Source organism: Hyphomicrobium sp. (assembly GCF_035687085.1).
Lineage (GTDB): Bacteria > Pseudomonadota > Alphaproteobacteria > Rhizobiales > Hyphomicrobiaceae > Hyphomicrobium_B.
The window spans coordinates 395810-450822 of record NZ_DASRYS010000002.1; the positions used below are offsets into that span (position 1 = coordinate 395810).

57 protein-coding genes, 1 tRNA gene and 1 pseudogene (2 of these 59 running past the window's edge) are annotated in these 55013 nt (G+C 60.9%); 34 read left to right on the forward strand and 25 right to left on the reverse strand.

Translation table 11 applies throughout. The features are described from left to right. The 3 genes from VFG26_RS02305 to VFG26_RS02315 form a co-directional block, all read left to right on the forward strand. Positions 1-348: the final stretch of an FAD-dependent monooxygenase gene (locus VFG26_RS02305; protein WP_325021788.1), read on the forward strand. Its footprint begins 885 nt before the window's first position; the window shows 348 of its 1233 coding nt (coding positions 886-1233); its start codon lies beyond the left edge, outside the window; the stop codon is at positions 346-348. Between the two features lie 57 nt (positions 349-405). Next, on the forward strand, positions 406-1344 hold the full coding sequence (locus tag VFG26_RS02310) for a lysophospholipid acyltransferase family protein (RefSeq protein ID WP_325021790.1): 939 nt from the start codon (positions 406-408) through the stop codon (positions 1342-1344). Positions 1345-1437: 93 nt separating this feature from the next. Next, entirely contained in the window at positions 1438-2259 is an 822-nt protein-coding gene (locus VFG26_RS02315) for a GTP-binding protein HSR1 (RefSeq protein ID WP_325021792.1), read from the forward strand. Between the two features lie 145 nt (positions 2260-2404). Here the strand turns inward: VFG26_RS02315 and VFG26_RS02320 are convergent, their stop codons facing one another. From VFG26_RS02320 to VFG26_RS02340, 5 genes are all read right to left on the reverse strand, one after another. Then, complete coding sequence (locus VFG26_RS02320; protein ID WP_325021794.1) at positions 2405-2650, reverse strand: hypothetical protein; 246 nt, start codon at positions 2648-2650, stop codon at positions 2405-2407. 169 nt (positions 2651-2819) lie between these two features. Continuing rightward, positions 2820-4763 carry a threonine--tRNA ligase gene (gene thrS, locus VFG26_RS02325; protein WP_325021796.1) on the reverse strand — a complete coding sequence of 648 codons (1944 nt, stop codon included), beginning with the start codon at positions 4761-4763 and terminating at the stop codon, positions 2820-2822. Positions 4764-4875: 112 nt separating this feature from the next. Next, positions 4876-5154 carry a membrane protein insertion efficiency factor YidD gene (yidD, locus tag VFG26_RS02330; protein ID WP_325021798.1) on the reverse strand — a complete coding sequence of 93 codons (279 nt, stop codon included), beginning with the start codon at positions 5152-5154 and terminating at the stop codon, positions 4876-4878. Positions 5155-5205: 51 nt separating this feature from the next. Beyond that, on the reverse strand, positions 5206-5877 hold the full coding sequence (locus VFG26_RS02335; RefSeq protein WP_325021800.1) for a hypothetical protein: 672 nt from the start codon (positions 5875-5877) through the stop codon (positions 5206-5208). Positions 5878-6158: 281 nt separating this feature from the next. Then, on the reverse strand, positions 6159-6620 hold the full coding sequence (locus VFG26_RS02340) for an iron-sulfur cluster assembly scaffold protein (RefSeq protein ID WP_325021801.1): 462 nt from the start codon (positions 6618-6620) through the stop codon (positions 6159-6161). Between the two features lie 198 nt (positions 6621-6818). Between VFG26_RS02340 and hisI the strand changes: the two genes are divergently transcribed. Then, positions 6819-7262, forward strand: coding sequence for a phosphoribosyl-AMP cyclohydrolase (gene hisI, locus VFG26_RS02345; RefSeq protein WP_325021803.1), 444 nt, complete (start codon positions 6819-6821; stop codon positions 7260-7262). 151 nt (positions 7263-7413) lie between these two features. Beyond that, a complete protein-coding gene (gene rssA / locus VFG26_RS02350) occupies positions 7414-8424 on the forward strand; it encodes a patatin-like phospholipase RssA (protein WP_325021805.1) in 1011 nt (336 codons plus the stop codon). Here rssA and VFG26_RS02355 read toward each other — a convergent pair. Together VFG26_RS02355 and VFG26_RS02360 are read right to left on the reverse strand one after the other, a co-directional pair. After that, positions 8406-8837: a CBS domain-containing protein gene (locus tag VFG26_RS02355; protein ID WP_325021808.1), complete on the reverse strand. Its 432-nt coding sequence runs from the start codon at positions 8835-8837 to the stop codon at positions 8406-8408. The genes rssA and VFG26_RS02355 overlap by 19 nt on opposite strands. A gap of 191 nt (positions 8838-9028) precedes the next feature. Beyond that, positions 9029-9754: a rhomboid family intramembrane serine protease gene (locus tag VFG26_RS02360; protein ID WP_325021810.1), complete on the reverse strand. Its 726-nt coding sequence runs from the start codon at positions 9752-9754 to the stop codon at positions 9029-9031. A 238-nt stretch (positions 9755-9992) separates the two neighbouring features. On the opposite strand from VFG26_RS02360, the gene VFG26_RS02365 reads away from it, so the two are divergent. From VFG26_RS02365 to VFG26_RS02375, 3 genes are all read left to right on the forward strand, one after another. Beyond that, a complete protein-coding gene (locus VFG26_RS02365; protein WP_325021812.1) occupies positions 9993-10628 on the forward strand; it encodes a PAS domain-containing protein in 636 nt (211 codons plus the stop codon). 157 nt (positions 10629-10785) lie between these two features. After that, complete coding sequence (locus tag VFG26_RS02370; RefSeq protein ID WP_325021814.1) at positions 10786-11415, forward strand: PilZ domain-containing protein; 630 nt, start codon at positions 10786-10788, stop codon at positions 11413-11415. Positions 11416-11628: 213 nt separating this feature from the next. Beyond that, entirely contained in the window at positions 11629-12255 is a 627-nt protein-coding gene (locus tag VFG26_RS02375; RefSeq protein WP_325021816.1) for a transglutaminase-like cysteine peptidase, read from the forward strand. A gap of 125 nt (positions 12256-12380) precedes the next feature. Here the strand turns inward: VFG26_RS02375 and VFG26_RS02380 are convergent, their stop codons facing one another. The 3 genes from VFG26_RS02380 to cysE are packed head-to-tail and all read right to left on the reverse strand — an operon-like array spanning position 12381 to position 13989. After that, positions 12381-12911 (reverse strand): gamma carbonic anhydrase family protein, encoded by a 531-nt coding sequence (locus VFG26_RS02380; protein WP_325021818.1) that lies wholly within the window; start codon positions 12909-12911, stop codon positions 12381-12383. Between the two features lie 13 nt (positions 12912-12924). Continuing rightward, on the reverse strand, positions 12925-13140 hold the full coding sequence (locus VFG26_RS02385) for a DUF3126 family protein (RefSeq protein WP_325021820.1): 216 nt from the start codon (positions 13138-13140) through the stop codon (positions 12925-12927). Between the two features lie 18 nt (positions 13141-13158). Then, a complete protein-coding gene (cysE, locus tag VFG26_RS02390; RefSeq protein ID WP_325021822.1) occupies positions 13159-13989 on the reverse strand; it encodes a serine O-acetyltransferase in 831 nt (276 codons plus the stop codon). A gap of 223 nt (positions 13990-14212) precedes the next feature. On the opposite strand from cysE, the gene VFG26_RS02395 reads away from it, so the two are divergent. The 3 genes from VFG26_RS02395 to VFG26_RS02405 are packed head-to-tail and all read left to right on the forward strand — an operon-like array spanning position 14213 to position 16638. Beyond that, positions 14213-15016, forward strand: a complete 804-nt coding sequence (locus VFG26_RS02395; protein WP_325021824.1) for an enoyl-CoA hydratase — start codon at positions 14213-14215, stop codon at positions 15014-15016. Position 15017: 1 nt separating this feature from the next. Further along, positions 15018-16133 (forward strand): polysaccharide deacetylase family protein, encoded by a 1116-nt coding sequence (locus tag VFG26_RS02400; protein ID WP_325021826.1) that lies wholly within the window; start codon positions 15018-15020, stop codon positions 16131-16133. Position 16134: 1 nt separating this feature from the next. Then, a complete protein-coding gene (locus VFG26_RS02405) occupies positions 16135-16638 on the forward strand; it encodes a GNAT family N-acetyltransferase (protein ID WP_325021827.1) in 504 nt (167 codons plus the stop codon). A gap of 687 nt (positions 16639-17325) precedes the next feature. Here VFG26_RS02405 and metH read toward each other — a convergent pair. The 3 genes and pseudogenes from metH to VFG26_RS02420 form a co-directional block, all read right to left on the reverse strand. Then, positions 17326-21091 (reverse strand): annotated as a pseudogene (gene metH / locus VFG26_RS02410) (methionine synthase). Positions 21092-21114: 23 nt separating this feature from the next. After that, positions 21115-22023, reverse strand: a complete 909-nt coding sequence (gene metF, locus VFG26_RS02415) for a methylenetetrahydrofolate reductase [NAD(P)H] (protein ID WP_325021829.1) — start codon at positions 22021-22023, stop codon at positions 21115-21117. Beyond that, on the reverse strand, positions 22023-23036 hold the full coding sequence (locus tag VFG26_RS02420; protein ID WP_325021832.1) for a metalloregulator ArsR/SmtB family transcription factor: 1014 nt from the start codon (positions 23034-23036) through the stop codon (positions 22023-22025). The genes metF and VFG26_RS02420 overlap by 1 nt, the downstream gene beginning before the upstream one ends. Before the next feature lie 237 nt (positions 23037-23273). Between VFG26_RS02420 and VFG26_RS02425 the strand changes: the two genes are divergently transcribed. The 3 genes from VFG26_RS02425 (at position 23274) to VFG26_RS02435 (ending at position 25356) form a co-directional block, all read left to right on the forward strand. Continuing rightward, the gene (locus VFG26_RS02425; RefSeq protein WP_325021833.1) at positions 23274-23813 is read left to right on the forward strand and encodes a hypothetical protein; all 540 of its coding nucleotides are present in this window, start codon (positions 23274-23276) and stop codon (positions 23811-23813) included. 138 nt (positions 23814-23951) lie between these two features. After that, entirely contained in the window at positions 23952-24536 is a 585-nt protein-coding gene (locus VFG26_RS02430; protein WP_325021835.1) for an ABC transporter substrate-binding protein, read from the forward strand. A 211-nt stretch (positions 24537-24747) separates the two neighbouring features. Continuing rightward, positions 24748-25356 (forward strand): PRC-barrel domain-containing protein, encoded by a 609-nt coding sequence (locus VFG26_RS02435; RefSeq protein WP_325021837.1) that lies wholly within the window; start codon positions 24748-24750, stop codon positions 25354-25356. A 28-nt stretch (positions 25357-25384) separates the two neighbouring features. On the opposite strand, the gene ettA is transcribed toward VFG26_RS02435, so the two are convergent. The 3 genes from ettA to VFG26_RS02450 form a co-directional block, all read right to left on the reverse strand. Next, complete coding sequence (gene ettA / locus VFG26_RS02440) at positions 25385-27043, reverse strand: energy-dependent translational throttle protein EttA (RefSeq protein ID WP_325021839.1); 1659 nt, start codon at positions 27041-27043, stop codon at positions 25385-25387. 129 nt (positions 27044-27172) lie between these two features. Then, positions 27173-27922: a type II CAAX endopeptidase family protein gene (locus tag VFG26_RS02445; RefSeq protein WP_325021841.1), complete on the reverse strand. Its 750-nt coding sequence runs from the start codon at positions 27920-27922 to the stop codon at positions 27173-27175. Between the two features lie 28 nt (positions 27923-27950). Then, positions 27951-28973, reverse strand: coding sequence for a mitochondrial fission ELM1 family protein (locus VFG26_RS02450; RefSeq protein ID WP_325021843.1), 1023 nt, complete (start codon positions 28971-28973; stop codon positions 27951-27953). A gap of 130 nt (positions 28974-29103) precedes the next feature. On the opposite strand from VFG26_RS02450, the gene VFG26_RS02455 reads away from it, so the two are divergent. Together VFG26_RS02455 and VFG26_RS02460 are read left to right on the forward strand one after the other, a co-directional pair. Continuing rightward, positions 29104-29592, forward strand: coding sequence for an Lrp/AsnC family transcriptional regulator (locus VFG26_RS02455; protein WP_325021845.1), 489 nt, complete (start codon positions 29104-29106; stop codon positions 29590-29592). Positions 29593-29618: 26 nt separating this feature from the next. Then, complete coding sequence (locus VFG26_RS02460) at positions 29619-30188, forward strand: hypothetical protein (protein ID WP_325021847.1); 570 nt, start codon at positions 29619-29621, stop codon at positions 30186-30188. A gap of 24 nt (positions 30189-30212) precedes the next feature. On the opposite strand, the gene greA (VFG26_RS02465) is transcribed toward VFG26_RS02460, so the two are convergent. The 6 genes from greA (VFG26_RS02465) to carA all read right to left on the reverse strand — a co-directional run bounded on the left by greA (VFG26_RS02465) (position 30213) and on the right by carA (position 38320). After that, positions 30213-30686, reverse strand: coding sequence for a transcription elongation factor GreA (greA, locus tag VFG26_RS02465; protein ID WP_325021849.1), 474 nt, complete (start codon positions 30684-30686; stop codon positions 30213-30215). 136 nt (positions 30687-30822) lie between these two features. Continuing rightward, positions 30823-34098, reverse strand: a complete 3276-nt coding sequence (gene carB / locus VFG26_RS02470) for a carbamoyl-phosphate synthase large subunit (RefSeq protein ID WP_325021851.1) — start codon at positions 34096-34098, stop codon at positions 30823-30825. Between the two features lie 150 nt (positions 34099-34248). Continuing rightward, positions 34249-35433, reverse strand: a complete 1185-nt coding sequence (locus tag VFG26_RS02475) for an MFS transporter (protein ID WP_414653251.1) — start codon at positions 35431-35433, stop codon at positions 34249-34251. Between the two features lie 138 nt (positions 35434-35571). After that, positions 35572-36270, reverse strand: coding sequence for a hypothetical protein (locus VFG26_RS02480; RefSeq protein ID WP_325021855.1), 699 nt, complete (start codon positions 36268-36270; stop codon positions 35572-35574). Positions 36271-36309: 39 nt separating this feature from the next. After that, on the reverse strand, positions 36310-36933 hold the full coding sequence (locus VFG26_RS02485) for a hypothetical protein (RefSeq protein WP_325021856.1): 624 nt from the start codon (positions 36931-36933) through the stop codon (positions 36310-36312). Positions 36934-37120: 187 nt separating this feature from the next. Further along, on the reverse strand, positions 37121-38320 hold the full coding sequence (gene carA / locus VFG26_RS02490) for a glutamine-hydrolyzing carbamoyl-phosphate synthase small subunit (protein WP_325021858.1): 1200 nt from the start codon (positions 38318-38320) through the stop codon (positions 37121-37123). A 182-nt stretch (positions 38321-38502) separates the two neighbouring features. Between carA and VFG26_RS02495 the strand changes: the two genes are divergently transcribed. The 4 genes from VFG26_RS02495 to VFG26_RS02510 all read left to right on the forward strand — a co-directional run bounded on the left by VFG26_RS02495 (position 38503) and on the right by VFG26_RS02510 (position 43866). Beyond that, positions 38503-38940 carry a GatB/YqeY domain-containing protein gene (locus VFG26_RS02495; RefSeq protein ID WP_325021860.1) on the forward strand — a complete coding sequence of 146 codons (438 nt, stop codon included), beginning with the start codon at positions 38503-38505 and terminating at the stop codon, positions 38938-38940. Between the two features lie 166 nt (positions 38941-39106). After that, complete coding sequence (gene dnaG / locus VFG26_RS02500; RefSeq protein ID WP_325021861.1) at positions 39107-41074, forward strand: DNA primase; 1968 nt, start codon at positions 39107-39109, stop codon at positions 41072-41074. A 112-nt stretch (positions 41075-41186) separates the two neighbouring features. Further along, a complete protein-coding gene (gene rpoD, locus VFG26_RS02505) occupies positions 41187-43160 on the forward strand; it encodes an RNA polymerase sigma factor RpoD (protein ID WP_325021863.1) in 1974 nt (657 codons plus the stop codon). A 208-nt stretch (positions 43161-43368) separates the two neighbouring features. Then, positions 43369-43866 (forward strand): VOC family protein, encoded by a 498-nt coding sequence (locus VFG26_RS02510; RefSeq protein WP_325021865.1) that lies wholly within the window; start codon positions 43369-43371, stop codon positions 43864-43866. 22 nt (positions 43867-43888) lie between these two features. Here VFG26_RS02510 and greA (VFG26_RS02515) read toward each other — a convergent pair whose 3' ends face one another. Continuing rightward, the gene (gene greA / locus VFG26_RS02515) at positions 43889-44347 is read right to left on the reverse strand and encodes a transcription elongation factor GreA (protein WP_325021867.1); all 459 of its coding nucleotides are present in this window, start codon (positions 44345-44347) and stop codon (positions 43889-43891) included. A 37-nt stretch (positions 44348-44384) separates the two neighbouring features. Here greA (VFG26_RS02515) and VFG26_RS02520 point away from each other — a divergent pair, with 37 nt between their 5' ends. Beyond that, complete coding sequence (locus VFG26_RS02520) at positions 44385-44804, forward strand: secondary thiamine-phosphate synthase enzyme YjbQ (protein ID WP_325021869.1); 420 nt, start codon at positions 44385-44387, stop codon at positions 44802-44804. On the opposite strand, the gene VFG26_RS02525 is transcribed toward VFG26_RS02520, so the two are convergent. Further along, entirely contained in the window at positions 44738-45451 is a 714-nt protein-coding gene (locus tag VFG26_RS02525) for a TIGR02466 family protein (protein ID WP_325021871.1), read from the reverse strand. The genes VFG26_RS02520 and VFG26_RS02525 overlap by 67 nt on opposite strands. Positions 45452-45585: 134 nt before the next feature. On the opposite strand from VFG26_RS02525, the gene VFG26_RS02530 reads away from it, so the two are divergent. From VFG26_RS02530 to VFG26_RS02540, 3 genes are read left to right on the forward strand one after another with little or no spacing between them, the layout of a single operon-like run. Then, the gene (locus VFG26_RS02530) at positions 45586-46020 is read left to right on the forward strand and encodes a ketosteroid isomerase-related protein (protein ID WP_325021872.1); all 435 of its coding nucleotides are present in this window, start codon (positions 45586-45588) and stop codon (positions 46018-46020) included. Between the two features lie 13 nt (positions 46021-46033). Further along, positions 46034-46645, forward strand: coding sequence for a GNAT family N-acetyltransferase (locus VFG26_RS02535; protein ID WP_325021875.1), 612 nt, complete (start codon positions 46034-46036; stop codon positions 46643-46645). After that, the gene (locus tag VFG26_RS02540; RefSeq protein WP_325021877.1) at positions 46645-47553 is read left to right on the forward strand and encodes a carbon-nitrogen hydrolase family protein; all 909 of its coding nucleotides are present in this window, start codon (positions 46645-46647) and stop codon (positions 47551-47553) included. Before VFG26_RS02535 ends, VFG26_RS02540 begins: the two co-directional genes overlap by 1 nt. A 6-nt stretch (positions 47554-47559) precedes the next feature. Here VFG26_RS02540 and VFG26_RS02545 read toward each other — a convergent pair whose 3' ends face one another. After that, complete coding sequence (locus VFG26_RS02545; protein ID WP_325021879.1) at positions 47560-48291, reverse strand: SIMPL domain-containing protein; 732 nt, start codon at positions 48289-48291, stop codon at positions 47560-47562. A 190-nt stretch (positions 48292-48481) separates the two neighbouring features. Here VFG26_RS02545 and VFG26_RS02550 point away from each other — a divergent pair, with 190 nt between their 5' ends. From VFG26_RS02550 to VFG26_RS02590, 10 genes are all read left to right on the forward strand, one after another. Next, positions 48482-49246, forward strand: a complete 765-nt coding sequence (locus tag VFG26_RS02550) for a hypothetical protein (RefSeq protein ID WP_325021881.1) — start codon at positions 48482-48484, stop codon at positions 49244-49246. 86 nt (positions 49247-49332) lie between these two features. Continuing rightward, a tRNA-Ile gene (locus VFG26_RS02555) sits at positions 49333-49408 on the forward strand. 115 nt (positions 49409-49523) lie between these two features. After that, complete coding sequence (locus VFG26_RS02560) at positions 49524-50798, forward strand: tyrosine-type recombinase/integrase (RefSeq protein ID WP_325021883.1); 1275 nt, start codon at positions 49524-49526, stop codon at positions 50796-50798. Further along, positions 50798-51598, forward strand: coding sequence for a hypothetical protein (locus VFG26_RS02565; protein ID WP_325021885.1), 801 nt, complete (start codon positions 50798-50800; stop codon positions 51596-51598). Before VFG26_RS02560 ends, VFG26_RS02565 begins: the two co-directional genes overlap by 1 nt. Positions 51599-51687: 89 nt before the next feature. Further along, on the forward strand, positions 51688-51906 hold the full coding sequence (locus tag VFG26_RS17625) for a helix-turn-helix transcriptional regulator (RefSeq protein ID WP_414653244.1): 219 nt from the start codon (positions 51688-51690) through the stop codon (positions 51904-51906). A gap of 165 nt (positions 51907-52071) precedes the next feature. Next, positions 52072-52455 (forward strand): hypothetical protein, encoded by a 384-nt coding sequence (locus VFG26_RS02570; protein ID WP_325021887.1) that lies wholly within the window; start codon positions 52072-52074, stop codon positions 52453-52455. 68 nt (positions 52456-52523) lie between these two features. Beyond that, complete coding sequence (locus VFG26_RS02575; RefSeq protein ID WP_325021889.1) at positions 52524-53849, forward strand: hypothetical protein; 1326 nt, start codon at positions 52524-52526, stop codon at positions 53847-53849. 4 nt (positions 53850-53853) lie between these two features. Beyond that, positions 53854-54240: a hypothetical protein gene (locus VFG26_RS02580; protein WP_325021891.1), complete on the forward strand. Its 387-nt coding sequence runs from the start codon at positions 53854-53856 to the stop codon at positions 54238-54240. Between the two features lie 178 nt (positions 54241-54418). Further along, the gene (locus VFG26_RS02585; RefSeq protein WP_325021893.1) at positions 54419-54931 is read left to right on the forward strand and encodes a hypothetical protein; all 513 of its coding nucleotides are present in this window, start codon (positions 54419-54421) and stop codon (positions 54929-54931) included. After that, a protein-coding gene (locus VFG26_RS02590; RefSeq protein WP_325021895.1) for a hypothetical protein crosses the window boundary here: on the forward strand, positions 54928-55013 show its 5' portion. Its footprint extends 706 nt past the window's final position; 86 of the gene's 792 nt are visible here — the first part of the coding sequence; its start codon is at positions 54928-54930; its stop codon lies off the right edge, out of view. Before VFG26_RS02585 ends, VFG26_RS02590 begins: the two co-directional genes overlap by 4 nt.

Genomic DNA, 55013 nt, shown 5'->3' on the forward strand with positions numbered 1-55013 from the left:
CCGATTGGCGCGCAGGGTCTCAACCTCAGCTTCCGTGATGCCGCGACAGTAGCGGAGATTGCAGCGGAGGCTAAGCGCGCCGGATCAGATATCGGGGGTGACGCTACGCTGGCCCGCTACGATGCTGCGCGACGAACGGATATTTCAACGCGGGTGTTTGCAGTCGATCTGCTCAACCGGTCTCTCTTCAGCAATCTTCCCGGCGTCGGCCTTGCCCGCGGCCTTGGTCTCTTTGCTCTGGCCGCCAGCCCCGCCCTCCGTACCCGGATTATGCGCGAAGGCTTCACGCCTTCAGCCGCGACGCCAGCACTGATGGCACAAGGCAGTCAAACGGTGGTAACCGGCTGATCGCAGCTTGACGGGCGGCGCGCCCGGGAGGCATGACGTCGGGGAACGTTGGGGAATATGGGGGTCGGGGCACTGTCCACGCCAGAAATTTCACGGCTGCGCGATTTGCAGTTCAAGGCCGAATACTGGCTGCTCCGCGCGATCGCCGGCATCGTGCGTTCGGTTCCATTGGATGCGGCGACGCATTTCTCGGCCTGGTGCTGGCGACGGCTTGCGCCCAAGATCAATCCAAAACGGCATAACCGCGCGCTCGACAACCTGAGGATCGCCTTCCCGGAGAAAACCGAGAAAGAGCGCCAGGCGATCGCGCTTGCGCATTGGGAAAACCTCGGACGCGTGATGGCCGAGACCATGCGCATCGACCAGATCATTGCCGAGCCGTCTCGCCTTTCGATCAAGAACCCGGAAGTTTTCGAACGTTATGCGAGCAAGCTCGGCCCGATCATTGGCGCCTCGCTGCATATGGGCAACTGGGAACTCGCCATCTGGCCCCTGACGATCGCGGGCGCCAATCCCGCCTGCGTCTACCGCTCGGTCAATAATCCCTACATCGATCGGTACATCCGCTATCAGCGGCGGGACCTCTACCCGGGCGGTCTCTTTGGCCGGGGCAAGGTCGAGGGCGATCATGGTGAAAGCCAGAAGACTGCTCGCCTCATCATGGATTATGTCCGCAACGGCGGCCGCCTCGGCGTCGTCTGTGATCTTTTCGATAAAACCGGCCTGCCCGTCCCCTTCTTCGGCAAGGACGCGCGCACGGTGAGCATTCCGGCGATGATCGCCCGTCGGGTGGGCGCGCGGATCTGGATGGCGAGATGCCGCCGCATAGGCCGGGACAGCCGGTTCGAGATCGAGCTCAAAGAACTCCGTGTACCGCGTACCGCGAACCAAGGCGATGACGTCAAGTGGGCGACTGCCGAGATGCAACGCCAGTTTGAGGCCTGGGTCCGCGAATATCCCGAGCAGTGGATGTGGTCTAACCGGCGCTGGAGCTGAGGCCGCCCCTTCTCGCCAGGGCGCCCGCCAGCCTCGCCGGAACCGTGGTTGAATGCGTGGCGTTTCAGATGGTTGAACGCGACGGAGCGCGGCATGAAGGACGCTCTATCACCTCTACGGATGTTTATCGTCCTCCTCGGCCTCGTGTTGCCGACATTGGCTCTCATTCCACTGGGCAGCCTTTGGCTTTGGCAACACGGTTATTTGGTCTACTGGGCGCTGGCGACGCTCGCCTGCACGCTCTTTGCGTATCTTTTCGAGCGGCGGACACTCGGCCCACGCGATAAACCAACCGTTGAGATTATACCGCCCGGGGAGCCGACGGTCCTGCGCGAGGGCTCCGAGAGCGACCGGTTGCGAAACGAATCCAAAAAGGCCGTCGACAGCTTCGCGGAAGCCGCGAACGCGCGGAACATCTCGACTTGGAACGACCTCATGAACACGGGGCTCGAGACCGTCGAACTCGTGGCGAAGATCTATCACCCCGACCGCACGGACCCCATGCTGCGCTTCACCGTCCCGGAAGCGTTGACGCTGGTCGAGCAGGTCAGTGGCCGGCTCAGGCCTGTTTTCGAAGGTACGATCCCGCTCGGCAACCGGCTGACCGTCGCGCAATTCGCGCAGATCTACCGCTGGCGAGGTATTTACGACGTCGCGGGTAGAGCCTGGTCGGCTTGGCGCGTCGTTCGCATGCTCAATCCCGCAACCGCTGCCACGTACGAATTGCGCGAGAAGCTTTCGACGTCGCTCCTGCAGTGGGTCAAGGGTACGATCTCAGGGAGGCTGGTGCGCGCCTTCATTCACGAGGTTGGCGCGGCCGCCATCGACCTCTACAGCGGCGAACTGCGCAAGGCGGGCCCTGCCAAGAAAGACAGCAAGGCCGAGACAGCGCAAAGCACGCCCGTCACCCGATAGTCTGCGTGATGATCATTTTGAGAAAAAGCCGAAAGGGCCGCGAACGGCCCAAATCGGAAACATTGCGTCTCCTTGGAACCGTCAGCGGCCTCAGTCGGGCCTCACGAGTGAATGCGCATACGGCGCCTTCACCCGCGTTGGAATATTACGACTTCCACAGTGCGCCGATGACAAAGCCCACGGCAGCAGCCATGGCCAATGTCGCGATCGGCTGCTCTCTTACCGACCGGTCGATAGCGCCTTTGACATTGCCGGCGACTTCGCCGACCTGTTGGCGAGCTTGCCCAGCGATTTCCTGCGCGCGCTCGGAAGCCTCGTCATAGGACTGTTTGGCTTTACCTTTAAGGTCGTCGACTGAGGTCGATGTCCCATACTGGGTTGATGAGGCCATTGCTGAAACTCCGTTTCGTTGCAAGTTCAGGGAGCAAACGCGGAGCAAGTGGCGATGGTTGCAGCGGTTTCCCGAAAGAAAAAATCGGCAACCTCGGGCCGCCGATTTAACAGGGACAGATGGGGCGTGACCGAAGAGCCGCTGTCAAAACGGCTGCTCCGGCCGGGATTTAGCGCAAGTCCGGCGGCACCGCTTCAGCGCTCAGCGCGGTTAACGCTTCATCCAGTCCAAGCACCGTCTGGTCCTGCGAGCCTAAGCGACGCATGGATACCTTTTTCTCCTCGGCTTCGCGTTTGCCCACGACGAGGATGACCGGCACCTTCGCCAGCGAGTGCTCGCGCACCTTCAGATTGATCTTCTCATTGCGAAGGTCCGTTTCCACGCGCAGGCCTGCAGCCTTGGCTTTCTGGGCGACTTCTAACGCGTAGTCGTTGGCATCAGAGACGATCGGCGCAACAACGACCTGCAGTGGCGCGAGCCACAGCGGGAAATGGCCAGCGAAGTTCTCGATCAGAATGCCGGTGAACCGCTCGAGCGAGCCGAACATGGCGCGGTGGATCATCACCGGCGTCTTCTTGTCGGAATGATCGTCGATGAAGAAGGCGCCGAGGCGTCCAGCGAGGTTGAAGTCGACCTGCGTCGTTCCGCATTGCCAGTCGCGGCCGATGGCATCCTTCAGAACGTATTCGAGCTTGGGCCCATAGAAGGCGCCCTCGCCCGGGTTGATCGCGGTCTTCACCCGGCCATTCGAGCGGCGCTTCACTTCATCAAGAACATCCGACAGCGCCTTCTCGGCCTTGTCCCAAAGCGCATCGGCGCCGACGCGCTTCTCAGGCCGCGTCGAGAGCTTGATGTAGATGTCCTCAAACCCGAAGTCCTTATAGATCTGAAGCATCAGATCATTGATCTTGAGGCACTCCTCCATGATCTGATCTTCAGTCAGGAAGATGTGCGCGTCGTCCTGCGTGAAGTGACGCACGCGGAGCATGCCGTGGAGCGCGCCCGAGGGCTCGTAGCGATGCACCTTGCCGAACTCGGCGATGCGGTACGGCAAGTCGCGATAGCTCTTCAGACCGTTCTTGTAGATCTGCACGTGGCCGGGGCAGTTCATCGGCTTGCAGCAGAACACGCGCTCGTCCGGGAGGACGGTCGTAAACATGTTCTCGCCGTAGTTCTCCCAGTGGCCGGAAAGCTCCCAGAAATGCTTCTCCATCATGTCGGGAGAATTCACTTCCTGGTAGCCCGCGCGCTGCTGCTGACGCCGCATGTAGGCGATCAGGGTCTGGAACAGCGTCCATCCCTTCGCGTGCCAGAAGACCGAGCCCGGCGCTTCTTCCTGGAAATGGAACAGGTCCATCTCGCGGCCAAGCTTGCGGTGGTCACGCTTCTCCGCCTCTTCCAGCTGGTGCAGGTAGGCTTTCAGTTCGTCTTCGGTCGCGAACGCCGTGCCGTAGATGCGCTGCAGCTGCGGCTTATTTGAATCGCCGCGCCAATAGGCGCCTGCAAACTTCATCAGCTTGAAGGCTTTGCCGACTTGTCCGGTCGAGGTCATGTGCGGGCCGCGGCAGAGATCGAGCCACTCGCCCTGCTTATAGATCTTGACGTCCTGATCCTCGGGGATGGCGTCGACCAGCTCGACCTTGAAGTACTCGCCCTTGTTTTTGAAGAATTCCTTGGCCTTCTCGCGCGACCAGACTTCCTTGGTGAAGGGCGTGTTCTTGGCGATGATCTCGCCCATCCGCTTTTCAATCTTGGGGATGTCTTCGGGCTCGAACGGCTGCTGCTTGGCGAAATCGTAATAGAAGCCGTTCTCGATCACTGGGCCGATCGTGACCTGGGTGCCCGGCCACAGCGATTGCACCGCCTCGGCCAGAACGTGCGCGGCGTCGTGCCGGATCAGCTCGAGAGCTGCCGGGTCAGTGCGCGAGACGAAATTGATGGATGCGTCGCTGGTGATGGGCTCGGCGAGGTCGGCCAATGCACCATCAAGCTGCATGGCAACGGTGCGCTTGGCGAGAGATGGGGAGATCGACTTTGCGATTTCGAGGCCGGTGGTTCCCGAAGCGACCTGGCGCTGTTTGCCATCGGGAAACGTAATCGTGACTTCACTCATCGCGGCCTCCTTTGCTCACTCGCCGCATACGAGCGCGGCGTAAGTCGATTTTCGACAGGGCTAATGGGATGCGCCGATCTCTGAGTCAAGTCGGCGCAATCGAAGCAGGACCTTAGCGCCAGCGGCCGTAGCGCCAGGGCGCGAAGGGATGTCTGACACCCCGGATGTCGGGTACGGGATCGACGCCGTGGGTGCCGCCCGGACCGCAGCGGACGAAGCGGGAGGCGGTCAGCCAGAAGCCTTTCCAGGCGCCGTTCAGTTCAATCGCCTGGAGGGAATATTCAGAGCAAGTGGGCCAATGGCGGCACTGTCCGCCGGCCATGCCCTTGAAGGTGTAGCGGTAAACATGGACCGGCGCTTTCAGCAGCATTTTGGCGAGCGCGGACGTCATGGGGGTAAAGGGCGGCGCTCAAGACGAGCAGCCGCCGCTCCTCGGTTCGTGTTAGGGCGCGGGCGTTGCCGGTGTCTCGGCAGGCGGCGCCGCGGGGGGCGTCTCAGCCGCGGGCGGTGTGCTGGTTTGCGCAGGAGGGTTCGCCGCGGCTGCTTTCAGCGCATCCAGATCCTTCTGCAGGGCACTCAGCTGCGCTTTCAACGCATCGGTCTCCGAGCGCAGAGAAGCCACGGCAGCCTCAGCGTCCGACTTCGCCTTGTTGGCGGTCTCCAGCAGTCCCTTGACCTTGTTCGTCTCTTCACCCGCAGCGGTCAACTTGGCATTCGACTCCTCGCCGGCGCTGGTGAGTTTGGCTTTCAGATCGTCGTTTTCCTGAGTGAGCGCCTTCACCCGGTTGTCGAGTTCAGACACTTTGGCCATTGCGGTCGAAACGTCGGCCTTGCCTTCCTCGACCTGGCGCAGGGCTTCGGTCTCGGCCGTCTTGAGCCTGTCGATCTCATCCTGTGACGATTTCCTCACTTGGGCGGCATCGTCGACAGCTTTGCGGAGCGAGGCAACTTCCCCCTGCAGCGCCGAAAGCTCGCCCTCAGCAGACGTTTTCCCATACCAGCCGTAAAGGGCAAGCAGAGCCAAGATCGCGATTGCGGCCCATTTGAAGGCACTCGCCGATGATGAAGGCGCACCATCGCCGCGCGCACCGCTCTCGTTCTCCTGGGCCGACATGTGAAGACTCCGTTTTTTCTCGTGGGGCGCGGTTTGGCGGATCCCTCGAGGCCGCTTCGCCGAACCCAAAGTTTCTATGCGCGATTGCTTACCCGGCGGATGAGGCGACTTCCAGTCTCAGTGTGCCTGGACAGAACGGCCGCCTAAAAGCGGCAAGTATGAGGCTGATAATCGCCGCGCGTGCTGCCAGTCAGTCGTTCAACATACAGCACGCCCGCAGGCGCACGTCGATTGGCTCGACGAACTGCCAACATACTTAGCCGCAAAATAATGCGTAAAGGTTAGCGCGCCGCCTCAAGATCGCCCGTCGTTTTAAGCGCGGCATCCTCAAGCGCCTTCTCGACAGCATCAAACACGAGAAGTGTGGATGCTTGGCGCGCCTTGTAGTTGCGGACCGGCTCGAGCACTGCGAGATCCGCCCAGCGCCCAGACGGAGCTTCTCCGTTCTCCTTCAACATGGCCCTCATCTCTCGCCCCACGCTGCGGAGCTCTTCGGGGGTTGAGCCGACGATCTCCCGCGCCATGACAGACGCCGCGGCCTGACCCAGAAGGCAGGCTTTCACCGACTGGCCGAAGTTGCTCACCCGGCCGTCCCGAAGTTCAAGATCGACGGTGATTGTCGACCCGCAGAGTTTCGAATGGCTCGTGGCTGTGCCTTCGGGATTGGCTAATCGATCGGTCCGAGAAATTGCCCCCGCCAGCTCGAGAATACGTGTGTTGTAGATCTCATCGAGGTTGGCCATAGCTCTCTTTGCGTTTACCGGTGTTTTTGGGATCAGGAGCGGCCCGAAGGCTTTCGGCCCCTCGTGGAAATCTTTCCTTGACCGTATATAAGGCCCGCCTGCCTCGAATACGAGGCCCGCGGGCGTTCCCCCCAACGGGCCTTTGCCAGATCAGAACGGTAGCATGCTGCAATCCCCTGCCGGGGCGAGAGAATTACCATGACGAGCATAAGCTTTACGACATCGCTTGCCGAGGGCGAAACCGAAGAGACCACGCGCTCCTTCCGGCCGGCCTTTGGTCCCGACGGTCTCATTCCAGCTATCGTCAGCGATGCTGAGACGGGGGACATTCTTATGTTCGCCTACATGAACGCGGAAGCGCTGAGCGCAACGGTCACCAGCGGCTTTGCCCATTTCTGGAGCCGGTCACGGGCTAAGCTCTGGAAAAAGGGCGAAGAGAGCGGAAACCTGCTCAAGGTCGTCGAAATCCGTACGGACTGCGACCAGGACGTTGTTTGGGTCAGGGCCGAGGTTCAGGGCAACGGCGCCGCCTGCCACACGGGCGAGCGCTCCTGCTTTTACCGCCGGGTTGTTCCGGCATCGGACGGCGGCGCTCCGAAGCTTGAACCTGCCCCTCTTCCCGCCTCGAAGCGGCCGGTCTGACCAGCCTGCACTCCCCGGCTTTTCCGCCAGTTGTTCGGCCACCCCCGTTCACACCTTGATTACCTGTTGGTAGCGCGACCTTAATGTCGCAGCGCTAGCATAAGTGCGCGGGCCGGCCGATAGCCGTGATCCGCCGGCAGGGAGTGCCATCATGATGGGTGGGGCGGGTGTCAGGATCGGGTTGGCGCTGGGCGGCGGTGCCGCGCGCGGATGGGCGCACATTGGTGTTCTCAAAGCGTTGGAGCGCGCAGGGATCAAGCCTGACATCATTGCCGGAACGTCGATCGGCGCCGTCGTCGGCGGGTGCTACGCCGCGGACCATCTGGACAATCTCGAGCGCTGGGCGCGCGAACTCACGCCTAAGCGTATCTTCGGTTATCTCGACCTGAACTTCTCAGGCACAGGCCTCATCAGCGGCCAACGGCTGTGCGAGCGGCTCGCGCAGCATCTTGGTGACCGCAATATCGAAGACCTCGGCACGCGTTTCACGGCGGTCGCCACGGAAATCGGGACCGGTCACGAGCATTGGCTTTCGCGCGGCCGCTTGGTCGATGCGATCCGAGCGTCCTACGCACTGCCGGGCGTTTTCAAACCTGTGAAGGTGCACGGCCGCTGGCTTTTCGACGGCGCGCTCGTCAACCCCATTCCCGTCTCGGTCTGCCGGGCGCTCGGCGCCCGCTACGTCATCGCGGTCAACTTGAATTTCGACATTCTCGGCCGGGGCAGCGTGATCTCGACACCGGAAGCGCTGTTCGCTGAAGGGGAAGAGGCTCTGCAAAAGCATGAAGCCGAACCGGCAGGAAAGCGCGGCGTGCGCGCTCTGCTCCAGCGCCAAATTCTCGGCAAGGGCGACGGCGCACCCGGCATTTCCACCGTCATGGTCGATGCGCTCAACATCGTGCAGGACCGGATTGCACGTTCGCGGCTGGCCGGCGATCCACCCGACGCAATGATTTCGCCGCGGCTCTCAGAGATGGGCCTGTTCGATTTTCATCGCGCGGAAGAAGCCATCGAGCGGGGGATGCAGGCTGTCGAGCGGCAGCTCGACGACATGGTTCGCGATATCGAGACGTGCGATCCAAGGCGCGCATCAAATCCGGGAGATCGCGCGCGCCTTGCGCTCGGTGGTCCGGCGGACGGCATTCAGCCGGTTGCCAAGTAACCGCGCATCGCGGTCACCTCGAGTTCCACTTCGGCCGTGTGGTGCTTGACGACGTCGCCAATCGAAATGATGCCGACCAGCTTGCCGTCTTCAACCACGGGCATATGGCGGAAGCGTCTCTTCGTCATGGTTTCCATGACCTCGTCCAGCGTGCACTCGCACGTGCAGGAGACGACATCGCGCGTCATTCCATCCCGCGCGAGCATTGTCAGTGCTGCCGGCCCATGCTCCGCAATCAAACGGATGATGTCCCGTTCGGAGATAATGCCGGCGACGTTTTCGCTTTCGCCGAGAATGAGAATGGCGCCAATTTTTTTGGTCGCGAGCTGGGACGCAATTGTTTGGATCGAGTCTTCCGGGCGGGCGGTCATTACACCCCGGCCTTTCGACTTCAGTATTTGTCCAATGATCATTGGTTCAGCCTCCATTCCGGAACGTCACGCCGAACTTGAAGCAAAGCGATCGACTTGCGCGCCCTACTTGCCTCGCAAGCTTACCTGGACTTCTTCGGCCGGCATCACGCTGCGTTTCTCACCCTATTCATTGCCCGCACTAACGGCGGGCTTTCGAAAAGCTGAGGCAATTCTGCAGGGAATGCAAGGCTTCAATCTAATTCCGGTGAAGGCGGGGGCTCATTTTGCGTTGCACGATCGAACGCGCCAAACGCGATTAGCCCGAAAAGGTATCCGCCGACGTGGGCCTCCCAGGCGATATCACCACCCTCGTCGTATTTCCCGAAGCCGACGATGGCCAGCATATTGATCGCGAGAAATGCTGCCGACGCGAGCACAACGCGTCTGTCGCGCAGTGCCGTTCTCAAACTCGTCAGAGGAATTGCCGACGGCTCCTCGCGCAGCAGATAGCCTTCCCCACGTGCGATCGCGGTGAACAGAAACCGCATGACGCCGCCCATCATCGCGGAGATGGCGCCGGACGCACCGATCACCGGCGCGAGCAGTCCGGGATTGAGCAACAGGAACAGGAGCGCGCCACTCACGCCCCCGGCGATCGAGAAAGCCAAGTAACGCGCGCCACCGATGCGTGAGCAGAGAACCGTTCCGAACGCGAGCAACCATGCGCAGTTGAAGATGAGGTGCGTGAGGTCGGCGTGCACGAGCATATGGGTGACGAAGGAGGTCACCGCCGAGACGTCCCCGCCCGGTAGCTCATGGGCCAGGCCCGCGTAGCGGGCGGGAATGAATGCGAGCGCCAGCAGCCACCAGGTGAATTCCTCCGGCGCCATATACGACATGAGGAAATAAACCCCGACCAGGACCGCGATCGTCGCGAGCACTGCACCTGGGACATTGAAGATCGGTTCTCGATTCACAGACTGCGTCCCACTTTGATGCGGCGCGGTATTCTACTGCCGGACGGCCGTTGTTAGCCGTTCGCTTAACGCCCGGCAACACGCGTGCACCGGCCGGCGCTTCGGGCAGTAAGGAAGCTGGCACGAAGGATGCTCCCTCAGGGATAACTCGGCCAGCCGCGCCAGCGTCCTGCGCCGAAATGATACGGACCGGATCGCCCCGCGTCCGCCCTCGTACAACCCGTTGCCGGATGCTGCCATGAAAGAAGCCGTAAGCCAGTCGCTGTTCACCTATTGGAACGATCTCCGCGGAGACCGGCCGGCCCCCCGGCGCTTCGAGATCGAGCCGTCCGCCATTGCCCACCATCTGCCCGACACGTTCATTCTGGAGCGGGTCGATTACGCGACACTGCGCTTCCGGCTGGCGGGAACTCGTATCTCCGAAGCGTTTGGGATGGATCTGCGGGGCAAGGATTTCCTCGATCTCTTCGATGAGGAGGATCGCCAGACATTGCAGAGCCAGATCGGGCTCATCACGTCGAAGGCTGCGGTGGGCGTTTTTGAGATCTCAGCTGACGACGGGCAAGGCCACGGCGCCCTGTTTGAAGCGACCCTGATGCCGTTGACCCACACGCGCGATGCCGTCGAGCGCTATCTCGGTTCGATCGTGCCGATAGGCGCTCCGCAGTGGCTGGGCCTCGTCCCGCTCAAACATCGCACGCTCGTCCGGCACAAGCTTATTTGGCCGGATAAAGAGACACCGGGCGACACCGATATTGTCGATCGCCAGACCCCATTCGGTCCGGCCGTGCGCGAAGCGCGGATTGTGCGCTCCGCAAGGCGGCAGTTCCGCGTCTACGAGGGCGGTTTGAGCCGCGCCCACGTCGAGCGCTAACCCGCGTTGGTGAATGTGCGACGCCCCTTACGCCGATAATGATGCGGCGGTTAGAACTTCATTAAGGAGGTCATCGGCATAGTCGTTCGTGGGCAGCGCTTGAATTTCTGCATGCGCGGATGCCCAGAAACCACCCCTTTTGTTTCAAGGGTAGGCTATGGCCGTGCATTCGAGCATCCTCCGTGACGTGCTGCATCAAACAGATGCGCTGAAGGCGGCTGACTCGCGCAGGCATCGCCGCCTGCCGCTGTCGGTTCCGGGCCGCTTCATGCGCGCCGATCGCAGCGAATATACCTGCCGTCTGAAAGATATCTCCGTCGGCGGTGCAGCTGTCGTTACAGCACACACACCCGATCCCGGCGAACGCGTTGTCGTTTATCTCGACCATCTAGGTGGTCTCGAGGGCACCGTTATCCGCACGACCCCCGATGGCTTCGCATTCGGTTTTAAAGTCACTGAGCACAAACGCGAGAAGCTTGCTGCACAGATCATGTGGCTCGCGAACAAAGACGACTTTCCCGATGAGGTCGGCAGGCTTCACGAGCGCGTAGGAACTCGCGGTCGGCGGACGACGTTGAGGGTCGAGGAAGGTGTCATTATCGACGTTGAATTACTCGACGTTTCGGCATCTGGCGCTTCGATCGGCACGCCTGCGCGGCCGCCGATCGGCAGCCTCGTGATTGCCGGAAAAACGCGGGCCATCGTTCGGCGTCATCATGGACATGGCATTGGTGTTCAATTTCTTTCGCTGCTTTCGCCTGAGGCGTTGCGCGAAAGATTCCCGTGAACGTTACGCGTTGGTTGTGTGATGCCTCAAATCGCTCGCCGAGTTGCCAAAATCTTAAAGTTCAATTTGGATGTAACTTTGATGCGAATGCCGCGGCGGGCATTCATGCTAAAAGCAAGTGTCTCGCGTATAGTATCGTACCGTGTTCGAGGGCGTTTCATGAAGTACGGTAGCGTAGCCGCTTGTTTGGCGGTCTGTTTTTCGGCGGCATCAATGCCGGCGTTCGCGCAGCAGGTGGCGGTCATCAGTCCCGCCATGCGCGCGCCCGAATTCATGCGGGTTTATGGCAGCTCGCAGCCACCTTATGGGTTCGTGGCATTCTGCGATCGCATGCCTCGCGAATGCATGGTCAGCTCGCCTGACGATGCGCGGTATCAGGCAACACCTCAGAGCCTGAGCGAACTCGACGAGATCAATCGCGCGGTCAATCACGAAATCGAGCCGGCGACGGATCTCGAAGTTTACGGCGTCGTTGAATATTGGACGTTGCCGAAGCGCCGCGGCGACTGCGAAGATTATGCGCTGCTGAAGCGCCATCGCCTCATCGCGCGCGGCTGGCCGTCAGGCTCCCTTCTGATGACGGTCGTACGCGACGAGAAGAACGAGGGTCACGCGGTTCTCACCGCGCGCACGACGCAGGGCGATTTCATTCTCGATAACAAGGTTGACGTCGTTCGCCTTTGGAACCAGACGCCCTATCACTACGTGATGCGGCAGTCGTACATGGATCCGAAGGTCTGGGTCTCGCTTGATCCGAATGATGCGGCAACGCCGGCTGCGCTGTCGGGCGTTCAATCGGTCAATGCCGGCATATTGGAGTCCATGCCGGATCTGCCCTAACCCGAAAAGACTTCACAGGCCGGATATTCGCCGATCCCCCCTCGATCCGGACCTGTTTGCGGGCCGCGCGTTTCCCCCAAGCGCCGGCCCTTTTTTTTTTGGAGCAGTGTCGTGAGTTCAATGCCTCAAGGCGCCGGCGTTAGGCCGCTCGCGTAACGCTTCCAGTTCTCGACGTAGCGACGCGCGGCGCCTCCGAAGCGCTCTACGTCTTCATCGTTCAGTTGGCGAACGACTTTGCCAGGGGAGCCGATGACCATAGAGCGAGGAGGAATGATTTTCCCCTCGGGGATCAGCGCTCCAGCGCCAACGACGCATTCTTCGCCAATCTGCGCGCCGTTCATGATGATGCTGCCGATGCCGATCAAGCTGCCACGGCCGATCGTGCAGCCATGCAGCATGACCATATGCCCGATCGTGCAGTTCTCGCCGATCGTAAGTGGGTATCCCGGGTCGGTGTGCAGGACGCATCCGTCCTGAACGTTGGAGCGCGCGCCGACGGTGATCAATTCGTTATCACCGCGCAGCACCGCGCCAAACCAGACGCTCGCGTCCTCCTCGAGCTTCACTTTGCCGAGAAGGACAGCGTTCGGCGCGACCCAGAAGCGGCCGCTTTCGGGCGTCTCCACCCCTACGTCATTCAAGTTGTAGAGAGGCATTCCGGTTTCGCTTCTAGACGCCTTCGAGATCCATATCCAGGATCGCCATCTGGAACTGGTAGGAGGTCTCGCCCTCTTCAACCTCGCGGTACAGGGTCGCCACGAACTCGCCATTGATGAAGACTTCGGCCATGTCGTCTTTCTTCGGCTGAGCCTTCACCTCGAGATTGGACGAGCCAAATGTTTTCCGCAGATACGACTGCAGACGCGCGAGTTCTTCTTTCTTCAATTTCTTTCTCCTGGAATTTCAGAGGCCGCCGAAATCATCGACCCAACCTTGGTCCATGGAACGGGCGGGTTCGGCGCAGCCGGCGGTGCCGACGATTTTAGCCGGTACTCCGGCGACGGTGACATTGGGTGGCACTTCGGCGAGAACGACGGATCCCGCGGCCACCCGCGAGCAACGCCCGACCTTGATGTTGCCGAGTATCTTGGCGCCGGCTCCGACCAGCACGTTATCGCCGATCTTGGGATGGCGGTCACCCATCTCTTTGCCACTGCCGCCAAGTGTCACCGCGTGGAGGAACGAGCAGTTGTCGCCGACGACAGCCGTCTCGCCCACGACGAAGCCCGTTGCGTGGTCAAGCATGATGCCTTTGCCGAAGGTGGCGGCCGGGTGAATATCGACGCTGAAGATGCGCGAAGACTGGCTTTGCAGGTAGAGCGCGAAATCATAGCGGCGGCTCTTCCAGAGCGCGTGCGCGAAGCGATACGTGACGAGCGCGTGGAAGCCCTTGAAATAGAGCAGCGGATCGAGATAGCGCGTGCAAGCAGGATCTCGGTCGTAGACGGCCTGCAGGTCCGCGCGGAAGATTGCGCCAAGGCCCGGCTGCTCCGTCAGTACGCTTTGGAATGTCTGCGAGATCAAACCGGCATCGACATCGGTGTGATTCAAGCGCTGCGCGAGACGATGGCACACCGCGTCCTCGAGCATCTTATGGCTGAGGATGGTCGCGAATATGAAGCTGCCGAGGGCGGGCTCGGTCTTCATCGCGGCTTCCGCCTCGGCCCGGACCTGCGCCCATATCGGATCGACGATTTGGACCTTCGATGTGGCGGTTGTCTTGGTGCTCGACACGTCTTGCCTCTCAGTCCAATACGAGGTCCTGGCGGGCCGCCGAAGCGTACCGGTCCAAATTAGCAACAGCCGATTAACGCCGGTGTAAACCCCGGTCAATCGATCCTGATCCCTCTCTTATACACTTTCCGGCCTCCGCGTGCATCTGCCGCCCTGGCCCCGGTCCGCAGGCCGTTTTATTGCGGATTTGCTGACCACCCGCCCGGATAGAAGGACTGGCTTAATGGCTGAAGCTGCGGAAACCGCGTCTCCCTCGCTCAAGTTTCGGAAAGAAGGGGCAATCGGGTGGATCACGGCCGATAACCCGGCGCGGATGAACGCGTTGACCGCTGCGATGTGGGAGGCGATACCGCGGGCGATTGGGGAAGCCGTCGCGGACCCTGAGGTCCGGGTCATCATTCTGCGCGGCGCGGGCGACACGGCTTTTTCCGCCGGCGCCGATATTTCGGAATTCGAGAACTCCCGCACCGGTGATGCCGCCAAGATTTATGATGCGTTGAACGATGCCGCCTTCAACGCCATCACCGGCTGCCCCAAGCCCACGATCGCTATGATTCATGGGTTCTGTCTCGGCGGCGGGCTGGGACTTGCTCTGTGCTGCGATATGCGGATCGCGGACGATGCCAGCCAATTCGCCATTCCAGCCGCCAAGCTCGGGCTCGGCTACAACGCCCGCTGGGTCAGGCCTATCCTCGCCGCTGTCCCCGTCTCGCGGGCCAAGGAACTGCTGTTCACTGGACGCCGCTTCCGGTCCGCCGACGCCGAGGCGATGGGTCTCGTCTCGCAACTCATGCCCAAGGCGGAACTCGAGCCCACTGTGCGGGCGCTCGCTGCCGAGATCGCCGCCAACGCGCCTCTGTCGGTCGCGGCTGCCAAGCAGGTGATCGACGAGATCTCCCGCCATCCCGAGAACCCCGATATGGACCGCCTCGATGCTGCCGTGGCCGCGTGCTTCGAGAGCGAAGACTATGCGGAAGGGCGGCGGGCTTTCCTCGAGAAGCGCAAACCCCAGTTCAAGGGCCGATAACGTGAGTGAGCGGATCAATCGGCTGCGGGCCGCCGGATATGTTGCCGCCCTCTGCTTGAGCGCGACCGCCGCTTCGGCCGGCGACAGCAGACTGCTGAACGCGTGCTTCTCGCAAGGCACGCTGGCCGGGGTGCCGGGCGAAGAAGCGGCTCAGAAGGGCAATCACACGTTCGATGCTCCGATCAAGCTCAATGGCTTCACGCAGTCATCGCCCGTGCCCGATGAACTTCGCGGCGCTATTCGCCGTGTCACTCTTCCGCCTGGCGAGAAGAAAATCGCTTTGACGTTCGATCTTTGCGAGCAGCGCGGCGAGATCGCCGGCTATGACGGGCGGATCTTCGATTATCTGCGCCAGCAAGGCGTCAAGGCGACATTCTTTGCCGGCGGCAAGTGGATGGTTTCACATCCCGCGCGCATTCAACAGCTGATGGCCGACCCGCTGTTCGAAATCGGCAATCACACGGAAACACACGCGAACCTGCGCCTCCTGCAGCCTGCTGCCGTCCAGCAGCAGGTGCTCGCTCCGCAAAAGGCCTATGAAGCTGCGCGCGCCCAGCTTTCCTCGCAACAGTGCGTTGCTGAAATACCGGACACGATGGGCAGCATTCCCGAGCAGCCGAAGCTCTTCCGCTTTCCGTATGGCGCTTGCAACGACGCATCGATGAAGGCCGTCAACGATGCCGGGATGCTCGCGATCCAATGGGATGTTGCGACGGGCGATCCCGATCCGCACACTTCGGCGGCGCGCATTGCGCAAGCCATGGTGCTGGAGGCAAAGCCCGGCTCGATCATCGTCAATCATGCCAACGGACGGGGCTGGCACACGTTCGAAGCGTTGATGATCGCCATCCCGAAACTGAAGGCGAAGGGATACGAGTTCGTCACCGTCAGCGAGCTGATGACGATGGGCAAACCCGTGATCACCGCGGAATGCTACGACCGCAAACCGGGCGACACCAATCGCTATGATTCACTCAGTGCGCTTCAGCATCCGCTGAATGCATCAGCGAAGCGCAACACAAAGATCGCACTTGCGCCCTCCTCCTCCCAGAAGCCGTTGTCCAAAGCGAAGACGGCCAAGAAAGCCTCGGCCAAGCCTGTCACAACTGAGCACTGACATGGGCAATGGGGGCACGCCGAATGATTCCACATCGGCTACGACGGTGACATTCGAGCCGATGACGGCGGAGGCGGCGCAAATACTTGCCGAGGCCCTCGCACAGATCGATCCATGGGCCCATTATGCCTATACGGAAGCTCGTCTCGCTGCGGCGTTGTGCGAGGACGAGCCAGGCGCTCAACACTTCCAGATCCGCGTGGAAGGGGCGCTCGCCGGCGCCATGATTATCCGGCGCCGCTGGCTGCGGGGACCTTATCTACAGTTTTTGGGACTTCTGCCCGCCTTCCAACGGCACGGCGTGGGCAGCGCCGCTCTGTCCTGGTTCGAGGGCCAAGCGCGCGATGATGGTGCTCGCAATCTTTGGGTCGCAGCCACCCATTTCAATGTTGCAGCCCAAACTTTTTATGAGCGGCATGGTTTCGTCTGCGTCGCGACCCTTGACGATCTCATTGCCGATGGGACTGCCGAGATCCTTTTCCGCAAGCGGCTCACGCGCGAATAGCGCGCCATCGGGCCCGCCTTCAATTCGTGTTGCTGATGCTTTGATGAGTCGCGAAGGCCTGAAGCGGTACCCGCCGGCGCGCAATCAGCCCTGGCGGCGAATGCAAGCGAAATAATTTTGGATCGTTATTGTGCGGCGCATCTGCGTGCGTCCGCTGTCATCAGCCGGACGCGCACCGATTTTCAGAGAGCGCATTTAACCGCGGTTTTGCGCTGCTTTTCGCGGCATCCCCTTTGGGGCTCGTCTGCAAAGTTGGTCAATCCAGCAGCTACCGAGCCGTTAATTTCGACGTGACCGAGGCTCGCTCGCGGTGCTGAGCCCATCCCGCTTCTGCGACGCAAAATGCTTTTCGCTTGTCACGCCGGTGCGCCGTTGCATAGCTTCACGCCAAGCTTCGAAGAGAGGAGCTCAGACGAATTCCGAAGCCTCGGGAAACGAGGTTCTGGCAAGGCTCTGCAAGTACGGCTTAACACTCTTGCGGTATAATTGTCGTTTGGATTTCGTGAAAACGGGTCGTGCTCGGGACACTTTGAGAGCGACCGTCTGGAGGAAATGCCTGAAACAGTAATCCCACGCGCGATGCTCCAAGGAGCCAACGAGACGGGGGACTATTTCAAGGATGTCTGGCGCGAGCCAAACGACCAATGCGGCGCGGTACCGATGTGGACCGCGCCGATTTTTTTTTGATCAGGCCGCTGCGGCGGAGCTTGTCCGCTCGTAATTGAGAACCGGCGCAAGCCAGCGTTCGGCCTCCTCGACAGTCCAGCCCTTGCGCGCGGCGTAGTCCTCGACCTGGTCGCGCTCGACCTTGCCGACGCCGAAGTAATGGCTTTCGGGATTGGCGAAATACAATCCCGACACGGATGAACCGGGCCACATCGCGTAGCTTTCCGTCAGCTTGATGCCCGTTGTCTTCTCAACGTCCATGAGGCTCCAGATCGTCGCCTTTTCTGTGTGATCGGGCTGCGCGGGATAGCCCGGAGCCGGCCGGATGCCTTGATACTTCTCCAGGATCAGATCTTCGGCCGTCAGCTTCTCGCTCTTGGCATAGCCCCAGAGCTCCTTGCGGACCTTCTCGTGCATCGCCTCGGCAAAGGCTTCCGCGAGGCGATCGCACAAAGCTTTCGCCATGATGCGATTGTAGTCGTCGGTCTTCTTGATGTGCCGTTCGATGGCTTCTTCTTCGCCAAGGCCCGTCGTCACTGCGAAACCGCCGATGTAATCGGCCACACCGGTTTCCTTCGGGGCAATGAAATCGGCAAGCGCCGTGTGCGCGCGGTTCCGCGATGGATCGCGGGCGATCTGCTGGCGCAGCGTGTGCAGCATCGCGATTTCTTCCGACCGCGCATCATCCTCATAGAGCGCGATGTCGTCACCGATGCTATTTGCCGGCCAGAATCCCACGACCGCGGACGCCCGAACCCACTTCTCGGTCACCATGCGCTTCAGCAGCGCCTGCGCGTCATCGAAGAGCTTCTTGGCTTCCGAGCCCACCTTGTTGTCGGTCAAGATCTGCGGGTAGCGGCCCGTCAGTTCCCATGTCTGGAAGAAAGGCGTCCAATCGATATAGGGGACGAGCGAAGCAAGATCGTAATTCGCGAAACTGCGCGCGCCGAGGAAGCTCGGCTTGACGGGCTTGAAGGCCTGCCAGTCGACGTTGAACTTGTTGTCGCGTGCTGACTTCAGCGTGATGCGCTGCTTGCGCGCTTCGTTGGCCAGATGCGTCTCGCGGACTTTGGCGTATTCCGCCTTGATGTCCTGAACATAGGCGGCCTTATCGGTGTCGGACAGCAGCTTCGAGACGACGCCGACGGCGCGGCTGGCGTCCAGAACGTAGACGGCCTGTCCGCGGTTGTAGTTCGGATTGATTTTGACCGCCGTGTGCACCTTGCTCGTCGTCGCGCCGCCGATCAGCAGCGGCATCGAGAAGCCTTCGCGCTCCATCTCGGCAGCAACGAAACACATCTCGTCGAGCGACGGCGTGATGAGCCCGGAGAGGCCAATCATATCGACCTTTTCCTTCTTCGCCGTTTCGAGGATTTTTGCGGCGGGCACCATGACGCCGAGGTCGATGACCTCGTAGTTGTTGCACTGAAGGACAACGCCGACGATGTTCTTGCCGATGTCGTGCACGTCGCCTTTCACGGTCGCCATCAGAATTTTGCCGGCGGCGGGCTTCTCGTCGAGGCCGGACAGTTTCTTCTCGGCTTCGAGGTACGGCTGCAGATAGGCAACCGCCTGCTTCATCACGCGCGCCGATTTCACGACTTGGGGCAAGAACATCTTGCCGGCGCCGAAGAGGTCGCCGACGACGTTCATGCCGGCCATCAGCGGGCCCTCGATGACGTGCAGCGGCTTTTCGGCCTTGCCGCGGGCTTCTTCCGTATCGGCCTCGATGAAGTCAGTAATGCCGTGAACGAGCGCATGGGTGAGACGCGCTTCAACGGGCGCCTCGCGCCAGGAGAGATCCTTTTCCTTCGCCTTCTGGCCGCTGCCATCGCCTTTGAATTTGGGCGCTGCTTCGAGCAAGCGGTCGGTCGCGTCGGGACGGCGATTGAGGATTACGTCTTCGCAGAGATCGCGCAACTCGGCCGGTATGTCGTCATAGAGCGCAAGCTGACCGGCGTTGACAATGCCCATGTCCATCCCGGCGCGAATGGCGTGGTAGAGGAACACCGAATGCATCGCTTCGCGCACCGGCTCGTTGCCGCGGAAGGCGAATGACAGGTTCGAGACGCCGCCTGAAATGTGAGCGAGCGGCATCTTCTCCTTGATCTGGCGCGCCGCCTCGATGAAGGCGATGCCGTAGCCGTTGTGCTCTTCGATGCCGGTCGCGACAGCGAAGATATTCGGATCGAAGATGATGTCTTCCGGCGGGAAGCCGACCTTCTCGGTCAAAAGCTTGTAGGCGCGCTCGCAGATCGCGACCTTGCGTTCGGTCGTGTCGGCTTGGCCTTCCTCGTCGAAAGCCATGACAACGACGGCGGCGCCGTAGCGCAGGATTTTGCGCGCATGTTCGAGGAACGGCCCCTCGCCTTCCTTCATCGAGATCGAGTTGACGATCGGCTTGCCCTGCACGCACTTCAGGCCCGCTTCGATGACGCTCCACTTCGAGCTGTCGATCATGATCGGCACGCGGCTGATGTCAGGCTCGGAGGCAATGAGATTGAGGAACGTCGTCATCGCCCGCTCGGAATCGAGCAGGCCTTCGTCCATGTTGACGTCGATGATCTGCGCGCCGGCTTCCACCTGCTGACGGGCAACGGCCAGCGCGCCCGCGTAGTCGTTCTGCTCGATCAGCTTGCGGAACTTGGCTGAACCCGTGACGTTCGTGCGCTCGCCAATGTTGATGAAAGACTGCGCGGCGTTTGCTGTGGTCATTGTGCTTACTTCACCCATGGACGAACGGTTCGAGGCCTGAGAGGCGCAGGCGCGGTTCCTGCTTTGGTAGTGCACGCGGCTTATAGGATTTCGCGTGGCTCGCAATGTGGGCGATGTGGTCCGGCGTCGAACCGCAGCAACCGCCAACAATGTTGATCAAGCCATCGGCGAGCCACGGCTCAACCTTGCACGCCATCTCGTGCGGATTTTCATCGTACTCGCCCATGGCGTTGGGAAGACCCGCATTCGGATAGGCCGAGATGCGCACGTCGGCCACGTGCGAAAGCTCGGCGATGTAGGGCCGCATCAACTCGGCACCCAGCGCGCAGTTGAGACCGATCGAGAACGGCCTCAGGTGCCGCATCGAGTACCAGAAGGCTTCCGCCGTCTGGCCCGAGAGCGTGCGGCCGGAGCGATCGGTGATCGTGCCGGAAATCATGATCGGCAGCTCGAGATCTTTCTCTTCGAACACCTCCAGGGTCGCAAAGCCCGCGGCCTTGGCATTCAAGGTGTCAAAGATCGTCTCGATGAGGATGATATCGGAGCCGCCGTCGATCAGCCCCGTCACCTGCTCCTTATAGGCGTCGCGCAGTTCATCGAAGCTGACGTTGCGATAGCCGGGATTGTTGACGTCGGGCGAGATCGATGCGGTGCGGTTGGTCGGCCCGACGGCGCCAGCAACGAAGCGCGGCTTCTCCGGCTCTTTCTTCGTCCACGCATCGGCGGCGCGACGCGCGAGCTTCGCGGCTTCGACGTTCATCTCATAGGAGAGCTCTTCCATGTGATAGTCGGCCATGGAAATGCGCTGCGCATTGAACGTGTTCGTCTCGATGATGTCGGCGCCCGCGCGCAGATACTTGCCGTGGATCTCTTCAATGATGTCGGGCTGCGTCAGAACGAGAAGATCGTTGTTGCCCTTGATGTCCTTGGAATGATCAGCGAAGCGCTCGCCGCGATAATGGTTCTCGCCGAGCTTGTATTGCTGGATCATCGTGCCCATAGCGCCGTCGATGATCAGGATGCGTTCGCTTGCAGCCTTTTCCAGCGCGGCCCAACTTGCTTTGCGTCTCATGTTACCTCGTTCTTTTGAATGGTTCAGGCCGCGTCGGCGTTCGCGGGTCTCGCTGCGCGCAAGCCCAAGAGGTGGCAGATTGCGTAGACGAGATCGGCGCGGTTCAACGTGTAAAAGTGGAATTTCTTGATGCCCTCGTCCACGAGGTCCATCACCTGCTCGGTCGCAACGGCGGCACCGACCAGCTGCGAGGTTGCGCTGTCGGCTTCTAGGCCTTCGAAGCGGCGGGCGAGCCATGACGGCACGCTGGCGCCTGCGCGCGTGGCAAAGCCCGCGACCTGCTTGAAGTTATGAATGGGCACGATGCCAGGAGAAATCGGCACCCAGATGCCGGCTGCGCGCGCGCGCTCGAGGAAGCGAAGGAAATACGCGTTGTCGAAGCCAAACTGCGTGATGATGCGATCGGCTCCCGCATCGACCTTGGCTTTGAGGTTTTCGAGATCGGCCTCAAGCGACGGGCTTTCGGGGTGCTTCTCGGGATAGCCTGCCACCGAAATCTCGAAGTCGGCAATGCGCTTCAAGCCGGCAACGAGATCGGCTGCATTCTTATAACCGCCGGGGAACGGCTCATACTTCGCGCCGGTGCCTTGCGCAGGGTCGCCGCGCAGAGCCACGATGTGGCGAACGCCTTCGTCCCAATAGGTCTTTGCAACCGCATCCACTTCTTCCTTCGTGGCGTCCACGCAGGTGAGATGGGCGGCAGGCTTTAGCGGCGTCTCTTTGAGTAGACGTGTCACGGTCGCGTGGGTACGTTCACGCGTCGAGCCGCCGGCGCCGTAGGTCACGGAGACGAATTCAGGGCCGAGCGGCGCAAGGCGCGTGATCGAGGACCACAGCGTCTCTTCCATCTTCTCGGTCTTCGGTGGGAAAAACTCGAAGCTGACGAGGATGTCGCCCGATCCCAGCAGTTTGCTTTTGCGTTCTTGTGCCATCAATTTGCCCCCTCGCGCACGTCCTCGATGGGTGCGCCTGTTCTTGCGACCGGTGCCTGCGCCGTGGGGCGTTCCGCCAGCCAGACCGTTACGGTCAGAATTTCTTCGCGATCATCGTCTTTCGGCGTCAGGTCTTCGGTCGATTTCGGAACGAGACCGGCGTCGGTCATCCAGCTTGCGACCTGCTCGTGGGCGAAGCCCAGGCGCTCATGTGCTTCGCGTGTTCGCAAGAACTCCAAGTCGTGCGGCGCGAAATCGATGATCAGGAGCTTGCCGCCGGGTGCCAACACGCGTGCGGCTTCGCGGATCGCGAGCGCAGGATCCGAGAGAAAATGCAGAACCTGATGCATGACGACGACATCGGCCTGCCGGTCCGCGAGCGACAGCGAATAGATATCGCCATGGCGCACCTGTGCGTTCAGGCAGCCCTTCGATTTGAGATTGGCGTTGGCGTAGTTGAGCATCGCCTGGTTGACGTCGAGGCCCAGGCCGCGCGTGAACCGGTCAGCGAAGAGTTCGAGCGTGCGGCCCGTGCCGGTTCCGAGATCAACGAACAATCCGAACGGCCCCTCACCGATCGCGCGGCGCATTGCGGCTTCGACTTCGTTCTCGTCGACATGGAGCGTGCGGATGCGGTCCCAATCGGCGGCGTGCTGTTCGAAGAAGGCTTGCGCTGCAGCCTCGCGCTCGCGTTTCAAGGCTTCGGCGCGTTCACGGTCGCGGCGGACGGAGGATTCGGCGGGATCAACCTCGGCTACTAGGCGCAGAGCCAAGCGGCCACCCGGCTGGCGGTCGGAGATATGGAAGTAGACCCAGCTGCCGTCCCTAAAGCGTTCGATCAGGCCAGCCTCGCAGAGCAGCTTCAGGTGGCGGCTGATCCGCGGCTGGCTCTGGCCTAGGATCAGGGTCAAATCCTTGACGTTGAGCTCGCCAGCCGCGAGGAGAAGCAAAATGCGCAGACGCGTCGGCTCCGCCGCGGCTTTGAGCGCGGAGACGAGATCGGCTGTTCGCATTTCGGGTGTTCGATGCATGCGCTGGAACATATAAAGATATGTTTATGTGTCAAGTGGCAGCAGTGCAGTTGTGCATTGCCAGTGTGGCACGCGCGTTAACCCTGCCTTAGTTTGCCCGCTGTAGCCTTCGCCATCGTTTCGCGCGGTGAGTTCGGCATGCACGCTCAGAGTTCTGGTAACATTGTTGTTTCAGGTTCGCCTTCCGGCTTTCCTATTACTCTCCGGCAGACCAACGCGATGCTGAGAGAAATTCCTGGTCTCGCTCTCCTGGGAACGCTCGCCGCCTTCATCATCGCCCCGCAACTGGGGCTTGCAATCTATGCCGTCGCCTCTCCGGACGTCCGAAGCGCAATGGCTGCCCAGCCCACAATCGCGATCGAGCTTGTGCTTGCTCTCGCCTTCTGGGCCGGCCTCGTCGTCTGGCCGATGCGGTCGCTGCTTCTCGCCCTATTTTCGGACCGGTTCGTCGATATCCGCGACGGCGAGGTTCAGGTGGTGGACAGAAACCTTTTTTCGAAGACGCGCTGGCAGCTGCCGCTGGAAGCCTACGAGGGCATCGCCGTACGCGTCAGATCCTCGATCTCCGGCGCGCGCCAGGAGGCGGTCCTGATGCATTCCGATCGTAGCCGCAGCATCATTTTGAGGAGTGCTGAGCACATCGGCCGCGGAGAACTCGAGGAACTTAGCCGCTTGCTGGGCCTCCCTTATGCGATGCCGGAGCTTCCTTTCCGCTTCGCCGGTGAGGTCTCATCGCGAGAAAATCCTGTGGCCGCGTAGCCATTCGGCATCGTTTTGACGAGATTGTTGCCTCTCTAACGCGAAGTGAGGCTTGTTTCGAAGCAGTGAGGGCGGCAGAGTCAAATCAGGCCACCTGCCGCTTCGGTTTATCAGGGGACGATTATGCGAAGGTTAGACATGGGGTGGGCATTTTCTCGGATCAGCTCCGCGGCTTGCCTCGCTGTTTTTGCAGCATGCTTTGCCGTCATTTCGGCTGGTGGAGCCCGCGCGGAATCGCCTGCTGTCTACATGCAGCGCGTGCAGAACGAACTGATGGTCGCGCAGAAGTCCGGTGGCGTGGCGCAGTTCGCGCAAGTGCTTCGCTCGCACATGGACGTGCCCAGCATCGGCTTGACGGCTCTCGGGCCCCACGCCCGCACGCTGCCCAAGTCCGAGCGGCCGGCCTACTACAACGGCATGATCAACTTCATCGCCAAATACGCGGCGAAGGAAGCGCCGAAGTACATGGTCAGAAGCGCCGTGGTCACAGGCCAGGGCCCGGGCGATCATGGCGGCACGAACGTTGATACCCGGATCACGCTGGTCTCCGGCGAAAGCTACGACATCCGCTGGCTCGTCATGAAATCGGGCTCGACCTACAAGGTCCGTGACGCGCAAGTGGTCGGGTTCTGGATGACGGCATTCCTGGACGACCTTTTCCAGAACTACATCAGTGAGAACGGCAATAATCCCCGTGCCCTCGTTCTGGCTCTGAGCAGGTAAGCGTGGCGTTCGGGGCACGCTTGCCCCGCCACCCGTTCTGCTCCGTGCACTTGCCATTCAAAGGTCTCAATCCGCCTCCAATTGCCCGATGCCCGTGAGTTTTTGACAAAGCGCCGCACCCGTGGTCCTTGTCGAGCAAGAACGAGCAAATTTGACGCGCATTCGATAAGATCCGTGCGCGATCTGTTCGGGGTGGGGAGTGGAGAAGACCATGATGTCTCTGAAGTTGCGTTTGGCGCTTGCAATTGCGCTTGCTCTTGGCGCCGGCGTTGCACTGCAGACGGTGCCGGGTTCGGCGCAAGATCAACAGCAGCCCCCGGCAGAATCCGATCAGGCCGCACCTGCTGACGGCGGCGCTGCCGATAGCGCCGGGGCCTCGGAAGCGCAGCCCTCCACTGAGCAGCCGGCCGACGATGGCGCGGCGCCTAACTCCGAGCCTGCACAGGATGGTGGATCATCCCTCACGGAATCTCCGGCCGCTCCCGCAGAAGCGCCCGCCCCTGATTCCGCCGATGTTGCGCCCGTGGCGCCGGAAGCCCCCGCAGCTGCCGCGACAGCGGTCTCAGCCAGTGAGCTGAAGATCGGCGCCGCCGTTTACGGCGCCGACGGCGCAAAGATCGGTGAGGTCAACGGCGTCAAGTCCGACGATGCCGGTAAGGTGCAGGAAATTCTTGTCACCGACGGCGTCGCTGCCGGCATCAATGCCAAAGTCTTTGCGATTTCCGCCGACAAAATCGCGAGCGTCAACGACGGCGTGAAGCTGTCGCTCAGCGCGGAAGAAACGCGGAAGCTCCCGATCATCGATAACAGCAGCGGCTGATCGACGATCGGGAACTGAAGCTTCAGAACTATCGCTCGAAGCGCTTGAACTTGATCCGGTGCGGCTCGACCGCCTGATCACCGAGACGGCGCTTCTTGTCTTCTTCGTAGTCCGCGAAGTTGCCCTCGAACCATTCGACGTGGCTGTCGCCTTCGAATGCGAGAATGTGCGTCGCGAGACGGTCGAGGAAGAAGCGGTCATGCGAGATGACCACGGCGCAGCCGGGGAAGTCTTCGAGTGCTGCTTCGAGTGCGCTGAGCGTCTCGGTGTCGAGATCGTTCGTCGGCTCGTCGAGCAGCAACAGGTTGCCGCCTTCCTTCAGGAGCTTTGCGAGGTGCACGCGGTTGCGTTCACCGCCCGACAGCATGCCGACCTTCTTCTGCTGATCGGCGCCCTTGAAGTTGAACCAACCGCAATAGGCGCGGCTCGGGACTTCCTTCTTGCCGCCCAGCAGCATCTGGTCGAGGCCGCCTGAGATCTCTTCCCAGACCGTCTTCTTGTCGTCGAGATGGGCGCGGGACTGATCGACGTAGGCGATCTTGACCGTATCGCCGAGGCGGATCGTGCCTTTGTCGGGCTTTTCGATGCCCGTCAGCATCTTGAACAACGTCGTCTTACCGGCGCCGTTCGGGCCGATGACGCCGACAATGCCACCCGGCGGAAGCTTGAACGAAAGATCGTCGATCAGCAGACGGTCGCCGAACGCTTTGGTCAGGCCTTCCGCTTCGATGACGACGCCACCGAGACGCGGCCCGGTTGCGATCTGGATCGATGCGCGGCCGGTCTCCTCGCGGCTCGCCTCGTCGGCCAGTTTCTCGTAGGCCGTGATACGCGCCTTCGACTTCGCCTGACGGGCTTTCGGCGATGAGCGGATCCATTCGAGTTCGCGGGAGAGAGCCTTCTGCTTGCCCTCCTCCTGCGCCTTCTCGACAGCTTCGCGCTTGGCCTTCTGTTCGAGCCAGCTCGAATAGTTGCCCTTATACGGCACACCCTGGCCGCGATCGAGTTCGAGCGTCCACTCGGTGATGTTATCGAGGAAGTAGCGGTCGTGCGTCACGAGGATGACGCAGCCCGTGTATTCCTTCAGATAGCGCTCGAGCCAGGCCACGCTCTCGGCGTCCAAATGGTTGGTCGGCTCGTCAAGAAGCAGAATGTCAGGCTTCGACAGCAAAAGCTTCGTCAGCGCCACGCGGCGCTTCTCACCGCCCGAGAGCTTCGTGACGTCGGAATCACCCGGGGGGGAGCGCAATGCATCGAGCGCCTGCTCCACCTGCGCGTCCAGATCCCAGAGGTCCTGGGCATCGATCTGGTCCTGGAGTGCCGTCATCTCGTCGGCGGTCTCCTCGGAGTAGTTGGCGGCGATTTCGTTGTAGCGGTCGAGGATGGCCTTCTTCTCGGCCACGCCTTCCATCGCATTGCCGAGAACGTCCTTATTGGGATCGAGCTCGGGTTCCTGCGGCAGGTAGCCGACCTTAATGCCGTCCGCGGGGCGCGCCTCGCCCGTAAAATCGTCGATGCGGCCGGCCATGATCTTCAGAAGCGTCGATTTACCGGCGCCGTTGAGCCCGACCACGCCAATCTTTGCGCCGGGCAGGAAGGACAGGGAGACGTCCTTCAGCACCTGCTTTCCACCCGGATAGGTCTTGGAAAGCTTATGCATATGATAAACGTACTGGTGTGCGGCCATGCTCGGCGCCTCGTTCGGAATAAAGTTTAGGGATTGGGGCCCTTCCTACCCCATTGCGGCGCTGTCCTCAATTGCATCATTGCGCCCATGTGCGACGTGCCGCGCCCGCAGGTTGCCGCGCGTTGCCCGTCACCAGGCAGGGTTTTTGACGCCGGTGAAGAAGTAAACGCCGAGGCCGATGGTGAAGGCGAACCATCCCCAGATGACGTGCTCCACATAGACCGGCCAGAAGGTTCTCGTGCGTTCGTAGCGCCAGGCCAGCAGCAGTCCGATGACGAACGTTCCGCCGACGGCGATCCAGTTCCGGAAGAGGATGTGTGCGAATCCGAAGGCCAGCGCGTTGACGAAGATCAAGGTCCAGCGCGAGCGAAACAATGATCCGTAGCGGTGGAAGAAGAAGACCCTGTAGGCGAACTCCTGCGCGAGCACGGACGTGAACGGATAAAGCGTCATGATCTTCAACCAGAGCCCCGGGCGCTCGGCGGCGAGCGCGAAGAGCCTGTCGGGCATCACCACTGCGACCAGCGAACCGATGAGTGCGCTGCCGATGGCGAACGTGCCCAAAATCGAGAGCGCAACGGGTCCTGAAATTGCGCCGCTGATTTCCTTTTTCAGGCTGAAGGTGCGATCGTAATAAAGGAAGACAACGAAACCGATGAGCACCGGCGGCAGGGCGTAGAACAGCGGGATGCGGTAGTCGAAGACGGCAATCCGCATCAGCAGCGGAAGGCCCACGAAGAGCACGACGAGTTCTGCCCAAAGGTGCAGCCGGCGGCGGCGGTCCGGATGAATGACATCGAACGGCTGCGCGAGCGTGCCGCCGGCGCGCAGATCGGCTGAACCGCAGACCACGTCTTTCGGCGAGAAGCCCTTTGTCATCTGCGCCCGTCCCTCGCCTTCTCTCTTTTCAAATCTTCGCTTTGACCAGACCCGGCAGCAGTTCGGCCCGCTTTCGCCAGCGCCTTTTGATTTCGGCGGCGATAACCTCAGCCGAGTGCAGCGGCTCATAGCTCCACGACGGCAGCGGCTCGCCGGGCGGCGGCAATGGGCGCGTCGCCCCATAGGACGCAATGCCCGCATGGAACCGATCGAACTTCGCGCTTCCACCCGTCGGCGTGAAAACGAAGATCGGGCGGCCTGTCGCGGCCGCCTCACAGATCATGCTGACGCTATCGGCCGTGATCACGAACTTGTCCGCATGGGCAATGAAATCTGGATAAGGGTTCTGCCCCTTCCCATCCCAGAAGAAGGCGCGCTCGCCCGCGGCTGAGGCCCTGATGCGCGCCGCGAGATGTTCTGGCGTGCGGCGCGAGGTGGTGACCATCAGGCCTGCACCACTATCCGCCAACCGGCCGAGCGTTTCGACCAGCCGCGTCTCATCCGCAGAGGAATACCGGTAGTCGCCGTTGGGGCCACCAATCAGACAGGCGATACGCGGGCGTGGCAAGGCGGCGACATCGGGATGCGCGTTGGCGTGCAGTGCGCGGAGACGTGCGGACGAATACCGATGCGGCGCGGTCAACGTCGAGATGACGTTCGGACCCCGACGCTTATCGTGCGCCGGCACCCATATAAGGTCGGCACTGTTCGCCCCCGTGCGGGGATCCATCAGGATGACGGTGTAGGTCTCGAGCCCCGCCCGGCGTCTTAGCGCGCGGATGTAGGGGATGGTGGTCCGGCCCGTTGCGAATGCAAACGTCGGCCACGGCGGATCGAGCAGCCTCGCCCCATCGGGACCGCTGGTGGGAAGCGGACCCCAGGGCGCCATCAACTTGTAGATGCCGGTGAGATCAACCCGCTTGATTTCAGGCGTCAGGCCGAGGGCTTCGACCACGCCCAACGCCTGCGCATCGTGACCCGCCTTCCCGTCAGAGAAGATCCAGGCGGTCTGGCCCTGAAAGTGGGCCGGGAATTGGTCAGTACGGGTCATGGTTGAACTTTAGCTTCTCACCGGGGCAATCATTGGGATTGAGGGCGCTCCATTGAAGACATAAGCGAAACTTCGTACGGGAACTTGCATTCCTGTTATGACTTAGGTCTTCCCTGCAGCGGCGCGGCCCATGGCAATCGAACTCGACGAAACCGACTGGCGGATCCTCCGCGAGCTGCAAGCCGACGGGCGTATGACCAATATCGCTCTCGCCAACCGCATTGGCTTGTCGCCGCCGCCGTGCCTTCGCCGCGTGCGGGCGCTGGAGGAAGCCGGCCTCATCACAAGCTATACTGCCTTGGTCGATGAGGTAAGGCTTGGATACGCGTTGACTGCTTTTGCCATGGTTCGGCTACACAATCAGGCAGAATCCGATCTACGTGCCTTCGAAAACCGGATTCTCAGCTGGCCCCTCGTCCGAGAGGCCTACATGCTCTCGGGCGAAAGCGACTTTATGCTCAAGTGCATCGCCCGCGATCTGCAGAGGTTTCAGGGCTTCGTGCTCGATGAGCTGACGGCAGCGCCCAACGTCGCCAGCGTCAAGACGTATCTGACGATCCGCCGGGCGAAGCGGGATCCGGGCGTGCCGATCAGCATGGAAGGCCCGGAGGGAACTTAAGCAACGGACCTCACACGGGAGGGTCGATGGCAACCTACTCTGCTTTGGCGAAGCGGCTGGTCAGGACGGCCGCCATATCAGCTGCGAGCCTGACGAGCGCGAGCGCCGCCACCTCGGACGATCTTTACAATCGCTATTTCGCCAACGTGCTCGATGGCGCGCCGTGCTTCGCGCGAACGTATGATGAGGCGTTTCTGGGAGAGCATCCCTCCCACACGGTTCGCAAGATCGAGATCGACCTTGCCAAGAAGAATGCGGACGGGATGCCGAACTCGTCTGACCGCTTCGAGATCGGCTTTGGTCTCATGCTGAGATCTGCGCCTGACTGGTATGGCGAGGCGGCGACGTGCAAGACCAATGACGCGGACTTCGAGTGCTTCCTCAAAGGCGACGGCGGGATCTTTCGCCTGCTGCCGCAGAGCGGTGGCGGTTTGCGCTTGGAGACCAGCGAGGAAGGCATTGCGATCGAAGGGGGCGCGGGGGAAGTCCAAATCGCCGGCAAAGGGGACGATGAGGACCGCACCTTCGACCTTGTTCAGTCGAAGGTGGAATGCCAGTCGGCGTCAGCCTATTTCGAGGGCAGCAACAACGATTGAACGGCGAAGCCAGGATGGGGCCGATCAGCCCCAGTTCACCTTCAGGACTTCGAGCGTCCGCGTTCCCTTGGGCGTCGTAACATCGACGCTTTCGCCCTTCGATTTGCCGATCAGGGCTCGCGCGATGGGGGAGGAAATGGAGATCTTGCGCGCGCGCAGGTCGGCTTCCGTGTCGCCAACGATGGTGTAGGTGACCTCTTCGCCGGAATCTTCGTCCTGCAGCGTCACCGTCGCGCCGAACTTGATCGTTTCGCCGGAAAGCTTCGATGTGTCGATGATCTCGGCGCGGTTGATCTTGTCTTCGATCTCGGCGACGCGCGCCTCGTTCAGGCCCTGCTGTTCCTTGGCGGCATGGTATTCGGCGTTTTCCGACAGGTCGCCATGGGCGCGCGCCTCGGAGATGGCCGCGATGATGCGCGGACGTTCGACAGCCTTCAGGCGGTGCAGTTCGGCCTCGAGGTTTTTGAAACCCTCAAGCGTGATCGGCATCCGTTCCATCATCGTCTCCAAAGCTCCTGAACGGCTCAATCGTTGCGTGGGACAGGCCCAACACACGGTAACAGTAAGGCTGGCAAGTCGGAAAGCAGTGTAGGCGGCCGCGCCTTACGACACGCTCCAGACACCGATGAAAGGCTTAGCGATGGGCGAAAGCCTGCAACGGAGCCACTTCCAGCGTGTCCGATGCTAACGCTTTAATGGCCCGTGTAACCGCTACTGCCCCCGCCAACGTTGTATAATAGGGGATGTGGTGAAGCAAGGCCGTGCGTCGTATGTCCTTGCTGTCGCTGAGGGCTTTAGAACCCTCGGTTGTGTTGAAAACAAGGTGAATATCACCGTTCTTCATTGCATCCACAATGTGCGGACGGCCTTCCAGAACCTTGTTTATGGCATCACACTGAATGTTGTTGGCTTCCAGGAACCGCTTCGTTCCGCGCGTGGCCACGACCTTGAAGCCCATCGCGGCGAGCTCGCGGACCGGGGTGACAATGCGAGCCTTGTCGCTTTCCTTCACCGACACGAACACCGTGCCCCCTGACGGCAGCTTCTGGCCGGCGCCGAGCTGGCTCTTGCCGAACGCCATCGCGAAATCGCGGTCGATACCCATGACCTCGCCGGTCGAGCGCATTTCCGGTCCAAGAACCGGATCGACACCCAGGAAACGGGCGAACGGGAACACGGCTTCCTTGACAGCGATGTGCTTATAGTCGGGCTTTTTCAGCTTGAAATCAGCAAGCGGTTTGCCGGCCATGACTTGCGCTGCGATCGAGGCGATCGGCAGGCCGATGACCTTGGCGACGAATGGCACCGTACGCGATGCACGCGGATTGACTTCGAGGATGAAGACCTGCTCGTCCTTGATCGCGAACTGAACGTTCATCAGTCCGACGACGCCAAGGGCGAGAGCCAGCTCACGCGTCTGCCGCTCGAGTTCGGCGATCATGGCCGGCGACAACGAGTGCGGTGGCAGCGAGCAGGCGCTGTCACCGGAGTGAATACCCGCTTCCTCGATATGCTCCATGATGCCCGCAACGAACGTGTCCTTGCCATCCGACAGGCAGTCGACGTCAACCTCGACTGCATCCGTCAGATAGCTGTCGATCAGCAGCGGGCGCTTATCCGAGACGACCAGTTCGGAGGGCTTATCGAGCGTCGCGGACAGGCGGGCGACATAACGGTCCACCTCTGCTCCATCATGGACGATCTCCATGCCGCGTCCGCCCAGAACGTAGGACGGGCGGATGACGACCGGATACCCGATCTGATCGGCAATCCCGCGCGCTTCGGCGGGAGCCTTGGCGATGCCGCTCTTGGGCTGCGTCAGGCCGAGCTTGTCGATCAGCGCTTTGAAGCGATCGCGATCTTCGGCGAGGTCGATGGCGTCGGGAGAGGTTCCAAGGATCGGAACGCCGGCTTCTTCCAAAGCGCTCGCGAGCTTCAGCGGCGTCTGTCCGCCGAACTGCACGATGACGCCCTTGAGCGTGCCCTTCGTGCTTTCGACGCGGATGACTTCGAGAACGTCCTCGGCCGTCAACGGCTCGAAGAAGAGGCGATCCGACGTATCGTAGTCGGTCGAGACCGTCTCCGGGTTGCAATTGATCATGATCGTCTCGAACCCTGCTGCCGTCAGCGCAAAGCACGCGTGGCAGCAGCAGTAGTCGAACTCGATGCCCTGGCCGATGCGGTTGGGTCCGCCGCCTAGGATGATGATCTTGTTCTTATCCGTTGGATCGGCTTCGCAGACGGGATCGCCGCTGAGGCCCGTCTCGTAGGTCGAATACATGTAGGCGGTGGGAGATGCGAATTCCGCAGCACACGTATCAATGCGCTTGAAGACGGGTTCTACGCCTAGCGCCTTGCGGACCGCGCGGACGTCCGCTTCCGTCGTCTTCGCGAGCTTGGCGAGACGCGCATCCGAGAAGCCTTGCGCTTTGAGCCAGCGCAGCTGCGATGACGATTTCGGCAGACCGTGCGCGATGACGCGGGCTTCCGTATCGACGATGCCTTTGATCTCGGTCAGGAACCAAGGGTCGATTTTGCAATACTGATGAATTTCATCGAGTGAGAAGCCCAAGCGGAATGCCTGCGCGACTTTCAGGATGCGGTCGTTGGTCGGGCGCGAGACAGCGGCGCGGACGACGTTCTTGTCGTCCCCCTGCCCCAGACCATCTAGCTGCACATCATCAAAACCGGTGAGGCCCGTCTCCATCGAGCGCAGCGCTTTCTGCATGCTCTCGGCGAACGTCCGGCCGATCGCCATCGCTTCGCCCACGGATTTCATGGACGTGGTGAGCGTCGTATCGGCGCCGGGGAATTTTTCGAAGGCGAAGCGCGGGATCTTCGTGACGACGTAATCGATCGTCGGCTCGAAGGATGCGGGCGTGGCGCCGCCGGTGATGTCGTTTTGAATTTCGTCGAGCGTGTAGCCAACGGCGAGCTTGGCCGCGACTTTTGCAATCGGGAAGCCGGTCGCTTTCGAGGCAAGCGCTGACGACCGCGACACGCGCGGGTTCATCTCGATGACGATCAGACGGCCGTCAGCGGGATTGACGGCGAACTGGACGTTCGAGCCGCCGGTTTCGACACCGATCTCGCGCAGCACCGCGATCGAGGCGTCACGCATGATCTGATATTCTTTATCGGTCAGCGTCAGCGCCGGGGCGACCGTGATGCTGTCGCCCGTGTGCACGCCCATCGGATCGATGTTCTCGATCGAACAGATGATGATGCAGTTGTCCGCCTTATCGCGGACGACCTCCATCTCGTATTCTTTCCAGCCGAGAACGCTCTCCTCGACGAGGACTTGCGACGTCGGCGAGGCATCGAGACCGCGATCGATGATCTCGAAATATTCTTCGCGATTGTAGGCAATGCCGCCGCCCGTTCCGCCGAGCGTGAACGACGGGCGGATGATTGCCGGAAGGCCGACATGCTCGAGCGCGGCTGCTGCTTCGTCGCGCGAATTGACGAGCGAGGAGCGCGGCGTCTCGAGCCCGATCTTGCGCATCGCTTCGCGGAAGAGCTCGCGGTCCTCGGCCTTGTCGATGGCTTCAGCCTTGGCGCCTATCAGTTCGACGCCATAATTGTTCAGGATGCCCTGCTTGTGGAGTGCGAGCGCCGTGTTGAGAGCCGTCTGGCCGCCCATCGTCGGAAGGATCGCGTCGGGGCGCTCCTTGGCGATGATCTTGGCCACAACTTCCGGGGTGATCGGCTCGACGTAGGTCGCATCCGCGAGGTCGGGGTCGGTCATGATCGTCGCGGGATTGGAATTGACGAGGATGATCCGGTAGCCCTCTTCCCTCAGTGCCTTGCAGGCCTGAGTGCCCGAATAGTCGAACTCGCACGCTTGGCCGATGACGATCGGGCCTGCGCCGATAATGAGGATCGAGTTGATGTCTGTACGTTTTGGCATTCGGCGCACGGATTTGGCCGAGGCTCGCGAAATACGCGGTCGGCTCAGGATTGGATCAGAGGTCGGGCTAAGGGGGCCTTATAGGCAATGGCTCGCGCGGGGGAAACCCCGAAAATATTTCGTGCGATCCTTCTTCGCGGGCAAAGGTGTTTATCCCTTTTTCACGTTGTCACATTCTGGCGCATCAGTACTTGGAAGAAAGATGGTCAGGAGGCCCAGGAAAGGCAAGTACGAGCAGACCTGATAGACATAGTCTATCCCCCGGGCGTCGGCGACGATGCCCAGAACGGCGGCTCCGATGCCGGCCATGCCGAAAGCAAAGCCGAAAAAGATGCCGGCGATCATGCCGACCCGGCCGGGCACGAGTTCTTGCGCGAAGACGAGGATCGCGGGGAACGCGGAGGACAGGATGAGGCCAATCACCACAGAAAGCGCGATGGTCCAGTTCAGATCCGCATAGGGCAGCGGCAGCGTGAACGGCAGGCAGCCGAGAATCGAGAACCAGATGACCTTCTTGGCGCCGAATCGGTCACCGATGAGACCGCCGAGGATGGTGCCCGCTGCCGACGCACCAAGGAAGGCAAACAGCATCAGCTGCGAGGTCTGGACGGACACGTCGAAGCGATGGATCGCATAAAACGTGTAGTAGCTCGTGATGCTCGCCAGGTAGATGTTTTTGGTGAAGACCAGCAAAGCGAGAATCGCAAGCGCCACGGCTGTCCTGCGCGGCGAATGCATGAGGGTGACGGTGCGCACCTGATTGACGGGTTTGCCGCGCGCGGTTGATGCCCACTGGCCGACCTTCCACAGCACCGCCATACCGACGAGCGCGACCGCGCCGAACCAGGCAAGGCTCTTCTGCCCGTTCGGCAGCACGATGTAGGCCGCGAGCAGCGGGCCGGTCGAAGCGCCGAAATTGCCGCCGAGCTGAAATACGGATTGCGCGAAACCATGCCGGCCACCGGAGGCCAAGCGCACGATTCGCGTCGATTCGGGATGAAACACCGCGGATCCAAGTCCCACGCTCGCCGCGCCCACAATGAGGGTCGCGTAGCTGTGCGCGTTCGCCAGCAGCATGAGGCCGATGAAGGTGGATCCCATGCCGATGGTGGTCGAATAGGGAACGGGATGCTTATCGGTGAAGTGTCCAATGAACGGCTGCAGCAGCGATGCCGTCATCTGGAAGGCCAATGTGAGAAGGCCGATCTGCCAGAAGCTTAGCGCATACTCCTGCTTGAGGATCGGATAGACGGCCACGAGCAACGACTGCATGAGGTCGTTGAGAAGATGGCAGACGCTGATAGCGAAGAGAACGGTAAGCGAAGCGGTTGCCATCGGCGCGCGCAACGCCGAGCGTGAAGCATCTATCGTCGTCATGAAAAATCTCCGAAGCCGCTTCTAACCTCGAAGCGGCTGCGGGTCATCGCGTAGGCGGACATACCAGCCATTCCCGCTGGTATGCGCCCGCGTAGTTTACTTGCCGGGCGTCTCAGATGCCGGAGGAGTTGCAACAACGTCCTTGGGAGGCTCGATCTTCAAGTCGAGCGGGAAGCTGTAGGCGGTTTTAAAGACGGGCCTGTCCTCGTGGCCTGGCGCCAAAATCGTGTTGCTGACCGGCAGTCCCGTCAGCGCGTCGACGTAGAACATGCGATAGGCTTGGTTCACGTCGGCCGTGGAGCCCTTCTCCGGCTCATTATCAAGCCTGTAGGAGTAGACATCGCGGCCATCAAGCTGGACGCGACCCTTGCAGGCGTACTTGCCGACGTCGGTCTGCTGCGTCAGGACGGTGTCCTGCATCTGGCCTTTGATCTGATCTGCGACCTGCTTTGAGAGAGGCTTCCAGCCCGTCTCATCCTGCTTCGACCAGGCTTCATTGCCGACAAGGATGAGTTCCGTCGTCTTCCCCGTCAGCTTCTGAGTGACCTTCTGATGCATGCGGTCGGGAAGCACGTAGTCGACTTGCATCTCCGACGGGCCGTTCTCCGTCAGCATGTGGGTGGTCATGCGGAACCACGACGACTTGCGTAGCTTCTGGAGGGCGGCGGACACCTCATCGCTGCACGGATTGGCGTTGGGCTTGGCACCCGGGGCCGCCTCGGGAGCCGGCCCCTGTGCGAAAGCGTGGCTTGAAAGAGCGGCGATTGTCACAAGAGCAAGCGCGATGCGGCGCATAGGAGACATCCTGACTCTGGGCCTGAGGTGCGGCCGGATTTACTGGAGCTTTTGCACGGGAGCGTTCGTGGGCGCAACGATGTCGATATCGGTCGGATAAGAATATTTGACCTTCAACAGCGACTTGTCTCCGTCCGCCGGGCGCGCCACGACGTTGAAGGCCGGAAGGCCGGTCGCGGGGTCCACATAAATCGTTCTTGCCAGCGTTTTTGATGGATCGGTTTCGGGCGTTTTGCCGATGGTGCGGTAAGCCGTGAACTCCTGCCCATCCAGCTTCGCCTGGCCCAGGCACTCAAAGTTGCTCAGGCCTTTCGGGGGCGCGAACATCGCCTGATTGGCCTCGGCCAGGATCGACTGGGTGAACTGAGGCAGCAACTCTTCCAGCGTGCCGCTTGTGCCGGCAAACGCGCGGTTGCCTACGAGCATCGTCTGCTGCTCGCCCGGCATCGCTGGCGACGTCACCGTCTGCAGCATGCGATCGGGCGGCATGTAGTCGATCGTCATGTGAACGTCGCCCTCAGCGCTCGGCTGGCTGAATTCGACGCGGAAAGCCTTCGATGCTCGCTGCTTGGCGAAGGCGGCCAGGACCTGGTCGGTGCAATCGGTTGCAAAGGCCGGTGTGGCCACGGCGAGAGAGAGGATAGCCAAGCAAAGCGCGCGCATTCAGTTCCTCCAGAGTTTTTCCCTGGGTTATACTCAGAACGGCGCGCGAAGCGATCTTAAAGTTAAGCAAGGTTGATTTGTGCCCGGCGGCCCCGGGTTTACCCGAGCCAGCCGCCAGGCAGACTTCTTGACTGTGCTAGGCGGCTCTCACGTTCCCCGAACCGGCCACCAAGCACTAGCGCAGCACTCAGCGCTCGCGCTGTGCCGGCAGGCCCTTCTGCTCGCGCATCATGTTGACGAAGCGCTTGAAGAGATAGTGGCTGTCCTGCGGGCCCGGCGACGCCTCGGGGTGATGCTGCACCGAGAAGACGGGCTTGCCTTCAACCGCCAAGCCGCAGTTCGAACCATCGAACAACGAGACATGCGTTTCGACGACACCACTGGGCAGCGTGTCGCGATCGACGGCGAAACCATGGTTCATCGAGACGATCTCGACCTTGTTGGTCGTGAAGTCCTTCACCGGATGGTTCGCGCCGTGATGGCCCTGGTGCATCTTCTTCGTCGTTGCGCCCAGCGCCAAGCCGAGCATCTGATGGCCGAGGCAGATACCGAACAGCGGCTTGCCGCTATCGACGAGCTTCTTGATTTCCGGCACGGCGTATTCGCCCGTCGCCGCCGGATCGCCCGGGCCGTTCGACAGGAAGACGCCGTCGGGGTTGCGGGCGAGCACGTCTTCGGCCTTCTCAGTTGCCGGGACGACCGTCACCTTGCAGCCGGCGGACGCGAGGCAACGCAGGATGTTCCGCTTCAGGCCGTAGTCGATGGCCACGACGTGGAAGTCAGGATGCTCGTTGCGCTTGAAACCATCCTTCCAGTCCCAGCGCTCTTCGTCCCACGAGTAGCTCTGGCCGCTGGTGACTTCGGGCACGAGGTCGAGACCCAGCAGTCCGGGCCAAGCTTTCGCTTGTGCCTTTAACGCCTCGATGTCGAACTTGCCGGACGGGTCGTGCGCGATGACGCCGTTCGGCATGCCCTTCTCGCGGATGCGCGCTGTCAGCGCACGCGTATCGACGCCCGAGATCGCGATGATGCCACGCGTCTTCAGCCAGAGATCGAGATCTTCGGCTGCGCGGAAGTTCGACGGCGCCGTGATGTCCGCGCGCAGAACGCAGCCTCTGACGCCAGAGCGCGATGCGAGATTGGAGGTCTCGGTGTCAGCCGGATTGGCGCCGACGTTGCCGATGTGCGGGAACGTAAACGTGATGATCTGCCCGGCGTAGCTCGGGTCGGTCAGAATCTCTTGGTAGCCGGTGATTGCGGTGTTGAAGCAAACCTCGCCGACGGCGGTGCCTGTCGCACCGAGACCGCGGCCCGCAATGACTGTGCCGTCGTCCAACACGAGGCGTGCTGTCAGAGGCACTTCTGTCCAGGGTTCAGGTGCGGTCATCTGTCATCCATTGTATGGGGCTTCGAGCAAAGGCTCAAATCGCGCGGGAACCTAGGGGAACGGCCTTTCAACGTCAATTATGGTCACCTCGTAAAACTTACGCAGCAGAGCTTGCCGCGGCATACATGCTCCACGTAAACCAATCCCTCGAGCCAACCCCTTGGTTCCAAGGAGACGAACCCATGCGCGCGAAGATCAACGCCGACATCAAAACGGCCATGAAAGCCGGAGAGAAAAACCGCGTTGCGACGCTTAGGCTCATCAACGCCGCGATCCAGTCCGCCGAGATCGAGGCCAAGAAGGACCTCGACGACGCGGGCATCCTTGCCGTCATGACGAAGATGGTGAAGCAGCGCCGGGATTCAATCGCGCAATACACGAGCGGCAACCGTCCCGATCTTGCGGCAAACGAGCAGGCGGAGATCGACATCATAGAAGCCTACCTGCCGCAGCAGATGGACGAAGGCGCCGTTGCTACCGCGGTCGCCGACGCCATCAAAGAGACTGGCGCCTCGTCGCCCAAGGATATGGGCAAGGTCATGGGCGTGCTCAAAGCGAAGTACGCCGGGCAAATGGATTTCCAGAAGGCCAGCGCCGCCGTCAAATCCGCGCTGGGCTGAGGTCCAACCGCCCTCACTTCGTCTCAGAGCCTGTGGAAAGTGGGTACTGTCTACCGAGACAACCCCCTGAATAGGCGAGCGCCTGGGCGAATCACTTATTCGTATCGAGCCGAGTGAACCTTCAGTGCCCTTGGCATCAGTTCCCTGATCGAGGCTTTCCGCGCCTATGCGCTTCAGTCCAAACCTTCTGGATGAAATTCGATCTCGACTGCCCGTCAGTCAGGTGGTCGGCCGGAAGGTTGCGCTGAAAAAATCGGGCCGTGAATACCGCGGGCTCTCGCCTTTCAAGGCGGAGAAGTCGCCCTCGTTCTTCGTCAACGATCAAAAGGGCTTCTACCACTGCTTCGCCTCTGGCGAGCACGGCGACATCTTCACGTTCCTGATGAAAACGGAGGGTCTTGAGTTCCCCGAAGCCGTCGAGCGTCTCGCGGCGGAAGCGGGCGTGCCAATGCCCAAGCCCACCGAACGCAACCTCGAGCAGGAGGATAAGCGCGAACGGCTCTACCAGCTCCTGGAAGCGTCAGCTGCCTTCTTCGAGGGCAGTCTGCGCACGGCCGCGGGATCAGAGGCTCGAGGCTATCTCGAACGGCGCGGGCTGGCTCAGGAGACGATCAAGTCGTTCCGGCTCGGCTTTGCGCCCAATTCGCGCTCGGCTCTGAGCGCCCATCTCAAGAGCAAGGGCTATTCGGCAGCCGAGATGGCAACGGCCGGTATGCTCATCGCGGGCGACGACATTCCCGAGCCTTACGATCGGTTCCGCAACCGGGTGATGTTTCCGATCCTAGACCTCAAGGGTCGCGTAATCGCCTTCGGTGGCCGCGCGCTCGACAAGGACACCCCCGCGAAATACCTGAACTCCCCCGAAACGCCGCTGTTTCACAAAGGTCACATCCTTTTCAATGCGGCCCGGGCCAGAGCCGCTGCTCATGACAAGCACAGGGTGGTCGCGGTCGAGGGCTATATGGATGTGGTGGCGCTCGCCGAGGCCGGCTTTGAGGAAACCGTGGCACCGCTTGGAACGGCGCTCACAGAAGATCAGTTGAAGCTCTTGTGGCGTTTTGCACCAGAACCTACTTTATGCTTCGACGGCGATAGCGCTGGCCGCAAAGCTGCTGATCGGGCCGTCGAAGTTGCACTACCTTTGGTAAAGCCAGGCTTCAGCGTTGCATTCGCCTTTCTACCCGACGGTCTTGATCCCGATGATCTCGTCCGTCAGCGCGGTGCGAGTGCAATGTCGGAAGTTTTGGAGAATACGCGGCCTTTGATCGACGTGTTGTGGGACCGCGAGGTCAAGGCCCAACCTACAGGTACACCGGAGCAGCGGGCAGCGCTGGAAGCGCGGCTCAAGGCACTGACCGAATCCATCCAGGATGCAACGGTACGCGGCCACTACGCTCGCGAACTCCGCGACCGGTTGTATCAGCTTGGCCGGACGCGGCAGTCCGCGCCCAGCAGGAGCCCCGGCGCTGGGTCGTTCCAATCCTCCTACGCGCGCCCCATGGCTGCGCCGGATTGGCGCGGCAGGGAGCGGAGCCGGCTGGCTGGTCCTGAGAAACGTTTTCCGGGCAAGCAGCCTTATCCCGGGACCTCAGGCGCAAGCCCGGAGCTCGTTAGTCATTTTCAGAGTATATCTCCGCGAGAGGCACTTATCCTTAAAACACTTCTTAACCATCCCTGGCTGATTGATGAGCATTCGGAAGCGATTGCCGTGATCGAGTTCGCCTCACCGGCAATTTCCGCGCTACGCGATGAAATTTTGGCAGTGCATGCGCGCCAGAATTCCCTTGACAGCGCAACTTTACGAACCCAATTGAGCAAATCGGGGGTTGCAAAGGTGGTGGACCTCGTCGCGCGAACGATTACGCACAAAAGCGACCGTTTTGCCGAGCCAGATGCCTCCGCCGCCGATGTCGAAGCCGCCTGGCACCATATTCTTGCGCTACACCAGCGACAGGCCGAACTTGGTCTTGCTCTGAAGAGTGCTGAGGAAGCTTGGTATCGGGATTGCACGGAAGATGCCGAAAATCGCCTTCTCGACATCAAGCGTCAGATCGCCCGCGAAATGGCGATGGACCAAACGGACGAGTTCGACCAGCCCGAAGACGGCACTTCTGACGTCAAACGCGCCAGTTAGGCGCACTTAAGCATTGTCGCTTCGGAGCGCCGCCCGCTCGCAGCGTTTCGAAGCCTAAATTCATGATCTAGCCGTTCCGTGCGGGGGCGGCGCAGACGACAAGGAACCAAGGATGGCACGCGCCCAGCAGGCAGTCCAAAAGACAGACGACAAAGATCAGGCCGCCGATGCCCCGGAACGGGACAGCCCTCTTCTCGATCTGTCGGACCAAGCCGTTAAGCGTCTTTTGAAGACCGCAAAGGCCAAGGGCTACGTAACGCTCGATCAGCTGAACTCGGTCCTGCCCTCGGAAGAGGTGTCCTCCGACCAGATCGAGGATCTGTACGCCACGTTGTCCGACATGGGCATCACGGTCGTGGAGACCGAAGAAGGCGAGGAAAAGGAAGACGGCGCGGAAGAACTCGCCGAAGACGAGGAAGGCCGTGCGCTGGTCGCCCAGAGCAGCTCGCTCGTCAAGTCTGAGACGAAGTCTGAGCCCGCCGAGCGGACGGACGATCCCGTCCGCATGTACCTGCGCGAAATGGGCTCCGTCGAGCTCCTGTCGCGCGAGGGCGAAATCGCAATCGCCAAGCGCATCGAGGCCGGCCGCGAAGCGATGATCGCGGGCCTCTGCGAAAGCCCCCTCACCTTCCAGGCCATCATCATCTGGCGCGATGAGTTGAACGACGGCAAGATTTTGCTGCGTGACATCATCGATCTCGAAGCGACTTACGAAGGCCCGGAAGCCAAGGAAGTTGCGGCCATTCCTGGCGAGGGCGAAGCGGGCGAAGGCGAATCCGAGTCGCCGGCTGAAGGCGAAGACGACGACGAGTTCGAGAACGCGATGTCGCTTGCTGCGATGGAAGCGGAACTCAAGCCGAAGGTTCTGGAGACCTTCGACAAGATTGCTGCCACGTACAAGAAGCTTCGCAAGCAGCAGGACAAGAAGCTCGAGCAGCAGCTTGTCGGCGATCAAGGTTCGCGCCAGCAGCAGAAGGCTTACGAGAAGATCCGCGACGAGATCATCGTCGACGTGAAGTCGCTGTCGCTCAACAACAACCGTATCGAAAGCCTCGTCGAGCAGCTCTACGCGATCAACAAGCGCCTCATCGGCCTCGAGGGACGCTTGATGCGTCTCGCCGATAGCTATGGCGTGCCGCGCCAGCACTTCATCGACGAGTACTACGGCAACGAACTCGATCAGACGTGGCTCGACCGCGTCGCCAACAACGGCAAGAAGTGGGCTCAGTTCGTCAAGACCGAGCGCTCGCAGGTCGAACAGATCCGCGGCGAAATTCATCAGCTCGCGACCGAGACCGGCCTCGAAATTCCCGAGTACCGCCGCATCGTCAAAGCGGTGCAGAAGGGCGAGCGCGAGGCCCGGCAGGCGAAGAAGGAAATGGTCGAAGCCAACCTTCGTCTCGTCATCTCGATCGCCAAGAAATATACGAACCGCGGTCTGCAGTTCCTCGATCTCATCCAGGAAGGCAACATCGGTTTGATGAAGGCCGTCGATAAGTTTGAGTATCGCCGCGGCTACAAGTTCTCGACCTATGCCACGTGGTGGATCCGGCAGGCGATCACGCGTTCGATCGCGGATCAGGCCCGCACGATCCGTATTCCCGTGCACATGATTGAGACGATCAACAAGATCGTGCGCACGTCACGGCAGATGTTGCACGAGATCGGACGCGAGCCGACACCGGAAGAGCTTGCTGAAAAGCTCGCGATGCCGCTCGAGAAGGTTCGCAAGGTTCTGAAGATCGCCAAGGAGCCGATCTCTCTCGAGACGCCGATCGGCGACGAGGAAGATTCACATCTCGGCGACTTCATCGAGGACCGCAATGCGGTGCTGCCGATCGAAGCTGCCATTCAGTCGAACCTCAGGGATACGACGACCCGGGTGCTCGCGTCGCTGACGCCGCGCGAAGAGCGTGTTCTGCGCATGCGCTTCGGCATCGGCATGAACACGGACCACACGCTGGAAGAAGTCGGCCAGCAGTTCTCGGTCACGCGCGAACGTATTCGCCAGATCGAGGCGAAGGCCTTGAGAAAGCTGAAGCATCCGAGCCGGTCTCGCAAGCTCCGCAGCTTCCTGGATAACTGATGACAAGGGCCGCGAAAGCGGCCCTTTTTATTTGAGTTTTCGCGCCTTTTCAGTGCAGTGCGCCATCCGCCTTTCTAAACTCCAACTCCTTGTGGGATAGTCGGGCCGCAGCCTCGCTCGCGCAGTCTGGCGAGCCGGATGCGCGCGCCACGTGTCCGGCCCTCACGGCCGGAGTTCTCGCTGGCGCCCATAAAAATGGAGGAGCGCTATGACCCAAGTCCAGGAAAAGGCCTCAGGGATTCGCGGAGACGATCTCCAGGCCATCACACCGCATCTGGTGTGCGCCGGAGCGGCGAATGCGATCGAGTTTTATAAGAGGGCGTTCGGCGCCGTCGAAAAGATGAGGCTCACCGGTGCGGACGGCAAGCTGTTGCACGGGGCGATCAAGATCGGCAACGCGTCGGTGATGCTGGTCGATGAATGCCCGGATTGGCGTTCGTTCGGACCCACGTCGCTCAAGGGCACGCCGGTTACGATCCACCTTTACGTCGCCGACGTCGATGCGTTCGTCGAGCGCGCCGTGAAAGAGGGGGCGATCCTGCACATGCCGGTGAGCGATATGTTCTGGGGTGATCGCTACGGGATCATCGAAGACCCGTTCGGCCACAGATGGTCGATCGCAACACATCAGCGCGACATGAGCGCGGAAGAGATCGAGCAGGCGATGAAGTCGATGATGCCCGCGCGCGGCGACGGCGGCTGCTAGTTCGCGCAGACTGACGCCAGCTCTACTCGATCTTCACGATTTCGGCTTCGCCCGTGCCGGCGTGAACGACGTCGCCCACGCTCTTTTCCATAAGGGCTTGGGCCAACGGCGAGGCATAGGAGAGTTTGCCCTTCGCGGGGTTCGACTCATCTTCGCCGACGATGCGGTACTTCTGGACGCGGCCATCATCCCGCTCGAGGGTGACGAGCGAGCCGAACGCAACGACAGAGGTGTCAGTTAGAAAGCTTTGAACCTCAGCCGTGGCGAGACGTTGCTTCCAGTAGCGGAGATCCCGCTGAGCGCGCTGCATCGCGTCCCGATCATCCGACGTCTGGGCTTCGGCAAGCTCCGCCTGCAGCCTTTCGACCTCAGCCTCGATCAGGGCCAAGCCTTCCGGCGTGACCAGATTGCGGTGCTCGGAGATGAGCCTGTCGGGAAGCTCTTCTACGGCATCGGTTTCTTTGACGAATGCTCTGCTCATCCCTCTTATATAGGCTCTCTCGGAGACGGGCACCAGGATGCGACACTATCAAGAAACATTAGGGATCGACACGCGGGGCACGAGCCTCGTGGAATTGACCGGCCAGGTGGCGCGGATCGTACGGACTGCGGGGATCGAAACGGGAATGGCGCACGTCTTCTGCCGCCATACCTCCGCGTCGCTCCTCATTCAGGAGAATGCCGATCCCGATGTGCAGCGCGATCTCGTCGCCTTCTTCAAGCGTCTCGTCCCGGACGGCGATCCCCTGTTCGTGCACCAGTCCGAGGGGCCGGACGACATGCCGGCTCACGTTAAGAGCGCGCTAACCCAAACAACCCTGTCGATCCCGGTCGGGGACTTTCAGATGATGCTTGGGACGTGGCAGGGCATCTATCTCTTCGAGCACCGGAGACGGCCACATACCCGGCAGATCGTCGTCCATGTGGTGGGCGAGTAGGGCCCTCGCCCCACCCGCCCGGCGGATGAATCCAGGCGGTAGTTGAAGCTGACGGACACGCGTTCGGTCAGCGCGTGGTTGACTGGCACCTCATGCCGGAGCCAGCTTTCCCAGAGGAGCAGCGTGCCCGCCTGCGGGGCGACCGCGACGAAGGTCTTGTTCTTCTCCTTGGCCGTGGGCTTCCGGGGCGGTGCCGCCATGAACATCGGCAGCCGGGGGTCCTCGTACCTGATCGCGCTCGCGCCCTTCGGAACCGCGAGATAGAGCGTGCCGCTGATCACCGAGTGCGGGTGGATGTGTGCCGTATGATGGCCGCCTGCCCTGAGGACGTTGATCCAGAGGCTGTCGAGGGCCAGGAGCTTGCTATCGAGTTCGTACTCCAGAACCCGGGCGAATGCCTTCACGTGCCGGTCCAGAACGCCCACGAGGTCGCCGAACGCCGGGTGCCGATCGGGCAGGTCGTTGAGCGAGGCATAGGATGTATATCCCGGATAATCGTTCGCCTTCGCCCAGGCGTGCCCTGCCCGGTCCTGGTTGCAGATTTCGCGCGCGGCGTCGTCGAGTTCCTCGATCAGTGCCGATGCCGGGCCGCCTTGGAGCTCTTCGCGGTAAATTTGGGTGACGAAAAGCTCTTGAACGCGCGCCATTGGCACCTCCGGTCTTCGCAAGTTACGTTGAAATGTCGCGTTTACTCCAGCACGCTTGCGCATGGAAGGCTCCTGCCCGACCTGCTAAAGACCGCGGCAGATTCATCGACGAGCATTTCCGGAGAGACAAACCGATGTCCGACACCACGCCTGAATCGCAAGCCCGTGCCGCAACGGCTGCGCTCATCCGCGACTACTACGCTGCCTTCAATCGCGGCGACACCGACGCAATGCTCGACTATCTGACGGATGATGTGATTCACGACGTCAACCAGGGTGAACGCCGCGAGGGCAAAGAGAAGTTCCGCGCCTTCAATGCGCGCATGACGCACAATTACAAGGAAGAGCTGAAGGACATCGTCGTCCTCGTCTCCAAGGACGCGACGCGTGCGGCGGCCGAATTCAACGTGCACGGAACCTACAAGAACACGGAAGAAGGTCTCCCCGACGCGGTTGGCCAGAAATACGTTCTGCCGGCCGGCACGTTCTTCGCGATCCGCGACGGCAAAATTGCGCGCGTTACGACCTATTACAATCTGACGGACTGGATCGCGCAGGTCGCGGGCTGAGGCATCGAGTGCAATGACGGCGAAGAGCGAAAAGAAGAACCTCGAAGTCAAGTCGGTGACCGGACCGGACATTCTCAAGGTCCTTCCCGAGCTCAGCCGTCTGCGCATGGTGGTGTTTCGCGATTGGCCGTACCTCTACGATGGCACGCTGGAATACGAAGAGAAGTATCTCGAGAAGTTCGCGCAGGCGAAGGGCGCCGTGGTCGTCACGGCGTACGACGGCGACCAGATGGTCGGCGCGTCAACAGGCGCGCCGATGATCGAGCACGCGGACGAGTTCGGCGAGCCCTTCAGCAAAGCGGGCTTCGACATCAAGAAGATCTTCTATTGCGGCGAGAGCGTGCTGTTGAAGAGTCACCGTGGTCATGGCCTCGGCCACGCGTTCTTCGATCACCGCGAGGCGCAGGCGAAAAGACTTGGTGGATTTACCCATTCGTCCTTCTGCCGGGTCGTGCGGCCGGACGATCACCCGTTGAAGCCTGCAGATTACGCCCCACTTGATCCCTTCTGGAGAAAGCGCGGGTATGCCCCGGTCGATGGCATCGTTGCCACCTACGACTGGAAAGACATCGATCAGCCCGGCGAAACGAGCCACAAAATGCAGTTCTGGATGAAGACACTCTGATGCGGGCAAAGCCTCTCAAAGTCGCGAGTTCTCAATATCCCATCGGGCAGCCGAACACGCTTGCCGACTGGGAGAAGAAGATCGCGCTGTGGGTCAAGAACGGCGCAGCGACGGGTGCTGAGCTTCTGGTCTTCCCGGAATACGCAGCTATCGAACAGGCTGCCTGCTTCGGCCCCGAGGTCTATGGCGACCTGCAGGCGACGCTCACCAAGGTTGCAGAGCTCACGGAGAGCCGCGTCCAACTTCATTTGGAGCTGGCGAAGAAACATAACGTCCACATTCTCGTCGGCTCGGGGCCCGCGAAGAAGACGGACGGCCGCTTCGTCAATACCGCGCAGCTCGTGACGCCCAAGGGCTCTGTCGGCGAGCAGGAAAAACTCGTCATGACGCCGTTCGAGCACACCTGGGGCGTAACCGCGGGCGGGCCCGTGCGCGTCTTCTCGACGTCGATTGGCGTCTTCGGTATTGCCATCTGCTATGACAGCGAATTCCCGCTCATCGCTCGCGCCATGGCGGAAGCGGGCGCGGAAGTTCTGCTCGTTCCCTCGTGCACGGAACGCACATCGGGCTATCACCGCGTTCGCACCGGCTCGATGGCGCGCGCGCTCGAGAATACGATTGCCGCCGTGCAGAGCCCGACCGTCGGCGACGCGCCGTGGTCACCAGCGGTGGACTTCAACGCAGGCGCTGCGGGCATCTATGTGCCGTCCGAACACAACGTGTCGGATACGGGCGTGCTCGCCCAAGGCACGCTCAATGCCGCCGAATGGGTCACGGCCGAGATCGATCTCGCCCGCCTCGCGAGCGTGCGCGAGACAGGCGAGATGCATAATTTCGGTGACTGGCTAAAGCAGCCGGGTGGCGGGACGACTGCAAAGGTCGACGTCGAGGTCGTCAAGCTCGTCTGACGGGCGCTACTTCAGCGCCCAGGTGATGGTCACGCGCGCTTCGAGCGTGCTTGTGCCGACCTCGATCGGTGCGGCCGCTGCGGCCTTCGCGAGGCGCGGCGCGCCGTAAGGCACGGGGCCGCCCGGCACTGTCTCCTCCGATATCTGCATGACGTTACCGACCTCGGCGCCAGCAGCGGCTGCGAGCAACTTGGCGCGGCGCAGCGCGTTGGCCACCGCTCCCTTGCGCGCTTCGTCCTTCAGCTCGTCTTCTTTCGAGACCTCGAAGGCCAGCCCCTGGATCTGATTGGCGCCTGCGCTCACGACCTGATCGAGGATCTCACCCAGCTTTGCCAAGTCGCGCACATAGACGACGACCTGGTTGCTCACGCGGTAGCCACGCAGCACCGGCGGCTGCCCATCCTTCGAATAGTCCATCACCGGCTCAACATTGAAGGCCGCGGTCTGAATGTCCTTGGGCTCGATGCCGCTCGTTTTGAGCTGAGTGATGACCTTGTTCATCGTCACGCTATTGGCCGACAGCGCTTCGCGCGCCGTTGCGGCCTCCGTCGTGACTCCGGAGGTAATACGGGCGCGGTCGGGCTCGGCCTGTGCCGTGCCGGTGGCGGAGACCGTGATTGTGCGTTCCATGGGCCGCTCCTCGGCGCGCAATGCCGGCGCCTGCGTCATGAGGCAACCCGCCGCCAGCGCGATGTTGAGCAATAAGATCGTGTATCGAGAGCGCGGGGCGCTTTGCATGGGGTCTCCTCACCTGTTGTCCGCTCGCTAGAAGCTGTTCGCGGGTAAATGAGGGCAAAATCCTGTATGCCGCCTGAACACGCGGTTTTCAGGACGGCGTACCCTTCTGCCTTCGCTTGCGGGCTTTGGAACTCCTGATATAGCATCCGGCGGGGCGGCACGAACTCACGAAGGCACTGAGATCCAACGAATGACGGAAACGCAACTTCGCGAGCGCGCCACGAGCGAGACCCAAGGCTCCGACATCCGTCATGACTTCGCGACGGACTTCCTCGTCGTCGGATTTTTTACGCCGAACTATGAGCCGGCCGCCCGGGCTTTCGCGCAAAACCTCGCCGAGCATCGAATTTCGCATCACCTGTACGCGCGTCCGATCGTCGAAGGCGACTGGTACTCGCAGACGCGCCAGAAGCCAACGGTACTCGCGCAGGCCCGTCGCGATCATCCGAACGACAATCTCGTTTTCATGGACGTCGATTGCCGGGTCCGCGGTGACATCAGCGGCATCCTGAACACGCGCGGCGATGTCGTCATGCGGACGAAGGGCACCGCAAAAGGAACGCAACGCGCGCTGAAACCCACGACGCGCGTCATGCTGCTCCGCCCGACGCCCGGGGCTGATGCCTTCATCGCCGGATGGGAAGCCACGTGCCGCACAGCGCGCCAAGGCCAGTCAGCCGAATTCATGCTGATCCATGCGATGTCGGACAGCCCCGAGATTTATTCCGTCGGGACGCTGCCCATCAGGCTCGCAGGCATTGAGCTGCACGACGCGCTGCCCGACGCCGTCATCGTCCACGACAGCATTCGCGATCCGACGCGTCCGGCATGGGCGCTCCGCCGGGCGGTGCAGAAATATATCCGGGCCGTCCGCAACACGGCTTACCGCTTGGCGACGGGCAAAACCTACGATGAACTTCACGGCAAGCGCCGCGGAGGGCAGAAAGTTCAATAAACACGCGCCTGGCGACAGATTGCCAAGGCGAAAAATAGCGGACCAGCACTGGCCTCAAGCCAAACATCTGGTATGAGAAGCCGCGCGGGCCCGTAGCTCAATGGTTAGAGCTGACGGCTCATAACCGTCTGGTTCCAGGTTCGAGTCCTGGCGGGCCCACCATTTCCATTTCCGCTGAAGTCCGCGGCGGTTCGTTTTCAGCGACTTTCAGCCTGTAAAATCAAGTGTTGATGATACGTCGCGGTCCACGAGCGTTCGTTGGTATCCGTGAAATTTGATGGTATCGTTGTTGGTATTGCTTCGCCAGGATACCAACAGATCACCGATGCCGTTGACCGACACCGCAGTCCGTAACGCCAAGCCTCAAGTCAAGCCATACAAACTATCAGACGGGGGCGGTTTGCACCTGCTGATCCAGGCGAACGGTGCAAAGCTGTGGCGCGTTGCCTATCGTTTTAACGGGAAGCAAAAAACGCTCGCGCTGGGCGGGTATCCGGCCGTCACACTCCAAAAGGCACGAAAGCAGCGAGACGATGCTCGTCAGCTTCTGGTCGATGGGCTCGACCCATCAGTGCAGAAGCGACAAGAAAAGATAGCGGCCCGGCTTGGCGGGGACGCAACTTTCAAATCGCTCGCTCTTGAGTATCTGAGCAATCAGCGCCATGCGCTTAGCCCTTATTACGCCGATCAGCTTCAGCGGCGATTGGAGCGGGATATCTTTCCTTCTCTTGGCCGCCGGCCGATCGCTGAAATCGATGCGCTAGAATTACTCGACGCATTGCGGAAGGTCGAGAAACGCGGGGCCCTGGAACAAGCCAAGCGCCTTCGGCAGACTTGCGGGCAGATTTTTCGTTATGCGGTTATCACCCGACGCGCCAAACACGACCCCACCAGCGGGCTCAAGGGTGCTTTGAAGCCAAACGGAAGGCAGAAACACCACCGGACCATGCCGCGTGAGGAGCTGCCGGCCTTTCTGCGTGCCCTCGACTCCTATGACGGCGATCCGCGCACGGCCATTGCCCTGCGACTTGTCGTGTTGACCTTCGTGCGAACCACCGAATTGCGCGCGGCGCGCTGGGAGGAATTCGAGGGCCTAGACGGGCGGGAGCCGCTGTGGCGCATTCCAGCCGAACGTATGAAAGCGCGATTCGAGCACTTGGTGCCTTTGTCACCTCAAGCCGTTGCGACGCTCAAGGAGCTTGCAGCTTTGCCGGGATCTGACGCCAACGGGTTTCTATTTCCGTCGCCTTCTCGCGAAGGCTGCATGTCCAACAACACGATGCTCTACGCGCTGTACCGTCTCGGCTGGCATGGCCGCGCCACCGTGCACGGTTTCCGCGGCGTCGCCTCGACGATCCTCAACGAAATGGGCTTCAACCCTGATTGGATTGAGCGCCAACTAGCGCACGATGAACGAGACGAGGTTCGAGGGGCCTATAATGCCGCGCAATACCTTCCAGGGCGCCGCGCGATGCTCCAGCGGTGGGCGGAGTGGCTCAACGAGATAAAGACGAGCGGCAAAGTTGCGCAGATTTCGCGTGAAGCGGCCTAATGAAAAGGGATTCGCGATTGCGAACTGAACACGGTGTCCGCGCCTCCAAGAGGGCCAGCAGGTCTTCAGAAAAGAAAACTCCAGTTAGCCGCACAGCAAGCGCGATTCGGAGCAATCTCGTTTCTCATCTCGCCCTGCAATTCACAGATGAAAGCTGGGACGATGTTCTGGGCTTGGTTGCCGAAAAAGTGCGTATCGATCGAGGAAATCGGCGGATCGACAATAGGGCGTTGTTCCGAGAATGTGAGCAGTTGCAAGCGGCGTCTCATCTTCTCAGAAAGTTTTGCGAGAACCGTGCAGAATCCGGGTGGCTTTGGGCCAATTGCCTGGCTCCGTGCGTTGCGCAAGTTGTCAACGAGAAGGCAGCCAATCGTGAAGAAGAAGATGGCTCCGGGAACCGTAGTGTGGGTTTACCGCGGGAAGAGAATTCGAACAGGCACGATCGCGACAGGGGATTGACCCTACTTTTAGAAATGCTCGATCGGTTTTCCAAGGTGAGCGAATTTATCCTCGAATGGCGCGACCCACTGGGAGAGCACGCAGGTAAGGTTCGCGAATTGCATCGAGGACATTTCGCGCAGTCGCTGGCTCACCAGTTCGTAAGAGCAGGCGGGATGTTCCAAGCCGGTGGGCCAGCAGGTTTCCCTCAATTTCTCAAATTGATTTGGGAATTGTTGCCACCTGACTGCCGCACTAACACAGCGGAGAGTTTTGCCGATATTTTATCTCGGTTGGTCAGTAAGTCCGACAGTCAGAGAATGCCGCACTTGGAGATTACTCCGTACTTATTCGAGGACTAACGTACTTTTTCTACGAAGTAGACATCTAGCGAGAAAATCGCTGATCCAGCATCCTTCTCGCACATCCAAACGATGCAGCGAGAATAGAAATGGACAAACCTCAAAGCGACCGTCCGGACCGCCTGCTCCGAGCTAAAGCGGTTCAAGACCGCATCGGATGCGGCAATTCCAAATTTTACGAACTTCTAAAGTCCGGGGAGTTTCCTCCTGGCATTCGCATTGGTTCTCGGTCGGTCGGTTGGCGCGAGAGTACGGTGGAGAGCTGGATCGACCAACGACCTGTCGTCGACCTGAGAAGTCCAGACTGAGCCACGTAGGGGAACCAAAAAACTTTGGGCGCCGATTGGAGCAGCGGCCGACCGAAAGCATAAAAACCGTCCACCGACGGGCGTCGGTAGACGGTTCGAAATCTCAACTAAAGGCGCATTTATAGTAACTCGTTTCGCGCCTCGCGGCAAGACCTGCGGGGAACAATGCAGAAAAACTTTCTCGCGATCGACTCGTATCGCGCTCACGAAACGACGACACCTACTCGCCGCATTTACATCGAACGCACAGGCACGAGCACCAAAGGTGACGTTTATCAGGTCTCCTACGAGGCAGCCGTCCTGTTGGGTCGTACTCGGCTACCACTGCTAGACGCTGCAAGAAAGCTGCGGAACGCTGGCTTAACCGGTCGCCTCGAAATGTATCGCGTAGGCGATCAGGCGCCCGCGATGGTTGCCGATGTAGAGGCCGCTTCGCTGCTCACGGTCGTCGACAATGGGCAAACCTCAGCGACGTTCGCCCGTTACCAATTGTTCGAGGAAACGGCGATTGCGCCGATAGCAGCAAACGCTGGAGCGCCATCTGCATGAGGACCTCTACAGTACCAGCGACATCTAAGAGTGGACATTCTGGCCTCGATGCAATGGACGCAATCCCATTGGTGCAGGGGACTCGACAAGAGCAAAAGATTTGGCCCGAGGAGCGCGCATGTGCCGACGCCTGCGCTGAGTATCTGCCATCGATCATTGATGCCATTCAGGCGTACCTCGATAATATCGAGTGCGGCAACGAGGTTGGCCCCCACTCCATTGGGGCGATAGAGGATTACAGTCGGAAGACGGTCATCTTGGCTGCACTCGTGCTTTCCGCTGCAAAAGCAGTCCGGGCGTGCCATCGAAAATCGCCCCTGACGACCGCGATGCTCCTCTACATCGGGCTCCGCTCGGATAACGAGCATGGTCGGTGCACCGATAGCGCCGCCCGCATTGCTGACTATCTCGGATGCGCCGAGGACGTTGTGCGAGACCTCCGACACGAACTCGTCAAATGCGGAGCGTTGCGATCAGAGCCTCGCCCCGGTCATCCCGTCGCTCTATGGCTGCCCTACGTAGCTCCCGCGCTGCAGAGTTCGCCACATGCGATATTGGTGGCCATGGCTCCAGCTCGCTCGGCGGCCGGGCGTCCGCGCAAATCACAAGATTCGGCCGTATCGGCGAAAACCTCGGGTATCTTACACCCGACCTTTTCTGAAGAAGAACCCCGGGCATGCAATGCCCGACCATTTCCGGAAAAAGGTCGGGTGTTGGACGAAAAAACCCCGGGTGTTGGTATCGAAAACCCCGGGCATCTGATGCCCGACTGCAAGAACTCTTCACTGCAAGAGCTAAATACAAGAACTAGAGATTTGTGTGCTGACGCACACCCCGACGACGCTTTCGAGGAGTTCTGGCAAGCGTTTCCGACAAAGCGCCGACGCGACAAGGTGGAGGCCCGCAAAACCTTCATGCAAATCCTCACAGGTAAGCACGCGAACAAACTTCGAGCGAAGGCCGAAGACATCATTGCCGCCGTTAAGGCCGGTCGCGGCTTCGACCCCGAAGAGCCGCCAATGCCGACGACGTGGCTGAACAAGGGCCGATGGCTCGACGACGATCCGCGCGAACAGACGGCGCCGGACACGCGCCCATGGTGGCAAGTTCCCGAACGCGTCGCGGCAGCCCGTGCCGATCCTGAGCGGCTGAAGGGTTTCATCCGGCAGAGCGCGAACAGGATTTGGCCCATCGATAAGCTCGGCCCGCCGCACGGCCAGCCGGGTTCCGTCGTCACGCAATCGATCGCCGAAGAGCTTGGCCTTGTCGGCACCTACGACCAGCGCGGAATGCTTCGCCCAGGGAAAAAACCAGCATTCAGCGCGCACCCGTCCCTGGATGCTCTGTCGCGAGGGCATTCACCTGGCGGCGGAAGGTCGGCGACAAGGAGATGATGGCATGGGCCAAGGAAGGCGATACACGTCTCGTTCACAGAACCCGCGAGGCGTTGCAATCGATTCGAACGCGATTGAACACTCGACGGGTCGGTCTCCCGATTGCGCCGGAGACCCACCGTCTGCACTACGGCTGAAAAACAATGTAGGCGATGATCGCACCGACTTCAGCTACGTAATCAAGGGCAGGAGCCTTGCGGACGGCATCGACACGTCACGGATCGTATTTAATCCAGAGCCGGTCGAGATCGCCGCAGAAGCTCTGCTCCAGTCAGCAATGAACCGGCAAAGCAAGCTGGAGGCCGCGAAGAACTTTCTTCGAGATATGTTGCTCGACGGTCCGCGCCGAGTGAAAGACTTCAAGGAGGACGTGGAGCGCATAGCGAAATAGCGCATGTTTGTAACGGCCAAAGCTCAACTCGGCGTTGTTTCTGAGAAGTGTGCCGACGGAAGCTGGCTGTGGAGCCTGCCCACGTCGAATGCCGCAAAAAAAGCGGAAGACCGCAACCCGCAAACACCCGGCTATGCTGCGGAGTTGGGAGCATGATTTCCAAGACCGCAGAGAAATCATGTCCCAAAACGTTGCGGCGTTCACGGTCTTTGCGGGATTCACGCGAGAGGGCATCAACAAAGGGAGACCGAATATGATCGCCAGACAACGTAAGATACGAACGAGGCCTGCGACGCAGCTTCGCTCAATACCCAGCGCAGGGTCGCCACGAAAACGGCTGGACGATCCGTTCTATGAGCCAACGATCCTGGATGCCGCCGAAGATTTGCTGAGCCACCTATCAGCACCGGCCCATTTTGTGCTTGGGCAAGCGCGCGAGTTCGGCTTCGACATTCGGTTGCCTCAAGACAGGGCCGCTCTGTCCTCTGCTTGGGTCGGATATGTAATAGTCTATGAGAAGTACGATCTCGCCATTGCGCTCGAAAAGGCGCCCGATGGCTACGAAGAAGCAATTTGCTACATAGATGCCCTGACCTGCTGGTTCGACCGGCGCAACAACGGGAGCCGAATGCATCGGATCCTAGAAAGAGAATGTGCCTCGACTGCCAAAACAGGGGTGGGCGTTCAGTGAGCAAATCAAAAATCAGAAAGAATACTCCTCCCGCTGCTGCCAGTGGTGCGCGCACGGAAGCCGAGGCGGCAGCCGTCCAGCG

Bases quoted from the DNA above. Each gene is read 5' to 3' on its own strand.
- rpoD (WP_325021863.1), top strand. From the start codon at position 41,187: ATGGCACGCGCCCAGCAGGCAGTCCAAAAGACAGACGACAAAGATCAG.
- VFG26_RS02530 (WP_325021872.1), top strand. From the start codon at position 45,586: ATGTCCGACACCACGCCTGAATCGCAAGCCCGTGCCGCAACGGCTGCG.
- VFG26_RS02510 (WP_325021865.1), top strand. From the start codon at position 43,369: ATGACCCAAGTCCAGGAAAAGGCCTCAGGGATTCGCGGAGACGATCTC.
- VFG26_RS02540 (WP_325021877.1), top strand. From the start codon at position 46,645: ATGCGGGCAAAGCCTCTCAAAGTCGCGAGTTCTCAATATCCCATCGGG.
- VFG26_RS02550 (WP_325021881.1), top strand. From the start codon at position 48,482: ATGACGGAAACGCAACTTCGCGAGCGCGCCACGAGCGAGACCCAAGGC.
- VFG26_RS02405 (WP_325021827.1), top strand. From the start codon at position 16,135: ATGGGCAATGGGGGCACGCCGAATGATTCCACATCGGCTACGACGGTG.
- VFG26_RS02395 (WP_325021824.1), top strand. From the start codon at position 14,213: ATGGCTGAAGCTGCGGAAACCGCGTCTCCCTCGCTCAAGTTTCGGAAA.
- VFG26_RS02445 (WP_325021841.1), bottom strand. From the start codon at position 27,922: ATGACAAAGGGCTTCTCGCCGAAAGACGTGGTCTGCGGTTCAGCCGAT.
- VFG26_RS02430 (WP_325021835.1), top strand. From the start codon at position 23,952: ATGGGGTGGGCATTTTCTCGGATCAGCTCCGCGGCTTGCCTCGCTGTT.
- VFG26_RS02560 (WP_325021883.1), top strand. From the start codon at position 49,524: ATGGTATCGTTGTTGGTATTGCTTCGCCAGGATACCAACAGATCACCG.
- VFG26_RS02565 (WP_325021885.1), top strand. From the start codon at position 50,798: ATGAAAAGGGATTCGCGATTGCGAACTGAACACGGTGTCCGCGCCTCC.
- dnaG (WP_325021861.1), top strand. From the start codon at position 39,107: ATGCGCTTCAGTCCAAACCTTCTGGATGAAATTCGATCTCGACTGCCC.
- VFG26_RS02320 (WP_325021794.1), bottom strand. From the start codon at position 2,650: ATGGCCTCATCAACCCAGTATGGGACATCGACCTCAGTCGACGACCTT.
- VFG26_RS02525 (WP_325021871.1), bottom strand. From the start codon at position 45,451: ATGGCGCGCGTTCAAGAGCTTTTCGTCACCCAAATTTACCGCGAAGAG.
- VFG26_RS02310 (WP_325021790.1), top strand. From the start codon at position 406: ATGGGGGTCGGGGCACTGTCCACGCCAGAAATTTCACGGCTGCGCGAT.
- VFG26_RS02380 (WP_325021818.1), bottom strand. From the start codon at position 12,911: ATGCCTCTCTACAACTTGAATGACGTAGGGGTGGAGACGCCCGAAAGC.
- VFG26_RS02375 (WP_325021816.1), top strand. From the start codon at position 11,629: ATGCCGGCGTTCGCGCAGCAGGTGGCGGTCATCAGTCCCGCCATGCGC.
- VFG26_RS02365 (WP_325021812.1), top strand. From the start codon at position 9,993: ATGAAAGAAGCCGTAAGCCAGTCGCTGTTCACCTATTGGAACGATCTC.
- VFG26_RS17625 (WP_414653244.1), top strand. From the start codon at position 51,688: ATGGACAAACCTCAAAGCGACCGTCCGGACCGCCTGCTCCGAGCTAAA.
- VFG26_RS02570 (WP_325021887.1), top strand. From the start codon at position 52,072: ATGCAGAAAAACTTTCTCGCGATCGACTCGTATCGCGCTCACGAAACG.
- VFG26_RS02420 (WP_325021832.1), bottom strand. From the start codon at position 23,036: ATGCGAACAGCCGATCTCGTCTCCGCGCTCAAAGCCGCGGCGGAGCCG.
- VFG26_RS02475 (WP_414653251.1), bottom strand. From the start codon at position 35,433: ATGGCAACCGCTTCGCTTACCGTTCTCTTCGCTATCAGCGTCTGCCAT.
- yidD (WP_325021798.1), bottom strand. From the start codon at position 5,154: ATGACGTCCGCGCTCGCCAAAATGCTGCTGAAAGCGCCGGTCCATGTT.
- carB (WP_325021851.1), bottom strand. From the start codon at position 34,098: ATGCCAAAACGTACAGACATCAACTCGATCCTCATTATCGGCGCAGGC.
- greA (WP_325021849.1), bottom strand. From the start codon at position 30,686: ATGGAACGGATGCCGATCACGCTTGAGGGTTTCAAAAACCTCGAGGCC.
- VFG26_RS02495 (WP_325021860.1), top strand. From the start codon at position 38,503: ATGCGCGCGAAGATCAACGCCGACATCAAAACGGCCATGAAAGCCGGA.
- VFG26_RS02460 (WP_325021847.1), top strand. From the start codon at position 29,619: ATGGCAACCTACTCTGCTTTGGCGAAGCGGCTGGTCAGGACGGCCGCC.
- VFG26_RS02370 (WP_325021814.1), top strand. From the start codon at position 10,786: ATGGCCGTGCATTCGAGCATCCTCCGTGACGTGCTGCATCAAACAGAT.
- carA (WP_325021858.1), bottom strand. From the start codon at position 38,320: ATGACCGCACCTGAACCCTGGACAGAAGTGCCTCTGACAGCACGCCTC.
- greA (WP_325021867.1), bottom strand. From the start codon at position 44,347: ATGAGCAGAGCATTCGTCAAAGAAACCGATGCCGTAGAAGAGCTTCCC.
- VFG26_RS02480 (WP_325021855.1), bottom strand. From the start codon at position 36,270: ATGCGCCGCATCGCGCTTGCTCTTGTGACAATCGCCGCTCTTTCAAGC.
- VFG26_RS02545 (WP_325021879.1), bottom strand. From the start codon at position 48,291: ATGCAAAGCGCCCCGCGCTCTCGATACACGATCTTATTGCTCAACATC.
- hisI (WP_325021803.1), top strand. From the start codon at position 6,819: ATGACGAGCATAAGCTTTACGACATCGCTTGCCGAGGGCGAAACCGAA.
- VFG26_RS02520 (WP_325021869.1), top strand. From the start codon at position 44,385: ATGCGACACTATCAAGAAACATTAGGGATCGACACGCGGGGCACGAGC.
- VFG26_RS02435 (WP_325021837.1), top strand. From the start codon at position 24,748: ATGATGTCTCTGAAGTTGCGTTTGGCGCTTGCAATTGCGCTTGCTCTT.
- VFG26_RS02335 (WP_325021800.1), bottom strand. From the start codon at position 5,877: ATGTCGGCCCAGGAGAACGAGAGCGGTGCGCGCGGCGATGGTGCGCCT.
- metF (WP_325021829.1), bottom strand. From the start codon at position 22,023: ATGGCACAAGAACGCAAAAGCAAACTGCTGGGATCGGGCGACATCCTC.
- ettA (WP_325021839.1), bottom strand. From the start codon at position 27,043: ATGGCCGCACACCAGTACGTTTATCATATGCATAAGCTTTCCAAGACC.
- VFG26_RS02425 (WP_325021833.1), top strand. From the start codon at position 23,274: ATGCTGAGAGAAATTCCTGGTCTCGCTCTCCTGGGAACGCTCGCCGCC.
- VFG26_RS02340 (WP_325021801.1), bottom strand. From the start codon at position 6,620: ATGGCCAACCTCGATGAGATCTACAACACACGTATTCTCGAGCTGGCG.
- VFG26_RS02535 (WP_325021875.1), top strand. From the start codon at position 46,034: ATGACGGCGAAGAGCGAAAAGAAGAACCTCGAAGTCAAGTCGGTGACC.
- VFG26_RS02485 (WP_325021856.1), bottom strand. From the start codon at position 36,933: ATGCGCGCGCTTTGCTTGGCTATCCTCTCTCTCGCCGTGGCCACACCG.
- rssA (WP_325021805.1), top strand. From the start codon at position 7,414: ATGATGGGTGGGGCGGGTGTCAGGATCGGGTTGGCGCTGGGCGGCGGT.
- VFG26_RS02580 (WP_325021891.1), top strand. From the start codon at position 53,854: ATGGGCCAAGGAAGGCGATACACGTCTCGTTCACAGAACCCGCGAGGC.
- VFG26_RS02450 (WP_325021843.1), bottom strand. From the start codon at position 28,973: ATGACCCGTACTGACCAATTCCCGGCCCACTTTCAGGGCCAGACCGCC.
- VFG26_RS02455 (WP_325021845.1), top strand. From the start codon at position 29,104: ATGGCAATCGAACTCGACGAAACCGACTGGCGGATCCTCCGCGAGCTG.
- VFG26_RS02585 (WP_325021893.1), top strand. From the start codon at position 54,419: ATGTCCCAAAACGTTGCGGCGTTCACGGTCTTTGCGGGATTCACGCGA.
- VFG26_RS02355 (WP_325021808.1), bottom strand. From the start codon at position 8,837: ATGATCATTGGACAAATACTGAAGTCGAAAGGCCGGGGTGTAATGACC.
- thrS (WP_325021796.1), bottom strand. From the start codon at position 4,763: ATGAGTGAAGTCACGATTACGTTTCCCGATGGCAAACAGCGCCAGGTC.
- VFG26_RS02315 (WP_325021792.1), top strand. From the start codon at position 1,438: ATGAAGGACGCTCTATCACCTCTACGGATGTTTATCGTCCTCCTCGGC.